Origin of the sequence: Marivita sp. S0852, assembly GCF_046591575.1 — a bacterium.
Taxonomy (GTDB): domain Bacteria; phylum Pseudomonadota; class Alphaproteobacteria; order Rhodobacterales; family Rhodobacteraceae; genus Marivita.
In genome coordinates this window covers 114,283-170,116 of sequence record NZ_JBIQWA010000005.1, presented here as the reverse complement: position 1 = coordinate 170,116, position 55,834 = coordinate 114,283, and the positions used below count along the sequence as shown (strand labels likewise).

The window sequence follows — 55,834 nt, the reverse complement described above, 5'->3', positions numbered from 1 at the left end:
CTGGCTTTGGCATCGCGCTTGTCAGAGGGCGGCGGCGAGGACGTTCTGCCCCTGATCCGATCATCCGGACTGCAGCTTATGGGGTTTGTGCCGGACACGCTTGTTCTTTTGCAGGGCGCAGATGCTGATTTGCCCGTGGTCATTGAAGATCCAGCCGATCAAACTGCAGAAGATCGGGCCGCTTGGCAGGATGCAGTGAATGCGGACACCGAGGCGGGGTACAGAGCCTATCTTGCCGCGTTTCCGAATGGGGAGAATGCGGCGGAGGCCAGACAGCGTTTGACCGCGATTCAGGAAGAGCCGTTTTACCGCGAGAAACGCGCCGAAGCGGCGCTTGATCTGTCGCGGGATGCGCGGCGGGATATTCAGCGGGATTTGTCGTTGTTGGGATATAATACGCGCGGCATTGACGGAATTTTCGGGCGTGGCACCCGCTCTGCGATTGCGAATTGGCAAAAGGCGACCGGAGAAACCGGGTCTGGATATCTGACGGCAACCCAGATCGTGCGACTGGACCGGCAAGCAGATGACCGCGCGGCACAGCTTGAGGAAGAAGCGCGCACACGTCAGGCTGCCTTGGAGCGCGAGGATCGGGCGTTTTGGGCAGACACCGGATCGCGCGGGTCGGAGGCTGGTTACCGTGCCTATCTTGAACGCTTTCCGGATGGGTTTTTCGCTGATGTTGCGCAGGAACGCCTGGACGCGATCGAGGCACAGCGCAATGCCCAAGCCGAAGAGCGTGACCGTGCGCGGTGGCAGGTTGCGCGCCGGGACGACACGATTGCAGCATATCGCGGGTATCTGGCTGATCGTCCAAACGGGGCTTTCGCACAAGAGGCGCAGGCGCGGATCAATTGGCTTGAGCGCAATTCGGAAACAGCCCAAATCGAAAAAATCGCCAAGGCGGCGGAGGATGCGTTGCAATTGAATGCGGCGGGGCGGAAACTGGTTGAGGGGCGTCTGGAGGCGTTGGGATTGGAGCCGGGGGCGGTTGACGGGACGTTCGATGAAGACAGCCGTCGCGCTATCCGACGGTATCAGGATGCGCGGCGCTTGCGGGTTTCGGGCTATCTTGATCAGGCCACGATGGTGCGTCTGATGGCGGATGCGATCTTGCGTTGAGGGCGGGCCAGGCGGGTCAGTCCAACTCGGTCCAGGGCCAGGGCTTTACGTGACTTGCTGCGGTTTGATACCGCGCGGCCTTGGCCATCCAGATACCAAGATCGGTGCCGAAATCCGCCAGCCGTTCATTGGGCTGCTGGTTGTTTACCAGCATCACGACGTACTGGATCAGGGTCATCGCCCCCAGAACCGTTTGCGCGACAGAAATCATGATCGCAATCAGGATCATATAGATCAGGCGTTCGATCATTGAGTCGGGTTTTTCCGGCTCGATCTGATCGCCGTTCAAGCGGCCCGATACCTTGTCGTCGTCAGAAAGGGGCATTTTGTTTTCCTTTTCCATCGCGGTTCGGCATACATTTTAGGGGCTTTGAAACAAGGACGCCAATCTGTTGCCGAAAACGAAAAAAGCCACCCGCGTTGGGTGGCCTTTTCCAATGTATTTTCGTTTCCGCTTAGCCCTGGCGGGCTTTGAACCGGCGCTGTGTCTTGTTGATCACATAGACACGGCCCTTGCGGCGCACAACGCGGCAGTCGCGATGGCGGTTCTTGAGCGAACGAAGCGAGTTCTTGACCTTCATGGGTCTCTCCTCTTATCGCGGCGCGCGAGCGCCTTTGTGGTTGCGGATGCCCTGACCAAACGGCCAAAGCGGCGAATTCAATGGTGGGCGATACAAGGTTCGAACTTGTGACCCCTTCGATGTCAACGAAGTGCTCTACCACTGAGCTAATCGCCCGTTTATCTTTGCGTCACCCATGCCCCAATAAAAAGGGGCGCGAAATACCGCGCCGATGGGCCGGTCTATAAAAGGAGTCGGAACGGGGATCAAGGGCTTTTGGTTATAGAAAAAATCGGTCTATGTTGAGGGCGAGTGGAGAGCCTATGCCGAAAGTTGCCTACCATCTTGTTCAGCCCGAAAACCACACGTCCAGGGTGGTGTTCGCGTCTCCACATTCGGGGCGGGATTATTGCTGGTCGTTTTTGCGCCATACGGCTTTGGATGAGGTGACGATCCGGTCGTCCGAAGATGCCTTTGTCGACCGTCTGTTCGATTGTGCGCCGCAATTCGGTGCTCCGTTTATCAAGGCGGGTGCGCCCCGCGCCTTTATTGATCTTAACCGAAGCGCCGAGGAGCTTGACCCCGCGCTGATTGAAGGGGTGCGTCGCCAAACCCATAATCCGCGTGTGTCGTCCGGGTTGGGTGTGGTGCCGCGCGTTGTGGCCAATGGCCGCGCGATTTACCACGGCAAGCTGCCCCGTGCCGAAGCAGATCAGCGCATCGAGCAGTATTGGCGCCCCTATCACGAACAGTTGCGCGCGTTGATCAACACAGCGCATGCGCGGTTCGGCGAAGCCATTTTGGTAGATTGTCATTCAATGCCGCACGAGGCGCTGGATGGCGTTGCGAAATCGGTGGCCCGGCGTCCGCAGATCGTACTGGGGGATCGGTTTGGCGCGTCAGCCAGTCAGACGGTTGTTGATCAGATCGAAGCGGCGTTTGTCGATGCGGGTCTTGTGGTTGCGCGCAACACACCCTTTGCCGGAGCCTATATCACCCAGGCCTATGGCCGCCCGTCACGGGGGCAACATGCTGTGCAGATCGAAATCGACCGATCCATTTATATGGACGAACGCGGCGTCCGCCCGAATGCGAATTTCCATAATTTCCGCAAACTGCTGCGCAGCGTGATCGCAGAGATCGCCGGAACCGGGCAGGCGGATGACATGCCAGTGGCGGCGGAATAACCGTCAGGGAAACAAAGCCCGAAGCGCGTCAGGCAGAGTGCCTGTGGTATCCAGTGTCAGGCGAACCGGCAACGTCAGGACTTTCATGCGAAAGCTGTCGGGCAAGCGGACGGCGTCTTTTTCAGTTGTCACCAACTGGGCACGCGCTGTTTGGGCATCCTTTTCAAGCCGGGCCATCAACGCAGGTGTGAGCGGTTGATGATCGTCCAGGGCCTCTGTCCGGATCAGATCTGCGCCAAGGGACCGAAGCGTCGCAAAGAACTTTTCAGGGTGGCCAATGCCTGCAAAGGCCAGACAGGCCAGACCGTTCCAGTCCATTCCGGTTTGAAGCGGGTCCAGATGGCCGGCGATATGTGGCACAGTAATGTCGGCACCCCAGGTTCGGGCAAGGCCTGACTGTGCCTTGGCATCGCCGATCGACAAGACAAAATGCGCGCGCTGCATCGCGGTAGACACCGGTTCCCGCAGAGGGCCAGCAGGAATGCACCGGCCGTTGCCAAAGCCCTTGTTGGCATCGACCACAATGATCGACAAATCCTTGTGAAGACTCGGGTTTTGCAGCCCATCATCCAGAATGATGGCTTTGGCACCGTCGGCTAGTGCGGCGTGCGCGCCTGCTGCGCGGTCCCGTGCCACCCATACGGGGCCGAACGCGGCCAGTAAGAGCGGTTCATCCCCCACCTGTTCAGCCTTGTGTGATCTGGGATCAACCTGAACCGGGCCTGCCAACGACCCGCCATAGCCGCGTGACACTACATGGGCTGTAATTCCCATATCCGCCAGCATCTGCATCACCGCAATAACTGTCGGTGTTTTTCCAGTGCCGCCCGCGTTGACATTTCCCACGCAGATCACCGGGACAGGCACTTTGACCGAATCTGCGGCGCGCAGGCGGCGTTTTGTCAGGGTGGCATAAAGCGCCCCAAGCGGAGAAAGGGCTCGGGCGGCCAACCCGGGTGTGTCGGGCGGGTTGTGCCAAAACTGCGGTGGTCTCATGGCCGGGCCTCGATCGCGTCAAGCCATTCGTCAATCTGGGTGAGCACCAGATCGGCGGTTTCTGCCCCGGAGGACACAACGGTCCAGCCCGCATGCGCCATCGAGGCGGCGCGATCCGGCGCAATGAGCTGCGTGACCGCGGCGCTGAGCGATTCCATGTCTTTGACAATCCTTGCCGCGCCTGCGGTGACAAGCCGGGAATAGGCGTCCAGATGTTTGCCCACATTGGGACCATACAGGATCGCAGATCCCAGCGCTGCAGCCATCATCGGGGATTGGCCGCCAGATCCGGAAACAAGCGACCCCCCCAGAAAGCACAATGGTGAAAGCCGGTACCACAGACCAAGTTCACTGTCATCTCCGGCCAACAGCACCTGTGTGTTTTCATCCGGCATTTCGCCATGATCCCAACGCGCGAGACGCAAACCAACCTCTTGGCACAGCTCTGCCAGTCGCGGTTCATCGTCAGGGTCCCGGGGGACGATCACCAGCAAAAGCCGATGCGCCAGACGCGCGGCCCGACGATGGGCGCGCAGCACGGCATCCGCCTCTTCGGCAAAGATACTGGCGGCAAGCCAAACCGGACGGCCCGCCAGAGCAGCGGTCATTTCCTGATGCAATCCATCATGGCTTGTCAGCGGTGCGATCTCGGGCTCTAGCATGGAGGCGATTTCAATTTTGCTTTCAGCAACGCCAAGGCGCTTCATCCTGTCAGCAGCGCCCTTGTCTTGGGCGATGATGCTATGAAACAGGCCAAGCGCACCTGCGGTGGCGTCGGGCAGAAGGTGTTTTGAAGGCTGCTGCCACACCGTATTGGCGGCATCGACAAGAAGCATATGTGCGCCGGTATTCGCCGTTTCAAAGATCAAGGCAGGGCGCAGTGCGTTACCGGCCCAGATCAGGATGTCGGGACGCCAATGATCCAGAAACCTGTGAATATCACTTGCAGATTCCGAAGGCGGAGGCCCGATTGCTACGCCCAAAAGATCAAACGGTTCGGTTTTTGCCGCATCTGATGTCAGCACCAAAGAGAAATCGTCGCGTTGGGACTGTAAGCGTTTGGTCAAAGTCAAAAGCGTCTCAAGCCGCAATCGCGTGTCGCAATGCAACCAAAGCACCGGACCTTTGGGGCGGTCAGGCCAGGTCTGGGCGGCAACAACCAGCCGATCGCGCCCCCGCGCCAGGGCCAGATAGGCGGCTAAAGTGAACGGCTTGCGCGGCAAGTGGTTACTCCTGCGCCTTTGGCGCGGCGGTGCAGGCACTGGTCACCGGTTCAGGAGTGCTGCGAACATATCGCATCCGGGCGGTGTTATGATCTGCAAAAAAGCCAACAATATGAGACGTTTTTCGGTTTTTTGGGGTATTTTCCCCAGCGCTTGTCGGCCTTGTGCCAAAGACGATATCAAGATGGTGGTGCATGACACGTTCCTTCGGTCCTGTGTCGGTTCAGCCTACGATGCTGCGGACACGGGTCAAGCCGCGTCACGGCAGGCGCTGGGCGATCAGCCCTTTGATGGCGCGAGCGTGTTCCGGCGTTGCGGCGCACACGTCTTCTGTGAGCGATTTTGCCGTGTCAAGAAGGTCTGACGGATCAACAATGCGATCCACCAGCCCCCAGGCCAGCGCGTCTTCGGTTGTGATCTTTTGCCCGGCCATCAAGATCATTTTGGCGCGTGACGGGCCCGCCAGCTGCGCAAGCCGCGCGGGATCAGAGGGTTGCGGCAAAAAGCCAAGCTTCATCACTGGGTAGAACATTTTGGTTCCGGGCACCGCGATCCGCAAATCGCAGGCCAGAACCATGCCAAGTGCGCCACCGGCCACCGTGCCGTTCAGGGCTGAAATCGTCAGGCCAGCGTGGCGCGCAAGGGCTGCGGACAGACGTTCCCAAAGCGGGCTGAGCGCCAATCCCGCTTTGGCAGCCTCCAGATCGGCCCCTGCCGAAAACACCTTGCCGGTGCCGGTCAGGATAAGGGCCCGTGCGGCGCGCGCGTCTTCGACGGCGATGCTTAACTGTTCCAGCATCTCGTCGGTCAAAGAGTTGGCTTTATCGGGCCGGTTTATTGTCAGGATGCACAAGGTGCCATCATTCGCGACCTCGATCATACCAGGCCAACCTTTTTGCGAATGGCCTCATCGCGCAAGGAAATCTCTTCACCGAGAAAGGCGTCCGCCTCGGGTCCGCACATCCAAAGCAGCGCCTTGGCGGGCCATTCGGCCGGGATATGGTCTGTCCAGTCAAGTTGACTGATCGGATTGATTCCGCTGGCCTTGATTTCGCGCTGCATTTCGGTGGCGACGGTGCCGGGTGACAGGCCCATTGCCCGGATGCCCTTTTCCGACATTTCCTGGTGCAGACACATCGTCAGCATCGCAGCGCCGGCTTTGGACGCGCAATAATGCGACCATCCCTCGACAGGGCGGTGCGCAGCGCCCGAACTGACGGTCAGAACCGTACCGCCCCCCGCCTGTGCCATTTCGGGAAGTGCGGCGCGGATGCCGTGGAAGACGCCTTTGAGATTGATATCAATCGCCTGACCCCACCCGTCGGGATGGGCGTCTTCCAAGCGGGATATGGGTTCGATGACACCGGCGTTATTGATCAGGATGTCCAGCCGACCAAACGCCCCCACGCAGTTTTCGACAGCTTTTTCCACTTCCCAATAGCGGCTGATGTCACATGGGATGGCGACGGCCTGAGGGCCGATTTCGCCTGCCAGATCGGCGATGCTGTCCGAAGACCGCGCGATAAGAGCCACGTTCGCCCCGGCATTGGCAAAGATCCGCGCAGTTTCTGCGCCAATGCCGCGGCTTGCACCCGTGATCAGAACCGTTTTACCCGATAAATCGGCCATGCGACGTCCTCCTTGCTGTATGCTGCAGTGCTACTGTGGTCAGACGACCGGGTCCACCCACTTGACCCTGTCGTTCTGGCATCGGAAGCTGTGCGCGGGAATTTGACTGTAAGGAATAACACATGCCACGCCTTGTTCGCCTATCGACATGTTCCGCCCTCGCGCTGGGCGTCGCTGCTGGCCCTGCCTTTGCCGAGCTGACCGCACAAGAGGTGTGGGACGGGATGGAAGCCGGACTGCAGAACTATGGCTATTCTGTCACCGCAACGGAAACGACAACGTCAGAGGGGCTCCTATTGAGCGATGTTCTTCTTGAGTTTGCGATACCCGAGGATAACAGCACGGTCGAGATTGCGGTTGGGTCCATTGATCTGGATGAAACCGGCGACGGGTCGGTGTCGATGACATTCCCCGCCTCGATGCCGATTACGATAGACGCCGCACCCGAAGACGAGGACGCGGTGAATATGGTGCTGGACTATGCCAATACCGATCTTGAGATTTTCGTGTCTGGCGCGCCGTCTGCGTTGACATACACCTATAGCGCAGACGCCTTGTCGATCGCGCTGGCAGAGCTGATCGTCAATGGGGAAACCATAGACCGTGATGCGGCGCGATTTGAATTCATCATCAACGCGATGACCGGCACCGCGACGATTATCACGGAAGGTGCGACGCGGATCGCACAGGATTTGCGCGCCGAGTCTATTGGGTATGACATCGCCTTCAATGATCCCGAAAGCAGCGATACCGCGTTGATCTCGGGATCGGCGCAGGCTTTGACGCTGGACAGCACAACAACCCTGCCCGAAGGGTTTGATCCCTCTAATCCAGAAAGCCTGATGGCAAGCAGGTTCCTGGCCAGTGGTAAAATGGGTTATGAGGAAGGCGAGATGCAATTCGCCGTCACCGAACCCGCCGGCACAACGAACGGAACCACGCAGTCCGGTTCGGCCGCGTTCGAGTTTGAATTGAACGATTCGCTTTTGCGGTACGACGTGTCAGCATCGGATCAGTCTTTGCGATTGACCGGTCCGGAATTGCCCGTCCCTGTCGACGTCAGCATGGCGCAAAGCGCGTTCAAGTTTACCGCACCGATCACCGAAGCGGACACACCGCAGGACATGGTCTTTGGTCTGACACTTGGCGGGTTCGAGATGTCGGATTTGCTGTGGAATATGGTCGATCCTGCAGCGGCGCTGCCGCGCGATCCGGCGACAATCGCGCTGGATCTGACCGGGCAGGTGACGCCGTTTGTCAATTTGCTTGATCCGGCCGCAATGGCGGGTATCGAGGACTCCGGAGAGGCACCGGGAGAGCTGAATTCGCTCACGCTGAACGCGCTGACCATCGAGGCGGCCGGAGCCAAACTTGGCGGGACCGGATCATTCACCTTTGATAATCAGGATCTTGAGACTTTCGCCGGTTTCCCGCGCCCCAGCGGCGAGCTGGATCTGACGATTGATGGCGCAAACACGCTGATCGACAAGCTGATTGCGATGGGATTGCTGACCAATGAGGATGCGATGGGTGCGCGGATGATGATGGGCATGTTCGCCGTACCCGGAGACGGGCCGGACAACCTGAAATCCTCGATCCAGATCAACGATCAGGGGCATGTCCTGGCCAACGGGATGCGCATCCAGTAACGTCTGACGCTGCGCAACCGGACGTTAGCCTGCCATTAGATCGGGTAAATCCCCGTTCAGGCCAGCCGCTTCGCGGATAAAGCTGCGGCGGGCCGACGGGACAGCATTGAGCAGTGCCATACCCAGATCACGCCCAGCGCGCAGGATCGGATTGTCGTTCGAGAACAGCCGGTTGAACACATCCGTCGCGGTCAAAAGCGTGGCGGTGTCGAATTTGCGCCATTGTTCATAGCGCGCCAGGACTTGCGGGCTGGCGAAATCCTCGCCGCGTCGGTTGGCATGTTCAATCACATGCGCCAATGCCGCTACATCGCGAAGCCCGGCGTTCAGGCCTTGCCCAGCGATTGGGTGCATTCCGTGCGCGGCATCGCCAACCAAAGCCAGGCGGTCGGCAATGAAACGGTTCGCAACGGTCAACCCCAAAGGATAGGTAAAGCGTTCGCCCGCAAGAGAAATCTCGCCCAGAAAATCGCCAAATCGAGGGCGCAGGACGGTCAGGTAGTCGTCTTCGGGCAGGGCGTTGATCTCGGCCGCGAGCGCGCTGCGTTCGCTCCACACAATAGAAGAGCGGTTGCCTGTCAATGGCAGGATGGCAAGCGGGCCAGAGGGCATGAACAATTGATGGGCCACGCCGTTATGGGGTTTTTCATGCGCAATCGCGCAGACCAGCGCGGTCTGGGGATAGTCCCACTCTGTCCGCTGAACCCCGGCGCGTTGTCCGGTGCCGCTTTTGCGACCGTCTGCACCAACAATCAACCGACCCTTCAGCGTATCACCCGACGCAAGCGTGACCGATGCCCCGGACGGGGTGACGGCGTGATCCACGACTGTTTCGCCCGCGAGATGGGTGATCAACGGACTTTGGGTCATCGCCTCTAGCAGCGCCCGGCGCAGGTAGCGATCTTCAAGCATATGCCCCATCGGGCCTTCTTCGATTTCCGCGCTGTTGAAATGCAGGCCAAGAAACACTTCGGCATCACCGGCGCGGCCATCACTGACCTTGATTTCGTTCATCGGTTGGGCGTTGTCTTTCAGGCTGGCCCACAGGCCCAAGGCGTCAAGCATACGCACCGAGGCCAGCGCCAGCGCATAAGAGCGGCCATCGAAGTTGTCGCTGCGGCGTGCGCCATCAGAGCGGGCGTCGATGACAGTGCTGCTGAGCCCGATCCGGGCAGCGGCCAGAGCTAGCGTCGGGCCGTTTAACCCACCGCCAACAATCAGAATATCGGTTGTCGTGTCCATGTCCTGTCATATGGACACCCGGTCGGGATTGTCCATGCGCCTCTGTGCCGCTACCGTCGCGCGAAACAAGACAGCGGAGAGAGCGATGGGCGAATGGCAAAAAATGACAGCGGCTGATCTGGGCCGTGGCATTGGCACCGGAGAAATCGACCCGGTCGCGCTGACGCAGGCGTTTCTTGATGCGATTGACGGCCATGAGTACGGCGACCGTATTTACGCGCGGTTGACCCCCGATCGCGCGTTGGCCGAAGCAAAAGCAGCGCAAGAGCGGGCGCGCCTGAAGCTGCGCCGCTCGCCGCTGGATGGTGTGCCGATTTCGTGGAAAGATCTGTTTGATACGGCGGGTGTGGTGACGGAAGCCGGTTCAAAACTGCTGGCAAACCGCACGCCTGAGTCAGACGCGGAAGTTTTGACCCAGGCAACGCATCAAGGGCTGGTCTGCCTTGGCAAAACCCACATGAGCGAATTGGCGTTTTCCGGTCTTGGACTGAACCCGAAAACCGCGACATCGCCCAATATTCACAACGCCGATAACGCGCCGGGTGGATCGTCCTCGGGGGCTGCGGCCTCGGTGGCCTTTGGTCTTGCCCCTGCCGCGATTGGGTCAGACACGGGTGGATCGGTTCGGGTGCCTGCGGCGTGGAACGATCTTGTCGGGCTGAAAACCACCTCTGGCGTGCTGAGCCTGAAAGGAGCGGTTCCGTTGGCGGCCCGTTTTGACACGGTTGGCCCGCTGTGCAGATCGGTTGAGGATGCAGCGCTGCTTTTTGCGGTGATGAAAGGCGAAGCCCCGGTTGATCTGACGGCGACATCGCTCAGGGGCAGACGGTTCGCCGTTCTGACGACATCGGCGTTTGACGACATCCGGGACACTCCGAAAGCCGCGTTCGAGCATGCCGTATCGCGGTTCAAGGATGCAGGTGCCGAGATTGTGGAGATCGCTATTCCAGAAGTGGCCCAGGCGATGGCGCTAACGCCGATTCTTTACGGATGTGAAACCTATGGCACGTGGAAAGACGTGATCGAGGCCAATCCGGATGTGATGTTTTCGGAAATCCTGACGCGGTTCCGCACCGGCAAGGACTTTTCCGGTGCGGATTATGTTGCGGCATGGCAAAAGCTTGATGCGTTTCGGGCAGCCTATCTTGAGGCGACGGCGTCCTTTGACGCGGTGTTGTGCGCCACAAGCCCGATCACGCCGCCCAGTGTGGATCGGTTGATGACCGATAGCGACTATTACGTCACCGAAAACTTGTTGACGCTACGGAACACGCGGATCGGCAACCTGATGGGGCTGTCTGTTTTGACGCTTCCAACCGGCATTGCGGCCTGCGGTGTGTCGTTAATGGCCAATCCATGCGCAGAGCGGCAGCTTTTGCGGCTTGGTGTGGCGGCCGAGCAGGCATTGGCCTGAAAGCCACAACTGCCTGAATCCCGCGTGCTTTTTCTGGACGCATGGGGGCTGCCGCTGTAATTTGTTTCCAAACAGGGCGTCAATGACCCTGAACCTGAGGCAGTATTGGTATGTTTCCCGAGCGGTTTTCGAACCTTCCGGCTTATGCGTTCCCGCGTCTGCGCGCCCTTTTGGACGTGCATGAACCGGGTGGCCCGGTGGTCCATATGACCATCGGAGAGCCAAAGCACGCGTTTCCGCCTTGGATCAGCGACATCCTTGCGCAAAATATGGCCGGGTTTAACAAATATCCGCCGAATGAAGGCACGCCCGAATTGCGTCAGGCCATCGCCGACTGGGTCAAGCGGCGCTATGGTGTGGCGCTGGATACAGATACGCAGATCATGCCGCTGAATGGCACGCGCGAAGGTCTTTATAATGTCGGTATGGCGCTGTGCCCGGAGCAAAAGAACGGCGCGACCCCCGCTGTTCTGATGCCGAACCCGTTTTATCAGGTCTACCTGATCTCGGCGATTTCGGTTGCCGCAGAGCCGGTTTTTGTGAACGCCACCGAAGAGACCGGGCATCTGCCGGACTTTACCGCGCTGCCCAAAGACGTGCTGAACCGGACCGCGCTGGCCTATATCTGTTCCCCCGCCAATCCCCAGGGGACTGTCGCTGATCGCGCCTATTGGGAACGGTTGATTGCGATGTCCGAAACGCATGATTTCAAAGTCATCGCCGATGAATGTTATTCCGAGATTTATCGCGACACGCCGCCTGTCGGAGCCCTGCAAGTGGCCCAGGAGATGGGCGCAGATCCCGATCGGGTGGTGATCTTTCATTCGCTGTCAAAGCGGTCAAACCTGCCGGGCCTGCGGTCGGGCTTTGTGGCCAGTGGTGCCGACAACATCAAACGCATCCAGCAGCTGCGCAACTACGCGGGCACGCCGCTGCCGCTGCCGTTGCAAAAGGTGGCCGAGGCGGTTTGGTCGGATGAGGCGCATGTCGATGAAAATCGCGCGCTTTACCAAGAAAAATACGCGCTTGCGGATCGCATTTTTGGCAACGTGCCGGGCTACCGATCCCCTCAGGCGGGGTTTTTCCTGTGGCTTCCGGTTGAAGACGGCGAAGCCGCGGCGCTGAAGCTGTGGAAAGACACAGGTGTGCGGGTGTTGCCCGGTGCATACCTGTCGCAAGACACCGACGCCGGAAACCCCGGCAAAGGCTATATCCGGGTCGCCATGGTGGCCCCAATATCAGAAACCGAACGCGGCCTGACGCAGATCAGGGACTGCCTTTACGGCGGTGAAGACCAATAAAGAGGCGATCAATGGCATACCAAGCGCGGGGGCGGGACCCTCTTTTTGACAGCAACATGCAGGCTGCGATTGAAAAACGCGGCAAAGAGCTTGCGGGCTTTGTGCTGATGGCGCTGGGCGCGATGGCGGCGATGATGATCTGGTCTTATTCGCCCGCCGACCCAAGCTGGCTGTCCGCCACTGATGCGCCGGTGCAAAACTGGCTGGGCCGCCCCGGAGCGTCGATTGCCGCGCCGCTGTTCATGATTGTTGGTTGGGCAAGCTGGGGGCTGGCGCTTGTGCTGTTGGTCTGGGGCGCGCGGTTTGCGCTGCACAAGGGCGAAGAGCGCGCGCTGACCTGTCTGATTTTTGCCCCGATCTGGGTTGCCTTGGCAGCAATCTATGCCGCAGGTGTGCCTGAAAGCACCGGCTGGACCCACAGCTTTGGCTTGGGCGGTTTGTTCGGCGATATGATGATGGGGTCTGTTCTGACAATCCTGCCCCTGGGCACAACGCTTGCCTTGAAGCTGATGATGCTTCTTTTGGGGGGTGTCGTTCTGGCTATGGGCGCGTTTGTTCTGGGCTTTACGCGCAGTGAACTGGGCCGTCTGGGGCGGTTCCTTCTGGTTGGCGTGATCATGGTGTACGCCACGCTGTTGTCGCTTCTGGGCAAGGGGGCGACCGGAGCTGTCAGTGCCGCGCGCCAGTTGCAGGCCAAAACCGCTGAACGCCGCGCCCGTCTTGCGCAGGAAGAGGCAGACGCTGCGGAATGGGCCGCAGCGCAGGCCGCGATCCCGCCAGAGCCACGCGTCACGCGGATCACTCCGCCGGTTGCCGCGCCGGTTCATGCAGAAGACAGCTTTGCCGATGCACCTGTCTCATCGCCGCAGAAAACCGGTTTTCTGGCGAAAATGCCATCTTTGATCCGGCGGGCCGACCCGGAGCCAGAGCTGATTGACCAAGAGATGCAGGGCGAATTGCCCGAAATGCTGCCCGGTGATGACCGCGTCCGCGCGAAGATTGCGGATGCCATCAAATCCCGGGTTCGTCACAGCAGCGCAGTCACATCCGCCGCGCATGCGCCGCTGACCAAAGGGCGTGGACGTGGTCCGGACCCGCTGATTGTGCAACCCGTGCCGGGATTGCCGCCAGAGCCGCCGCTGACAGCCCGCGCGCCTCATTCTGCGCCGCGGCGCGCAGAGCCGCCTGTCACAACGGCGCGACCCGCCACTTCGCCGCAGCCTGAAACGGTGCAGGACGAAAATATCTTTGAAGATATGACAGATTGGGACGACTATGCAGACGCGCCGCAAAGCGCGGCTCCGGTCGCGGCCACACCGGCACCCGTGCCGCAACCCGAAGCGCGCAAGGTGGTTCACCAACCCCAACGCAAACCGCTGCAACCGTCCAAACGGGCACAACAAGAGGCGCAGCCGCAGCTCAAGTTCGACGATCAACAAGCGGATTACGAATTGCCGCCGCTTGGGTTGCTTATGGACCCGGCCAATATTGAACGGCACCACCTGAGCGATGAAGCGTTGGAAGAGAACGCGCGCATGCTCGAAGCGGTGCTGGATGATTACGGCGTCAAAGGTGAAATCGTGTCGGTCCGCCCGGGGCCTGTTGTCACCATGTACGAACTTGAACCGGCACCCGGTCTCAAGGCCAGCCGCGTGATCGGTTTGGCCGATGATATCGCGCGCTCCATGTCGGCGCTGTCTGCGCGCGTCTCGACAGTGCCGGGGCGTAGCGTGATCGGCATCGAACTGCCCAATGAAAACCGCGAGATGGTCAGCTTTCGCGAAATCCTGTCCGCCCGCGATTATGGCGACGGCAATCAGAAACTGCCGCTTGCGCTTGGCAAGGACATTGGCGGCGATCCTGTTGTTGCGAACCTTGCCAAGATGCCCCACCTTCTGATTGCGGGGACCACCGGGTCGGGTAAATCCGTGGCCATCAACACGATGATCCTTTCGCTGCTCTACAAGCTGAGCCCACAGGATCTGCGCCTTGTGATGATTGACCCCAAGATGCTGGAACTTTCCGTCTATGACGGTATCCCGCACCTGCTGTCGCCCGTTGTGACCGACCCGAAAAAGGCCGTTGTCGCGCTGAAATGGGTCGTGGGCGAAATGGAAGACCGTTACCGCAAGATGTCCAAGATGGGCGTGCGCAACATCGACGGCTACAATGGCCGCGTCGCGGATGCCCTGAGCAAGAACGAAATGTTCGAACGCACGGTCCAGACCGGCTTTGACGATGAAACCGGCGAACCGATCTTCGAGACCGAAGAAATCCAGCCCGTCAAGATGCCCTATATCGTGGTCATCGTCGACGAAATGGCCGACCTGATGATGGTCGCCGGGAAAGAGATCGAAGCCTGCATCCAGCGCCTTGCCCAAATGGCGCGGGCGTCGGGTATTCACCTCATCATGGCCACGCAGCGGCCTTCGGTTGATGTGATCACCGGCACGATCAAGGCGAACTTTCCGACGCGGATCAGCTTTCAGGTCACGTCAAAGATCGACAGCCGCACCATCCTTGGCGAAATGGGGGCCGAACAACTGCTGGGGCAGGGCGATATGCTCTACATGGCGGGCGGGGCCAAGATCACGCGCTGTCATGGTCCGTTCGTGTCCGATGAGGAAGTCGAGGAAATCGTTAACCACCTCAAGACATTTGGCCCACCTGAATATGTCGGTGGTGTGGTCGAAGGCCCGGCAGATGAAAAGGCGGATAACATCGACGCCGTGCTTGGCCTGAACACCGGAGGCAATACAGATGGCGAAGACGCGCTTTATGATCAAGCGGTTGGCATCGTGATCCGCGACCGCAAATGTTCGACCAGCTACATCCAGCGCAAACTGGCGATTGGCTATAACAAGGCTGCACGGCTGGTGGAACAGATGGAAGATCAGGGCGTTGTCAGCGCCGCCAACCATGTGGGCAAACGCGAAATCCTGGTGCCCGAGCAGTAAAGACCTGCCGATCCATCACAAAAACGGGCGCTGCTATCGCATAACAGCGCCCGTTTCGCCATATAAGGTCCAAGATGTTCCGAGCAGACAGGACCACGACCCATGCGTTTCCTTGCCCTTTTGGCCACTTTGGCCCTGACCGCGTTTCCTGCGGTGGCCCAGCAGATCCCACTCAACAACTTGTCTAATTACCTTAACCAACTGACCAGCGCCGAAAGCAGCTTTACCCAGATCAATGCGGATGGCACAATTTCGACCGGGACACTTTACCTGCGCCGGCCCGGTAAAGTTCGCTTTGAATACAACCCGCCCGAGCAGGCTTTGGTGATGGCCAATAACGGGGCTGTTGTGGTGTTTGATAAAAAGCTGGGGGGCGATCCGGAAACCTATCCGTTGAACAGGACACCGCTTGGCCTGATCCTTGCGCGCAATGTCGACCTGTCGCGCGCCAATATGGTCACAGCGCACGGGTTTGACGGCACGGCGACCACCGTCACGGCCCAAGATCCGGAGAATCCTCAATACGGCAGTATCGAGCTTAAATTCACCGGCAATCCGGTCGAGCTGCGCCAGTGGATCATCACCGACGATGGCGGTGCGCAGACAACCGTGGTGCTTGGCGCATTAGAGCGCAAGCAAGTGGCAAACAGGCTGTTCAACATTGAATTGGAGCGTATGGCCAACCAGTGATCACGGCAGAAAGTGCTGTCGCCCGCCGGGTGTTCGGTTGTTCAGCTTGACCGAAGCTGCCATGCGGTCAGGGTGAGCGCTGCCCAAACCGCACTTCGCAAGGTCATGGCAAAGACCGTCCGCGTTTCATAAAGACCGCCCGTTGCAACGTGAAACCCGAAGCCTGCGAATACCAGTACCGTTGCCAAAAAGATCCCAAGCGATAGGCGAAACGCCCACCAGCGGGCGGTCCACAAACCCAGCCCGGCGACCACATAGGCAAACCCGGCCAGCGTGTTGAACCACAAGACAAACGGCACAACCTGTCCCATGTCAGCGTCGCCCAATAGGGCGCGGCCGCCTGACAGGATGGTCAGTGCGCCAAAGACGATGCCGATCCCGCCCGCGATGCGCTGTTTCAAAACATGTTGGACCATCTTCAATCCTCTGACTGTCGTTCAAGAAGCGACATCTGAACGTCGAACAGACGCACGCCTTCTTTCACAGCCGAGAAGTTGCGTGCGCCCAATGCCCATCTGATAGCCACGCCCTGCACCAACGACGTCAGCAAGATTGCCACATCTTCTGCGGTGACATCGCCCCGAATGAGACCGGTTTTCTGTTGTTCGCGGATCGCTGCAACAAGCCGTGTCTGAAACTGCGCCAGCAGACCGCGAAACACTTCTCGCAATGCGGCATTGTCCACCTGTAATTCACGCGAAAACAAGATTGCGGGAATGGCAGGCGTTTCGGACAGGGCTTTCAGCTGCGCGGCGACCAGTGCTTTCAACCGTGTATCTGCAGAGGCTGCATCCGTCTCGGCGGAGTCCCAGGCGGTGGTCAGCCGCAGGGCGATGTCCTCTGCCACGGCCAGCCATAGATCGCTTTTGGTTGGAAAATGCCGGAAAATTGCCGGCTGGCTAAGCCCGACGGCACTCGCCACATCTGTCGTGCTCAGCCGGTCGGGGCCGATTTCATCCGCCAATTTCAGCATTTCACCAACAATCTGTGCCTTACGATCTTTTGCTTTCAAACGGCCTGTCATGTTACCCTCTTGTTAGTTATCAATCACTAACATATAGTGATGATGTTTACAATACCTGCGCCGAGTCGCGGACAGCCAAACGAAAGGCCAGCACCATGCAATCACCGACCCACTATTCTCGTACGCAAATTGCTTTGCACTGGATCGTGTTTGGGCTCATCGCGCTGCAATATTTGTTCAAAGATGCGATTTCATCTGCCTGGGACCAGATCAAGAACGGTGTCGAGGCCGGGTTTGATCCGCTGGTTCTGGCGCATGTCGCCGGCGGGGCGCTGGTGCTTGTGTTCGCCCTTTGGCGCTTGGGCCTGCGCGCGCGGCGGGGCGTGCCGCCCGCCATCGAAAGCAGCAAGGCGCAGGGGGTTCTGGCCAAGCTTACCCATGTCGGATTGTATGCGCTGCTGATCCTGATGCCGGTCAGCGGGTCTGTTGCGTGGTTCGGCGGCGTCGATCTGGCGGCACAGGGGCATAATGTTCTGAAAATTGCTCTGCTGGCATTGATTGGCCTGCATATCATCGGCGCGTTGTATCATCAGATCGTTCTGCGGGACGGCGTGTTGATGCGGATGCGCCGGGCGCAGGGCTGATATTCATGCGCTTTGCCCCGCTTTTAGCACTTCCGCCCATTTTGATTGGCATGGCTGCCGCCGTCTGGATGATCTCAACGGCCCCTGGACCCGCCCAGACCGAGGGCGAGAGCCAGGCGTTGCCGGTCACCGTCATGACCGTCACTGCGCAGGATATCCGACCGACCGCGACCGCTTGGGGCAACCTGCGCGCGGCTGACAAGTGGGTCGCCGTTGCAGACGTGCAGGGCGAAGTGGTCTGGCGACATCCGGATCTGGACGCGGGGCGACTGATCGCAAAAGGAACGGAAGTTCTGCGTATTGATGGCACCGATTACGAGCTGGCGCTGGCGCAGGCCCAGGCTGATCTGGCCGCGCTGGAGGCAGAGGGCGCGCAATTGTCGGCCGAGGTGGCGAACACCAAACGTATTCTGGATCTGGAACGCGAACGGTTGGTCTTGGCTGAAGGCGATTTGACACGCGCGCGCGCTTTGGCCGAGCAGGGCACGGTGCCACAAGCCCGCGCTGACGAGGCCGAGAGAGCCACATTGCTGGCGCGACGGACGGTTGCCGAACTGGAAAACACCTTGGCGCTGATCCCCCCGCGCGAGGCGCGGATCACGGCGCAGACGGCCCGCACACAAGCCGCTCTTGATCGGGCACAGCGCGCTTTGGAACATACGGTTGTAACAACGCCGTTTGACCTGCGTGTCACAGAAGTTAGCGCCGAACGGTTTCAAACCATCGCGCCGGGGCAGGTCCTGATCCGTGGCGACGGGATTGCTGCCGCCGAAGTGGTTGCGCATCTGCCGATCACGGTGTTCCGCCGTCTGGTCGGGGACTTGCCCGAAGCTGTGACGGTGGCCGACATGATGCGCGCTGTGCCTTCCACGCAGATCGATGTCATGCTGAGCCCACTATCCGATCCCGCTCAGAAATGGTCTGCCCGTGTTTCGCGGATCGAAGGTGCGCTTGATCCGCGGGCGCGCACGGTGCCTGTCGTGGTGACCGTCGATGACCCATACGCCGGTGCCGCCCCGCCCCAGCGTTTGCCTTTGGTGCCCAATATGCAGGTCGGGCTGTCCTTCTCGGGCAGGGTTCTGACCGATGCCATTGTCATCCCCGAAGCGGCGCTTCACGCCGGACGGGTTCGTCTGGCAGACAAGGGTAACCGATTGGAGCTGCGCGACGTGACACCTGTCTTCGCGCAAAACGATCTGGTCGTGCTGAACGATGGCCTGTCCGTCGGTGATCGGGTCGTGCTGGACGATGTGTCCCCCGCCATTCCGGGTATCGCTTTGGCCCCTGTTGAGGTTGCGGAATGATCCGCTGGTTTACGGGGCATCCAACTGCGGGCAACTTATTGCTTTTGCTTATATTGGCCGCAGGCGTCTTTGCCGCGCCGGGCCTGTTGCGAGAAACATTTCCCGACTTCCGGGCGGTCGAAGCAGAGATCACCGTTCCCTATCGAGGCGCATCCGCCGAAGATGTGGAAAGCGCGATTTGCGCGCCGCTTTGGGATGGGGTGCAGGGTGTCGAGGGGCTTGAAACCTTTACCTGCACGGCGCAAACCGGCCGGGCGCGGGCGGTGGCAACCATGGCACCCGCCAATGAGCCGCTGCGCTTTGTGAACGCGCTGCGCACCGAGGTGTCGGCGATCGACACGTTCCCGGATCGGGCCGATCCCGCCATCGTTCGCGAACTGCACCGCAGCGATCCGGTCACCTCTGTTGCCGTTTCCGGTGATCTGCCGCTGACCGAACTTGACCTTTATGCCGATGCCTTGTCCGACCGGTTGACGGCGCTGCCCGGTGTGGCCACGGCCACCCGCAGCGGGCTGGGCGCGCGTACCCTAAGTATTACGGCAACCCAGGATAAGCTTGAGGGCCACGGTCTGACACCGGCGGCTTTGGCGGCGGCCATTGCGGCGCAAAATATCGACTTGCCTGCGGGTATTTTAGAAGGTGCGGGAACGGATCTTACTCTGCGGTTCACGGCGGAACGGAACACGGTCACCACTCTTGCAGCGATTCCGGTGTTGTCGCTTGAAAACGGTGCCACCCTTACCCTTGGCGATGTGGCGTTGATCGAAGAGCGCTTTGAACCTGCCCATGACCGGGCGTTTGTAGACGGACATCCCACGATCCTGATTGATGTGGCCAAGGCGCTGGATGCCGATGCGTTGCGGGTGCTTGATGGGGTGGATGCGCTTGTTGCTGGCGAAACGGCGCGCTTGCCAGCCAACCTTCAGGTCGAGATCGTGCAGGATGTCACGTCGATCATCCGCGATCGGCTGCTGATGCTGGTGCAGAACGGGATCATCGGTCTGGTGCTTGTCGTTGCGGTCATGAGCCTGTTTTTCCGTCCCGGCTTTGCGATCTGGGCGGCATTGGGGTTACCTGCGGCTTTTGCCGGTGCGTTTGTCTGGATGGCGCTGACCGGATTAAGCCTGAACATGATGACGCTGGTGGCGCTGTTGATGGCAATCGGGATCGTGATGGACGATTCCATTGTCATCGCCGATTCCATCGCCGTTCATGCCGCCGATGGTCCGACTGTCGAAAATGTGGCCGCTGGTGTCGCTGCGGTTGCGCCGGGGGTCATATCGTCTTTCCTGACCACTTTGGCGGTCTTTCTGCCGTTGGCCTTTCTGGCAGGCGAATTGGGAGCAGTGCTTGAGGTGCTTCCGGTTGTGCTGTTGGCTGCATTGGCCGCATCGCTGATCGAGGCTTTCCTGGTCCTGCCGCATCACCTGAAAGCGGGTGCTAAAAAAGGGACACCGTCGCGGTTCCGTTCCGGTTTTGACAAAGGCTTTGCCGCTGTGCGTGATCGCGGGGTGGGGCGTCTGGCCGATGCGGCGATCCGGTGGAGGTGGCTGGTCGCGGGTCTGGCCATCGGGGCGCTGATCGTGACGGTTGGTGCGCTTGGCGGTGGCTTGGTCAAGCGCGAGGCGATGCCCGAGATCGACGGAGACGTTCTTGAGGCGCGGATCTTGCTGGCTGCCGGGACGCCGCTGCAGCGCACGGCGCAGTCGGTTGCCCAGGTTGAGGCGGCCCTTGACCGGGTCAATGCCGCGCTGACGCCGGATCAGCCCGAGATGCAGCCGCTTGTCATCCGCCGCATCACCCGGTTCGGGCGCAATCTGTCGGCCGGGGAAACCGGCGCGCATGTTGCGACTGTTGCGGTTGATCTGCTGGGGGCTGAAACCCGGACCAGCACGCTTGATGATATCGTTGCGCTTTGGCAGCAAGAGATCGGGCCGTTGCCCGGAGTTGCATCGCTGATCATCACCGAGCCGGGGATCGGCCCACAGGGCATCGCGGTGGAATTGCGCATGACGCATCCGAACCTGTCGACTCTTCAGGATGTGGGCCGCGCCACACTGGCCGAGCTTGAAACCTATGCCGGCGTGCGCAATGCGATCCTTGATTTGCGCCCCGGTGCCCCAGAGCTGCGCTTGCAATTGTCTGCCGGTGCCGAAGCGTTGGGGCTGACCGTCACGGATGTCGCCAGTCAAGTGCGCGCCGCTTTCCTGGGGTCGCAACTTGCCGAAGTTCGGCGCGGCGACATCGCGTGGGATCTGGATGTTCAGCTGTCTGACGAGGATCGCACCACACGCGCCGATTTGATGGCTTTTGAAATTGCCATTCCTGCCGGTGGGACTGTGCCGCTGTCCAATATTGCAACGATTGTAGACGCGCGCGGTTGGGGCAGCATCACACGGCGGAACGGATTGCGCACCTTGACGGTTTCGGCCGATGTGGACGGGCGGATCGGCAACGCCGATGCAATCACCGCGCAGATGGCGAACGGGTTTTTGCCCGACCTTGTGGCGGATACGCCCGGTCTTGGGTTTGAAATCGGTGGTCAGGCAGCCAATTCAGCCGAGACCGTTGCCTCTATTCTGCGCGGCTTTCTGATTGGATTGGTTAGCATTTACCTGGTGCTCAGCTTTCAGTTTCGAAGCTATATCGAGCCGCTGATCGTGATGATGACGATACCATTGGCGTTTCTTGGCGTGATCTGGGGGCATATGCTGATGGGCTACAATATTTCTATGCCGTCTTTGGTCGGGGCCGCATCGCTGGCCGGAATTGTGGTCAACAACGCAATTCTTCTGGTCGGGGTCATAAACACGCGCCGCGCCGAGGGATTTTCCGCACCCGATGCGGCAGGAGACGCCGTGCGTGCGCGGTTTCGGCCCATTCTGGTGTCGGTTTCAACGACAATCATGGGAATGGCCCCGCTGCTTTTGGAGACATCGACACAGGCGCAAACGCTTAAACCGTTGGTAATTGCGGTTGTCTTTGGTCTTTTGGCAGCAACCGTTCTTATTTTGATGATCCTGCCGGCCTTCTACGCCGCGCTGGATGATATCCGTCCGCGAAAGAGCTGATCGTTCCAGCCCGCACGGCGCGGGCTGAACGGCGGCGTTTTATCTGAGGCGTCGACAGGTGGCCAATTGGCCCTGATACACCACAGAGCGTGCCGCGACCTCGTCCGCGACCCGCAGTAACCAGGCTTTGCGGTTGTAACTGCCCCGCGCAAAACCGGTGCGGCCTTCGTGGTAGGCAAGATACTGATTGCGGGCGTCGTTGAGCGAAATACCTAGGCGGCGGTTCGATTCTGCCATGTACCAGCCCATAAAATCGGTCGCGTCTTTGATGTTGTTGCGTCGTGCCCGAAAACGCCGCTGGTCATCGACGTATTCCTGCCATGTGCCGTCAAGTGCCTGGCTATAGCCATAGGCGGAGCTTTGACGCCCCATTGGGATAACGCCAAGAGTATAGCGGAACGGTGTGCGTGCATCGGATTTGAATTTGCTTTCCTGGTACATCGACGCCATTTGCACATGCACCGGAACGCCCCATTTGCGCTCGGCTGCGCGGAAGGCCCGCAAATAGCCAGGGCGCTGTTGCAAGATCGAACATGCGTTGTCCAGGTTTCGGGGCGCCGTCGTCCCGCCACCGCCCCCGCAAGAGGCTGCCAGCAAAACGATCACCAGGGCGCGAAAGAGTCTGCTCATCTGCCTCTCGCTTATATGGACGAAGGCAGTTTCTCTGCCTTTCGGATTGGCCGTAGTGTACCGCAAACTTGTATGAGGGGAAATCACAATTCCGGTTGGTGGCAATTCTGTGCTTTGGTCGCGAAACGGGCCGTGTCAAAGCAAGACACAAACTGTTTCCCATTTTCTCTGTGCCCGAATTGGACAATGCGACAAAAATCAGGCAAGTATGTGGCAACGGACGGGACTCATGATCAGACAACGCGCAAAATACAATATTGGCCAAGTGGTACGGCATCGCAGACACCCCTTTCGGGGCGTGGTGTTTGACGTCGATCCAGAATTCAACAACACCGAGGAATGGTACGAAGCCATTCCGGCGGACAGTCGGCCTGCGAAAGAACAGCCATTCTATCATCTTCTCGCGGAGAACGATCAAAGTTTTTATGTGGCCTATGTGTCAGAGCAGAATTTGATCGCGGATTATTCCGGTGAACCTGTTGAACACCCGGATGTGCCCGATCTTTTCGGCGCATTCGAAGATGGCAGCTATGCGCTGCAATTCCAGTATAACTGACGTCTCTCTTAATTTGCCACGTATGCGTAACAAGTCAGGGCTCCTCCTCGGGAGCCCTTTTTCTTATGGCGTTTTCAGCAAACCCAGAAAGCTGTCCAGCGCGTCATCGGGACAAGACCAATCGCACACAATGCGCCCGGTCAGACCGCTTTGCGGATCACCATTGTCCAAATCACCGCCTGTCACATAATATCGCGCGCCGTGCCCCTGAAGATGTTGATGGAACGCGCGCGGGGCGGTGAAGAAAATCATATTGGCGGTCACATCATTCAGGATTGTCACGTCGTCGACAGCGCGCAATCCGTCATAGACCTTTTGGCATTTGGCATTGGCCTGCCGGGCCAGTCGGTGCCACAGGTCATTGCGGAGATATCCCGCCATCTGGGCCGACAGATAACGATGCTTTGAAAAAAGATGACCGCCGCGTTTCCGACGCAATTCAAAGGTATCGGCCTGCTCTGCGTCAAAAAAGACCACCGCTTCGACCCCCATCAAACCGTTTTTGGTGCCGCCAAAGACCGCGACATCAACGCCCCGTTTCCATGTCATGTCGGCAGGCGAACAGCCCAAAGCAACCACGGCATTGGCAAATCGAGCACCGTCCAGATGCACCGGCACGCCATAGGATTTGGCGACATCACACAGCGCCTGGAGGTCCGCCAGCGTGTAAACATTTCCCATTTCAGTCACTTGTGTGATCGATACCGCGCCGCGCTGGGGGCCATGAACCCCCCGATTGCCCTGGCTTTCGATGGCGCGGGTCAGGCTGTCGGGCGTCATGCGGTCGCTATCGCCCACAAGGGTCAGCTTGGCCCCGCCTGTATAGAATTCGGGCGCGTTGCATTCGTCTTCTTCGATATGCGCGACCGGCGAACAAAACACCGTGTCAAAGGGGTCAACCAGCGTCGCAAGGGCCAGCGCATTGGCCGCCGTGCCGGTCGCCGTCAGGTAAACCGACGCTGACGGAGCCTCGAACATATCGCGAATAAGGTGTTGTACCTCCTCCATCAACGGCTCTGCCCCATAGCCGAACGTGTAGCCTGTGTTGGCTTCGGTCAGGGCGTCCAATATCTCTTGTGGCACCGGGCCGCTGTTGTCAGAGGCAAAGAACATCAGGTCGGTTCCTCGATGATGTGGTCTTCCCAATCATCTTCGTGAATTTCAAATTCCGGTACGGTCCGGTCTTTCATTGATACGCCAGCATCATGCACCGATTGGGGTGTTCCAGAAATCAGCGGGTGCCAATCGTACAGCGGCTTGCCTTCCCAAAGCAGACGATATGCGCAGGTTTGCGGCATCCAATAGGCGTGATCGTCGATGTTGTTGGGTTTGAGAACGATACATTCCGGAACAAACTGGTGGCGGATGTCATATTGCGCACATCGGCAGGTGCTGTCGTCAAAGAGACGGCATGCGACACGGGTCAATTCGACATGCCCGGTGTCTTCATCCTCAAGTTTGTTCAAACAGCATTTTCCGCATCCGTCGCACAGGGCTTCCCATTCCTGCGGGGACATATCCTTGAGGGCCTTGCGTTCCCAAAAGCGTGGGGCGAGGCCAGAGCGATCAATCGGATCACTGCTCATAGGTTTAACAGAATGGTGCGCGCCGTGTCGCAATCGGCATCCATCTGGGTGATCAGAGCGTCAAGGCTGTCGAATTTCAGCTCCGGTCGCAAAAACTCGACCAGCGCAATCGAGATGGTTGCACCATATAGATCGCCGCTGAAATCAAAGATAAAAGTCTCCAGATTGGCGCGGTTTTCGCCAAACATCGGCCGCACGCCAATTGACGCCGCCCCGTGATACGACCCGGCGTGGGGTCCATCAAGCACATCAGCAATCACCGCATAGACACCGAATTTCGGCGGATGCAGGCCGTCGATTGACATATTAGCCGTCGGATAGCCAAGCTCTCGTCCGCGTTGTTCGCCGCCGATCACTGGCCCTTCGATGCGGTGCCAGTGTCCCAGCATGTCCGCCGCGACCCGTGGTTTGCCATCCGACAACGCCGTCCGGATCGCCGTCGAGGATACGGCACCGGATGAGGACGCAACCAATTCCGCCACTGTGACACCGAAGCCAAGTTTGTGACCAAACTCAACAAGATCACCGACGGTGCCGGTGCGGCCTTTGCCGAAACAAAAATCCTCTCCGACGACAACATGACGCAGACCAAGCCCTTCAGAAATGACGGCTTTCGCGAACGCCTCTGGGGTCAGTTCGGCCAGTTGCGTGTTGAAATTCAGCTCGTACAGAACTTTTACGCCCAATTTGTTCAGCCGCGTGGCGCGGGCTTCGGCATTCATCAGGCGGAATGCGGGCGCGTCAGGTGCGAAATATTCGCGTGGGTGCGGTTCGAATGTCAGGACGCCCAAGGGCGCATCAGGCATCGCCGTTTGCGCCTGCGCAATCACCGCCTGATGGCCAAGATGCACGCCGTCAAAGTTGCCTATCGCCACCGTTGCCCCTTTATCCTGGGGCGAGACGAATTGATAATCCCGGACAATTTTCATGCGCGCAGGACTAGCGGGCGCTTAGGGGCAGTGCAATCCCAAGACCGGGCCAGAGCGGTGATTTTCCCGGCTCAGAAATCGAAAGACACAGTGCCGCATCTTTGCCGTTGGAAACGTCAGTCGAATTTGCGGGACGGTGCAAGGACCTTGGCTTCGCCAATCAACACTTTTTTACCCTCGACCGAGCAATGACAATCCAAGGTCACACGCCGCTTTGCGATGTCGATGTCGATCACCTTGACCTCGGCATAGACCACATCACCGGGGCGAACCGGTGCCAGGAATTTCAGCGACTGACCCAGATAAACCGTGCCATGACCGGGCAGTTGTTCGCCGATAACCGCAGAGATCAGACCGGCGGTCAGCATACCATGGGCGATGCGACCTTCAAAAATCGTGTCCTGGGCATAGTCATCATCAAGGTGAACCGGATTGCGGTCGGTTGAGACCTGCGCAAACAGTTCGATATCCATGTCCGTCACTTCTTTGCGCAAATGACGGGACATGCCCATTTCGATGTCTTCGATGCAGATTGTTCCGCGCGGTAGGTTGTCCAACATTATCCACTCCACTCTCGGGCATCAGAGTAATATAAAGTTAGGATTCCGGCCCGTGTTGGAAACTTTATTACTTTGCAGGTGCAGAAAATCAAGTGTTGGTTTGACGCAACCGTCATTTTTTTGCCGCGCACGTTCGAAAAATCCGGTCAACGTGCTGTCACGCCGGGAAAGAATGGCACTCTGTCGGAGGAATTTGACGGTGCGCCGCCCTTCCGTTCGATGAACGACCCTGTGCACTTTGTTGTTCGGGCCGGTCGCTAAACGGGCACTGTGCCAGCCTAGCGCAAGAAACCGATGCTGAATTGTGGGGATATGCGTTCCTTGGCAAGAAAAGCGTCAAGCCGTGCTGGATCAGGTTGGGTTTGTGTCCCTGTTTCCTGTGCCGCCAGCCCACCTGTGATGAACAGCGCATCAATGTCTTCGCCCATAGCACCATCAATATCGGTATGTGGACCATCGCCAATCGCCAAAATACGCGAGCGGTCAACGTCTTTGCCCAGTTCGGCCAGGCGTCGGCGGGCCAGATCATAGATCGGGGGATGTGGCTTGCCGAAATATAGGCTTTCGCCGCCCATTTCGGTGTAAAGCAGTGCCAGCGCGCCCGCACACCATTCCCGGGTTTCACCACGATCAACAACGATATCCGGGTTGGCACATAAAAGCTTGAGGCCCTTTTGTTTGGCAAACAGAAATTGCGGGCGGTTCACGGCCGGATCTGCCAGAGGATCAAACGGGCCGCAGCAGACAATGCCTTCCGCGTCTTCAAGGGGGACGCGTTGGATGGTCACCGGATCTTTAACCAGCTCCAACTCATCGAAGAACGATTCGTCATGTGGCTGGCCCATGAACCAGACCTTTTCGCCCACGGCCCCCTGGAACATCGCGGCGCGGGCGCTGTCGCCGCTGGTGGCGATCGTGTCATATGCGTCTTTCGACACATCAAGGCGTTCCAGTTGTTTCGCGACTTCATGGCGGGATCTGGGCGCGTTGGTCAGCAGAACAACCGTTCCCCCGCCTTTGCGAAACCCTTTGAGTGCGGCCACGGCCTCGTCATAGGCCGAGACGCCATTGTGAACGCAGCCCCAAAGATCAACCAAAAGCACGTCATAACGGTTGGCGATATCGGCGAGCGAATTGATGATCTGGGTCACGGTGGCCTCCTGCTTTGTTCTTGGCATAGCGAAGCGGTGCAAAGCCGCAACCCCCATGGTGAACGACGACCGAAAATTCGCACAAGCGGGCAGGCTACAAGCCGAAGCTGTTTGCGCTATTTTTCGACACTCTGGATGACAGGCGCGTCAACGCGGGTCAGATCTTGCTCCAAGCGAACAGTCCCAGCGCAGCGAATGTCCAGATCGCGGGGATGCGATTGAGCGACGTGCGAAACGGCTCTTTGCGGGTTTTGTGGCGCAGGCGGCGTTGGGCCATTTTGGCCCCAAACCAGCCGCCGATCAACGCGTAAAACAAAAGCACTCGTTCAGGCGCGCGCCACTGTTTGGCAATGGCGCGCCGTTTGTCAAAGGCAAAGAGCAGATAGGTCAGGGCGTTGATCAGCAGGAACAGACCCAGCGCGAGTGCCACCAATTCCGGTTCCGGACTGATCTTAACCCTGTGCCCAATCAAAGCTTGAGGTTTGGAATGATCTGCTTTTTGCGGCTGACAACACCGGGCAGGACAACCGTGTCGCCGGACACAGACGCATCAAAGCTTTTCTCGGCGAGGGTTTTCACAAGGTCATTGGGGATCAGCAAGGTGGCCTCTTCGTTCAGAATGTCCACGACGAACAGCAACACCTGATCGACGCCGTCTTCGGCGGCCACATCCGCCATGGTGGCCATCAGGCTGTCTTTGCGGTCAAGCACTGTTGCCGGGCTTGTCGTTTCAAGCACGGAGACGCGGAATTTGGTTCCGTCAACCGGGTATTCCTTGCTGTCCATCCGCAGCAATTCAGCATCCGAAAAGGCCGAAACATCGGATTTTGCGGCAAACATCTTGGCCGCGAAATCGGGGATAGACACATCAAGATCCTTGGCCAATGCATAGGCGATGGCTTTGTCTTCCTGTGTTGTGGTGGGCGAACGGAATTCGAGCGTGTCGCTCAGGATACAGGACAACATCGCGCCTTTGATATTGGTGGGGGCCTGCGCCAGATCGTCGCCGATCATTTTCCACATGATGGTGGCCGTGCAGGCCAACGGTTCGATGCGGATGTCGATGGGGCCTTTTGTTTCCAGACCGCCCACCAATTTATGATGGTCAATGATTCCACGGATATCGGCGCTGTTGATCGCGTCGGGCAATTCCGCCGGGTTGTTGGTATCGACGATAACAACCGGTTGATCTGCGGCGATTTCAGAAATGATTTCAGGCTTTTCCAGCCCCCAATGGGACAGAACAAACGCCGCTTCGGTATTGGGTTCGCCCAAAAGCACGGGTTTGGCGTCTTTGCCTTTGATCTGGTTCAGATACCAGGCCCAGATGATCGGGCTGCCGGTGCTGTCGGTGTCGGGGGATTTGTGTCCAAAAACGAGGGTGGTCATGTCGATCCTCTGATCTGTCATAAGCAAAGTCGCGCGCCTTATATGGCGCGCGATCCAGGATGTCACCGGGGGGTGTTTGCGATTAATTCGCGACCTGTTCCCGCAAGATCGATGCCGTCAGCGAAATCAACAGATAGATCCCGGAGAAGACCAGAAACGTCAGTAGCGTGTTCTCGAAAGAGCGCGGATAGCTGGGGTCCTGAGAGGGCAGGGGATATACAGAGGTGGTCAGATACCGGGCCTGACTGTCTGCATCGCGCCGCGCCTGATCAAGCCGTTCAAGGGCTGCTGCAAGCATCATGTCGCGGGTGGCCAGATCGGCTTCGGCAAGTTGAATTTGCACAGCGGTTTCAGCCAGTGATCCTGCACCTTCGGATGCTGCGGTCATTTCTGTGTTGATTTCGGCTTTGAGCGCTTCAAGCCGCCGAATATCGGCTTGAACACCTTCCACCCGGCTGCGATTGGGGCGGGCGTTGTCCATCAGCGCCTGCAGCTGAAGGTTTTTGTCCTGCAGTTGGGTTTCAACGGTTTCAATCCGCGTCTGCAAGGCGGCGATCCTGGCGCGTGGATCAAGCACCGCGCTGTTTTGTTGCAGGCGCACAAGCCGTTCCTGCGCCACACGTCGCGCTTCTTCGGCGTCATCCAGACCAAGCTGAGCGTCCTTGACCGCGTTTTCGCGTTTGCGCGCCGACAGATTATCAACGCGTTCTTCGGCATAACCAATCAGCGCGGTTGAAAAATTTGTCGCAATTTGTGGGTTGGCTGCAGCCACTTCCATTCGAATGACGCCTTCGGTCGGATCATATCCGATTTGCACGTATTTTTTGTATAGCTTGTACATGTCCTCGGCTGTCGCATCTGCATCCAGCCTGCGCAGGGGGTCAAGCTCGGGTTGTGAAAAATGCGCTTTGAACCCTTCGTCGCGGTCCAGTCGCAGCATCGCGTCCTTGGAGGTCAGATAGCTTTGAACGGCAATCGCATCCTGGTTGGTGGCAAATTGAGTGCCGGAAAACAATCCGCCCATCCCGCCGCCGCCAGATTCGGCCTTGAGGATCAGGAATTCCGATTTTGACGCATACATCGGTGTTGCGACCGCAAAGAAATACCAGCCGGCAATCAGCGTGGGCAGAAAAACAAAGGCCGCCAAACGTGTGAAGAGCATGCGCAAACGCCGGTTGCGACGGCGCGCCATGTCTTTCTGGATGGCCATGATTTCCTGCGCGCGTCGCTCTGCCGGGCTACGCGGGTCGGTTGCGGGCAGGTTGTCTTTGTCCTGTTTCACCGTTTGCGGCAGCTGCGGCTGGGCCGCGAGCGGTGCAGAGCGGTCTTTGGGTTGGGCTTTGGCGGCGTCCGGCACCATGAGGTCCAGTGCATTTTCCCGCTGAAAGGGATCAATTCCCTTGAGACGCAACAGATAGACAGCTTCAAAATCCGAATTTGGCGTCAGCCCGTTTTTCTGGGCTATGCGCCGCGCCATGCGAAGTTGACGGCCGGTCAGACCTTCCTCTCGGATGGCGGCAAGTGCTTTTTCGACACCGCCATCTGCCGGGCGTTGGACGCGGGGCGTCTGCGTTTCTGCCGCAGCTTGCTGAGGGTGTCCGGCAGCGGCCACCGGCCCGGTTCCGGGGGCGGTGGTATTGCGGCGGATGCGGAACCGCTTAGCCTTGGGTTTCGTAGTCATAGAGCTGTTTCGCTTCTTCCAAGGTGTCAAACATGTGCAGCTGGCCGTCGCGCAGAACGGCTGCTCTGTTGGCGAATCGTGCCAGTGTTTCGTGTTGGTGGGATACGATGATCATCGTCGTGGTCCGCAGGCGTTCGGCCAGGATGTCACCGGCCTTTCGGTTGAATTCCACATCGGTGTAGGTCGGCATGCCCTCGTCCACGAGATAGATGTCGAATTCGAGCGCCAGCATCAAAGCGAATGTGAACCGCGCCCGCATACCAGAGGAATACGTGCCCAGCGGCTGATCAAAATATTCCCCCAGATCGCACAGCCACCGGCAATAGGCTTCGACATAATCGGGGTCTATGCCGTAGAGCCGCGCAATAAAGCGTGAATTTTCCATTGCCGTGTGCTTGGTCACGACACCGCCCATAAACCCCAGCGGAAAGGACACACGGCTGGTTTTGCGAATTGTGCCTTCATCCGGTTTTTCGAGTCCGGCCATCATCTTGACCAGTGTGGTTTTGCCTGTCCCATTGGGCGCGAGGATGCCAAGCGATTGCCCGATATCCACGCGAAACGAGGCCCGATCGAGGATCACCTTGCGGTGCGATCCCGTCCAGAATGACTTGCTGACGTTTTCGAATTCCAGCATCAAAACCTCGATTCATATCCGTACAGACATTGCACGGTATGGTTTCCGAAGTGTTTAGATGTCGACTTTGGCTGGATTGTGGCCAATCCATGCAAAATGCGGGAATTGTCTCGCGCTTCATCGGTGGGGCGGCAGGCGATTTACGATGTTGCTACAGGAATTGTTATGCAGAAGAGCAGTCGCTTTTGGACAGGACATTATGCAATGTGACATCGGTCGCAAAATATTCTTCCAACCGGGATCGAAGGTCCGGTGGAAGAAAGCTTTCCATACTCAGATGTTTGGCATTTGAAAGGTCTGTCGGTCGTTTGTCGGGCGCGTGTGTGTCGTAGATCGGCTTTTTTGCAGCCTCGCGCGACACGTTCATACGGGGCAGGTCGATGTCTTGACCGATATGGCCGCGCAGGTCGTTTGCAAGCTGCTCCAGGTTTTTGACGTCATACATATGCGTGAAGGGAATGTGTCCAAGATATTCTGCCTGTGGCCGCCAATGACCGTTCAGGCGCTCCGGACGTTCCGACAGGATATACTCGGCAAACTCTCGGAAGGTTATTCCAGTATCGAAATCTTCTGGTGTGAGGTCCTCTTTGCCAAGGACGGCTTCTAAAACCGGACCAGTTGTTGGGGCCTGTCCGGCAATCGTTCGATTCTGGACAAATTTCTCCACGTAGACGCTCACAAGACGATCAAGCGGATCACGCATGACCACAAAGCGCATCCAGGATGGGTCTGACAGCGCGCGGCGGATATCGTTGTCTGTTCGGTCTTCAAATTGAAGCCCTGTGTCGTTGGCATCCAGTTTGTGATGAATGTCTTCGCCATCCTGTAATTCGACGCCGCCCAGATTGGCCACTAATCGTTTCAGCGAAGAACATGCGTTTTTGGCTATGGGCAGGTAGATGATCTTCAAATCGTCAACCATCATAGCCTGACAGGTGGGGGGCCGCTTTAGCGGCGATGGGACATGACTGAAGTCATACGGATGTGCGGGCACAAAGCTGGGTGTCGAGGGGGGCGCAAGTTTCAAACCCAGTTTTTCGATTAGCTTAAGTGCCAAAGGTTTTCCCTCGCCATAACGCGTTGTTTCGTTGTCAGCTTTCAACCTACTGGACACCAGACTGAACCAAGGTCAAGCGACAATCAGGTCCGTAATGCGCATTGATTGGGGTCCAGGGTTTCCGAAAACGCAGGTGCCGCGCCACATTTATCATCAGAGTATACGGAACAGGCGAGGGGGCGCCGTTTTGCGGCGTTTTGAGCCGATCCCGGCGCAGTTCACATAAGGTTTAGGTGGATCGAACGCCCGCCTGGAAAAATATTCTCGCAAAACTGACAATGTTAATTCCGGCATTCCGGTTGCAATATGACCCTCAACGCGTTTTAGTCTGCAATCAAAGCGGTGCCAAACCGCGTCATATCAGGGAGTACGGTTTGCCCGACACGTCACACAATGACGCGTTCGTAGAATTTGAGCGAGTGCAAAAAAGTTATGACGGCGTACAGCTTGTCGTCAAAGATCTGAACCTCACGATGCCGAAAGGCGAGTTTCTGACGATGCTTGGCCCGTCGGGGTCGGGCAAGACAACGTGTTTGATGATGCTGGCGGGGTTTGAGACAGCCACGCACGGGGATATCCGTCTTGACGGCCAGCCGATCAACAATATTCCACCCCACAAGCGGGGCATCGGGATGGTGTTTCAGAATTACGCCTTGTTTCCCCATATGACCATTGCCGAGAATCTGAGCTTTCCTCTGGAAGTGCGCAAGATTGGCAAATCTGATCGCGAAGCGAAGGTAAAGCGCGCGCTTGATATGGTGGAAATGGGGGCGTTCGGCGGGCGCCGTCCTGCGCAGCTGTCTGGCGGACAACAACAGCGGATCGCGCTGGCGCGGGCGCTGGTGTTCGAGCCGGAGCTGGTTTTGATGGATGAACCGCTCGGCGCGTTGGACAAACAACTGCGTGAAAAAATGCAGTTCGAAATCACACATCTTGCCCATCGTCTGGGCATCACGGTTGTCTACGTGACCCATGACCAGACCGAGGCGTTGACAATGTCGGACCGTGTTGCCGTGTTCGATGACGGACGGATTCAGCAGCTTGCACCGCCGGATCAGCTTTATGAGAAGCCACAAAACAGTTTCGTTGCGCAATTCATCGGTGAAAACAACACGATGGAAGGCGTGATCCGTGAAATTCAGGGCAACCAATGTCTGGTGCAACTGGATGATGGAGAGCTGATTGACGCGGTGCCTGTGAATGTCAGCGGTGTCGGTGATCGGACGCGTGTGTCAATCAGGCCAGAGCGCGTGGAATTCAACAAGGATCGCTTGCAGGACGGGGCGCATACGCTCAAGGCCGAAGTGCTGGAATTCATTTATATGGGTGACATTTTCCGCACGCGGCTCAAGGTTGCGGGCAATGATGAATTTGTCATTAAAACCCGGAATGCACCTGACCAGGTGCGGCTTGAACCCGGCGCGCAGATTGAAATCGGGTGGTTGCCCGAGGACTGTCATGCGCTGGACGCACCCAACTGAATGAGATGCCGCATGGGATTGCTCCCATGTGACATTGCAGGCGTTGGTTGGGCGGCCCGACAACCTCTGCCACATGTCAAGAAACGGGTCGAAATGGGAGAATATCAATGAAAATGTCACACACACTTCTGGCGACCAGCGCACTCACCGTTGCCGCCGTAGGTGCCTCTGCGCAGGATATGGCCGACAGCATGACACTGGTCAGCTGGGGCGGTGCCTATCAGGACAGCCAGCAAAAAGCCTATGTCGAACCCTATCTGGAAATGAATTCCGATGTCAGCGCCAGCTGGGATGAAAGCTCGAACGAGGCCGTGGCCAAGCTGCGCGCGATGAATGAAGCCGGCAATATCACCTGGGATCTGGTGGATGTCGTTGCCGCTGACGCGATTCGGCTTTGTGACGAAGGTCTGGCAATGGAAGTCGATCACGATGAATTGCTGGCTGCCGCGCCCGACGGGACCAGTGCCAGCGACGATTTCGGTGATCTGATCGTGTCAGACTGCTTTATCCCGCAGATCGTGTATTCGACCACATTCGGCTACCGCACGGACATGGTTCCCGAAGGCGCGGATGCCCCGGATGAAATCTGTGATGTGTTCGATCTTGAAACATACCCCGGCAAACGCGCCCTGGAAAAACGCCCAATCAACAATATGGAATGGGCGCTGCTGTGTGACGGGGTCGCAAAAGATGACGTCTATGACGTGTTGGAAACTGACGAAGGTCAGGACCGTGCGCTTGCCAAGCTGGACACGATCAAGGACGAGGTGATCTGGTGGTCGGCTGGTGCGGACACGCCACAGCTTTTGGCGGATGGCGAAATCTTTATGGGCTCCACTTATAATGGCCGCCTGTTCAGCGTGATCGAAGAGCAGGACCAGCCCGTTGCGATGATGTGGGACGCGCAGGTGTTCGACCTTGATGGGTGGATTATTCCCGAAGGTCTGTCTGAGGACCGTCTTGCGCGGGTAAAGGACTTCCTTGTGTTCGCGACCGACACTCAGCGTCTTGCGGACCAGTCAAAGTACATCTCTTACGGTCCTGCGCGTGCATCGTCTGCACCGCTGGTCAGCACGCATGCCGATCTGGGTATCGAAATGGCGCAGCACATGCCGACCGATCCCGCAAACGCGGCGAACACGTTCCTCTATAACTACGAATTCTGGGCAGATTATCGCGACGACATCGACGCGAAGTTCCAGGCGTGGTTGGCACGTTGATCTGATGCAGCGGATGGGCGGTTTGCCCACCTGCACAAGATCGAGGAGGGCAGGGATGCCCTCCTCGTCACAAAGGAATTTTACATGCCCAAAGGCTATATCATCGGCCATATCACCGTGAATGCTCCCGAGGCGTACAAGGAATATATCGAACGCGATACGCCGATTCTGGAAGCCTATGGCGCACGGTTCATCGTGCGTGGCGGACAATCACAGACACCCGAGGGCAGTAGCCAGGACCGGCATGTCGTCATTGAATTCGATGACTACGAGACAGCCAAGCGCGCGTATTCCGACCCCGCTTATCAAGAGGTCGCCGAGATCCGCCGTCGCACCGCTACCAGCACAATTATACTAGTCGAGGGCACCTGAGCCATGACGGACGCAGCAACTGAACCGGACAAGATCACGGGGCCGACGCCCGACAACGCCTTGCGCGCTGCAGACAAGGCCGATAGCGGCCCGGTTTTGGCCGCCGACGGAACACCGTTGAAACGATCGCTTGCCAGGGCATTGCGCGCCCAGAAGCTGCGTGCGCTGATGCTGATTGCACCGCTATTGATCTTTGTTCTGGTGACATTCGTGGCTCCGATCATCGACATGCTGTTCCGGTCGGTGGAAAATCAGATCGTGTCAGACACGATGCCACGCACCGTGGAGGCATTGGCCGATTACGATGCGTCCCAGGATGAACTGCCCGGCGATGCGGTGTTCGAGGCCGCCTATTACGACGTATTTTATGCGGCAGAACGCAAGCTGCACACGCGGCTTGGGTCGCGGTTGAATTATGAAAGCACCGGGTCGTCGTCCTTGTTCCGCAAATCGGGGCGCGGCATTGATGACATTGGCGAAGTGTATCTGGATCAATTCGAGGATCTGGACCCGAATTGGGATGAAGCACGGCCCTGGGCCGAGTTGATGGGTGATCCGGACTGGATCACCGCGCAGGATGCGTGGGACGGAACCGGGGCGATGCCGGCTTTCGAATTGCGCTCTGACATTGTGGAAATCTTGCCACGCACATCCGAATCCTTTGAAATTTTTGCAAGGTTCATGCAGACAGAAGAGGGCGATAGCCCGCTTGAAGAAGAGCCTTGGACCGTTGTCCACACCGCGCTGTATCAGGATCTGTCAGAGGGTGATGTCTCCGGCTATACCGGCCCGCGGGCGGATATGCTGCGCGCGGCGGATGCACTGGTGGCGTCTGAGGGCTTCGAGACGATCACATTCCAGGCCGGGTTCGAAGAGATCGACGAAGACTGGTTACAGCCCGAGATCTGGCAAACGATCAAAACCTACAGCCCGGCATATACCAGCGGCTATTTCCTGAACTCCATCGACATGCAAAAGACGGCTGATGGTCCGGCTCTGCGCGAAGAGGACGAGCGCATCTATGGGTTGTTGTTCCAACGCACGATGGTGATGAGCCTTATCATCACATTCAGCTGCATCCTTTTGGGCTATCCCATTGCGTATCTGCTGTCGAACTTGCCGATGCGCACGGCGAACCTGTTGATGATCCTGGTTCTGCTGCCATTCTGGACCTCGTTGCTGGTACGAACCTCTGCCTGGAAGGTGATGTTGCAACAGCAAGGTGTAATTAACGATGTTCTTGTCTGGCTTGGTATGGTGGCGGATGACGGGCGATTAACGATGATCAACAACCAGTTTGGCACGATTGTCGCGATGACCCACATCCTGCTGCCGTTTATGATCCTGCCGATGTATTCCGTGATGTCGACCATCCCGCCATCTTACGTGCGCGCGGCGAAATCGCTTGGCGCGACCAACTGGACGACCTTCTGGCGGGTCTATTTCCCGCAATCGGTGCCGGGCATCGGGGCGGGGTCGATCCTCGTGTTTATCCTGTCAATCGGCTATTACATCACGCCCGAGATCGTGGGCGGCACATCTGGTATCTTTATTTCGAACCGGATCGCCTATCATATTTCCAGTTCGCTGAACTGGGGTCTGGCAGCCGCATTGGGCACAATTCTGCTGGTGGTCGTTTTGGCGCTGTATTGGGCCTATGACCGGATCGTCGGCATCGACAACGTAAAACTGGGGGGCTGAGGCCATGTCGACAGCCATTCTGACACCGATCGAGAAAAAGCCCATCGCGTTCACCACCGGCACTCTTGCCGCTGCGGGCGCGATTGCGGGTTTGTTTATTGGCACGGCGCAAGGGTCTGGTGTGCTGGGCATCGTTGTGGGAGGCCTGCTGATGGCGGGGCTTGCCTTTGTCGCGATGGAGGTGCTGGGCGAAGCGCAGGAAAGGCCAGTGCGCTGGGCTATGATCGGCTTGGGGGCGGTTGCGGGCTTTTTGCTGGGTGCCACTCCGGGGCTTGTGCTGGGCGCACTGTTCGGCTGGTTTTTTGGCTGGTTCATTTACTGGATCGGCATGGGCCGCTACCGCGCGCATCTGGTGCCGTACCTGACCGGGGGGCAGGTGCTGTGGCATTACAGTTTCCGGGTGATCTGCGGCGCGATTTTCTTTTTCCTGATCACGCCGATTGTCGTGGTCATGCCGCTGTCGTTCAATGCAGAGAATTTCTTTACCTTCACGCCGGGCATGTTGCGCTTTGATCCCGAGGCCTATTCGCTCAAGCATTATCGCGATTTCCTGACCAACCCGGAATGGACCAGCGCGGTCAAAAATTCGCTGATCATCGCGCCCGTTGCGACGTTAATTTCCGTGTCGCTGGGCACTTTGGCGGCGATTGGACTGTCGCAATCCCATGTGCCGGGAAAGCGCGCGATCATGGCGATCCTGATTTCGCCGATGATTGTCCCGTTGATCATCTCGGCGACGGGCATGTATTTCTTCTACTCCAAGATCGGCATTGTCGGCACATATTGGGGTGTTGTTCTGGCGCATGCGGTGTTGGGAATTCCGTTTGTCATCATCACCGTCACCGCCACGCTGGTGGGCTTTGACAGATCGCTGACGCGCGCTGCGGCGAATATGGGGGCCAACCCGGTCACGACCTTTTTCAAGGTGCAGATGCCGTTGATCCTGCCGGGTGTGATTTCAGGCGGATTGTTTGCGTTTATCACATCGTTTGACGAAGTCGTTGTGGTCTTGTTCATTGGCTCTGCGGAATTGCAAACGCTGCCCTGGCAAATGTTCACCGGCCTGCGCGAGCAGATTTCACCCACCATTCTGGCAGCGGCCACCATTCTTGTGGGGATTTCGATCTGCCTGCTGGCCACGGTCGAGATGCTGCGTCGCCGGTCGGAAAAACTACGTGGCATGTCGCCGGGCTAACCGGCGTGGACCACATCAATCACACGACCGTCGCGGTGTTCGCTTACTGCGACGGTTTTCTTTTGCGACGGCTCTCGCACTGTGTCGGTGCGCTGCGGAAAGAGCGTTGCCGCTGGGACCACCGGCACGCCAGCCTGCCCAAGTGCCTTGTCCAGCCTGCGCCACCTGTCTGATTGGATCGTCGCGCCGGCCTCTGTTACGACAATGTCGATGTAAGATCCCGGCGTGGTGCGGTGCACCACGTGAGGCACGAGTTTCGGACCGCCGCGGGCGTGGGTCTGGGTGGTCACAATTGTCAATCTTGCACCCTGGGCCACATCGCTGTGCCCACCGGACCCACCGATGATGCGCCCATCGCTGGTGGTGGTCACGTTGATGTTGAAATCCTGGTCGATTTCGGCAGCCCCCAGCACCACACATCCCAGATGATGTGCCACCGCATCGGGGCGTGCCGGATGGGCATAATCAGACGCCGATATCCCGATATGATGACGGTCGGTCGCGTAAGAGCGGACAGCAGACAGGTCAAAGGCCTGGACATCGCGGAGCTCTTGGAACAGCCCCGCGCGTTGCATTTCGACCAGAGGGGCGGTGATGCCGCCGCAGGCGAAACGCCCCCGCATTTTCGCCTCATGCATCATCGGAGCCAATGCCTTGGCCGTGGCCAGCGATATTGCGCCCGCGCCGGTTTGGAAGCTGAACTCGGGGTCTTGCCGAAAGGCTTCGGTGATCACGCGGGCGGTCATATCGGCGATCTTCTGACCCGCAGCTGTGGGTGGTTTGGCTGTGGTGCCTGATGCGATCTGCGCGGGGTCGCCCAAAGTCTTAATGCGGGTGATCTGATCAATGCGTGAGGCCGGGATACAGATGCGGGGCAGGTGTGTGTCGGGGCCGTCTGTTACAGCAATCACATGGCGCGCATGGGCTGCATCAACCATGGCATAGCCCAACGGCCCACAGGCCGCGCGCCCGGTTGCGCCGGTGATGTTGCCCGCGCCATCCACCGCCGGGGCAGCAATCACAGCGAGGTCAATATCCAGGCGGCCATCCTCGATCGCGGCGGCGCGTCCGCCATGGGTTTGAAGCACGGCCGGATATGCCAGATGGCCTGCCCGCACAGCATCGGCCACCGGCCCTGACAGATAGCTTGTCGTCATCCGGGTGATGATCCCCCGTTCGATCAACGCCACCAAAGGCGCATGGCAGGGAAAGATCGAAGAGGCTGCGATGGTCAGATCCCGCACCCCCATCTGGGCGCACAAAAGAAGCGTTTGCACCATAAGCGCGTCGCCATTGCGCAAATGATGGTGGAACGACAAAACAGCCCCGTCGCGCAGATCAGCGCGTTCCAGAGCCATGCGCAAACTCGGGGCACGTCTGGGCTGAACCGGCGCACGCACAGGCCGGCGGACTTTCGGTGTGACGGGTGTGTTTGTCCACGGAACAACCGGGCCATAGCCTTCGATGAAAGCCGGAAGGCCCGGTGTGGCGGACATCAGAGCCGCACGAGGTTTTCGTAGCTCTCGGCGATGTCGCGGGTCAACGCGCCGACCTCAAAGGTGTAATCGCCAATCTGGCCAACGGGCGTCACCTCCGCGGCGGTGCCGGTGAGCCAGCATTGCTCAAAACCTTCAAGCTCCTCGGGCATGATGTGGCGCTCATGCACGGGGATGCCGCGTTCCTTGAGCATGCCAATCACGGTTTGGCGCGTGATGCCGTTGAGAAAGCAATCCGGGTCCGGCGTATGCACTTCGCCATCTTTCACAAAAAAGATGTTTGCACCAGTCGCCTCGGCAACATAGCCGCGATAATCAAACATCATGGCATCCGAACAGCCATTCGCTTCGGCGGCGTGTTTGGACATGGTGCAGATCATGTAAAGGCCCGCTGCCTTGGCGTGGCTGGGAATGGTCTCGGGCGACGGGCGTTTCCACTTGGAAATATCCAGCTTGGCCCCCTTCATCTTGGCATCGCCGTAATAGGCACCCCATTCCCAGGTTGCGATTGCCATGCGCACCGGATTTTTGGCAGAGGCGACCCCCATGTCTTCGCCCACCCCTCGCCACGCGACCGCGCGCACATAAGCGTCGGACAAGCCATTCGCCTTGAGCACCGCAGCCTTGGCGGCCTCGATTTCATCCACCGTATAGGGGATGTCAAAGTCGATCATATTGGCCGATCGCTTTAACCGTTCAGAATGCTCGCGCGATTTGAAGATTTTACCGTTATACGCGCGTTCGCCCTCAAAGACAGAACTGGCGTAATGCATGGCATGGGTCAGGATATGGACATTTGCATCGCGCCAGTCGATCATCTGGCCGTCCATCCAGATTGTTCCGTCGCGGTCATCGTAGCTTCCGGCCATGTCATCTCTCCCCTACCCGGATTTTCAATAATTGCGCAATATAGGTCCGATCCGGACATAAAGTTGCGCCAAAACTGAGATTCGCTACCATTTGGTCCTTGGAATGTCAACAAGACTGACGTATTTTCAAATCATTGCGTAAAGACAGATCGGACGGATCGCGTATGACAGAAAGGCCTCTTCCGGCAGGTGGACAGGGATTGTTGTATCTGACGGATGACCAACTGCGCCAGGGTATTGAGGCGATGTTCTTTGCCTATCGCGGCTTTACCGCTGATCCCGATCGCATTCTCGAAGGTTTGTCATATGGGCGGGCGCATCATCGTGCGCTGCATTTCATTCATTGTGCGCCCATGACAACGGTCAACAATCTGTTGGCCATTCTGGGGGTCACCAAACAATCGCTGAACCGTGTGTTGCGGACCTTGATTGAAGATGGTCTTGTCGAAAGTCATGTGGGACGCAGCGACAAGCGCGAGCGGCATTTGACGTTGACGGAGGCCGGGGCCGCGTTGGAGCGACAGCTGTCGGATGCGCAACGGGTGCGGATGCGGGATGCGTATCGCAAGGCCGGACCAGAGGCGGTGGCAGGTTTCAAAACGGTATTGGAAGCGATGATGGATGAAGACATGCGCCAGGCGTATTTGGCTTTGAGAGAAGGGCGTTGACCTGATGGACCCTGACGCGCACCTACTGATTGTCGATGATGACGAACGTATCCGGGGACTTTTGCAAAAATTCCTGATCCGCCACGGATTTCTTGTCAGCGCCGCCCGGGATGCCGCGCATGCACGGCGAATTTTGGCGGGTCTTGATTTTGATCTCATCGTTCTGGATGTGATGATGCCGGGCGAAGACGGGATCAGCCTGACCAAAGGCATTCGCGAAACCTCTGCCACGCCCATTCTACTGCTCACAGCCCGCGCCGAAACCGAGGACCGGATTGCCGGGCTTGAGGCGGGGGCGGATGATTATCTGGCCAAACCGTTCGAACCCAAAGAGCTGCTGTTGCGGATCAATGCAATTCTGCGGCGGATGCCAGATCAGATTGCCGATGATGGGGCCCCAAAGTTCCTTACCCTTGGTCCGATCCGCTATGACACCGAACGCGCCGAGATGTGGCGCGGAGAGGATCTGGTGCGTCTGACATCGACCGAAATTCAGCTGATGAAAGTGTTTGCCGCCAAACCCGGAGAGCCGCTTAGCCGGACGCAGCTGGTTGAAGAATTGGGTCGCGACCGGGGCCAGAGCCAGGAACGGGCGGTCGATGTGCAGATCACCCGCCTGCGCCGCAAGCTTGAGGATAACCCTAAACAGCCGCGCTATTTGCAGACAGTGCGCGGTGCCGGGTATATGCTGGCACCTGATTGATCCTGTTGGATTTGCATATTTTGGAAAAGAAGAACTGGGAGGGATGCGCATGACCACAGCGCTGATCACACATGCAGAATGTCTGGAGCACGTCACTCCGGACGGTCACCCCGAACGCGTGGCGCGGTTGGAGCATGTATTGCACAGCCTTCAGGGTTTGGATCTAAAGCGGGTAGCGGCACCAGAGGTGGATGAGGCGCATTTGCGATATGTCCATCCGCAATCGCATATCGACGCGATGCGGGCGGCTATTCCGAAAGAGGGCATGCATCAGATTGATGCGGATACCTGGGCGTCGCCGGGCACCTGGCAGGCTGTTTCGCGGGCCGCCGGTGCTGGGGTGAAAGCCGTTGATATGGTGTTGGGCGGCGATGTCGGGAATGCGTTCTGCGCGACCCGGCCGCCGGGGCATCATGCCGAAAAGACAACCGCGATGGGGTTTTGCCTGTTTGGCAATGCGGCCATTGCAGCCAAACATGCGTTAGAGGCGCATGGTTTATCGCGTGTCGCGGTGGTGGATTTTGATGTCCATCACGGCAACGGAACCCAGGATCTGCTTTGGGAAGAAGCGCGGGCGCTGCTGATCACCAGCCAGCAGATGCCGCTTTGGCCCGGATCAGGAGACCCGTCAGAGCGCGGGGCGCATGACACGATTTTGAACCTGCCATTGCCGCCGCGATCGGGTGGCGCAGAGATGCGGGCATTGTATGAGGCCAAGGCGTTTCCACGGCTGCGCGATTTCAAACCTGAATTGATCATCCTTTCTGCAGGGTTTGACGCGCATCAGGATGATCCCCTGGCGGAATTGCTATGGACGACCGAGGATTTCCGCTGGTTGACCAAACAGCTGTGCGGTTTGGCAGCAGAGCTTTGTGGCGGGCGCATCGTCTCGACTTTGGAGGGGGGCTATGATTTGACCGCCCTTGCAGACAGCGCGCGCGCGCATGTGGAAGAATTGATGGAGGCCGCGTCATGAGCGAGACACCTGTAGACGACCTGAGCTTTGAAGCGGCGATGGCCGAGCTTGAGAAAGTGGTGGGGCAATTGGAGCGGGGTGATGTGGCGCTGGAGGAATCCATCGCGCTTTATGAACGCGGAGCGGCACTGAAAAAGCGCTGCGAGACCAAATTGAACGAGGCGCAGGAAAAGGTGGCTGCGATCACTCTGGATGCGGATGGTCAACCGACCGGAACAACACCTGTCGACCCCCAATAAACCCGGTGTTTGCCAAAGTTCTAAAAGCCGATGCTGCCCGTATTGAGGCGCATCTGACCGCTGTGCTGGCGCGTGATCCCGATTTGCCGGTCGTGCAAGGCATGCGGTATGCCGTTGCGGGGGGCAAACGGCTGCGCGGATTTCTTGTCATGGAAAGCGCACGGTTGTTCGGGATCGGACCGGAGCAGTCGGTTTGGGCGGCTTCGGCGATCGAGGCGATTCACGCCTATTCGCTGGTCCATGACGATCTGCCCTGCATGGATGATGATGACCTGCGGCGCGGGCTTCCAACGGTTCACCGGAAATGGGATGACGGCACCGCAGTTCTGGTTGGCGATGCCTTGCAGACGCTGGGGTTTGAACTGGTGCTTGATCCATCCAGTCATGCCGACCCGGCCGTCCGGGCGGGTTTGGCCCATAGCCTTGCACAAGCGTCGGGTCGGTCGGGAATGGTGCTGGGACAGGCCCTCGATATCGCGGCAGAACATGCGGACACGCCGTTGACGCTGGATCAGATCACGGCGCTACAGGCGGGCAAGACCGGCGCGCTGATTGTCTGGTCGGCGCAGGCGGGCGCGCGGTTGGCGCAAGAGGATCTGACGCCGCTGACCGATTATGCAACCGCCCTTGGGCTTGCTTTCCAAATCGCCGATGACATCCTGGACGTCGAAGGTGATGAAACTACCGTTGGTAAAGCCGTGGGCAAGGACGCAGATCGTGGAAAGGCCACGTTTGTGTCGCTGCTGGGTCTGGAGGGTGCCAAGACGCGCGCGAAAGATCTGGTTTCGGTTGCCTGTGATGCCTTGTCGCCCTTTGGGGCGCGGGCGCAGACCTTGAATGAGGCCGCGCAATTCGTTATTTCGCGCGACACCTAACGCGACCCGGAGGCGCGGTTTCATGTCCCCTATTTCAGGCACACCGCTGCTGGATACTGTGTCATCCCCTGCTGATCTCAAGCGGTTTTCCGACGCTCAATTGGTGCAATTGGCCGACGAGCTGCGCCGCGATACGATTGCGGCCGTGTCGAAAACCGGTGGCCATCTGGGCGCGGGCCTGGGGGTGGTTGAACTGACCGTTGCCCTGCATGCGATCTTTGAGGCACCGCGCGACAAGATCATCTGGGACGTGTCACATCAGTGTTATCCGCATAAAATCCTGACCGGGCGTCGCGAGCAGATGGGCACATTGCGGCAAGAGGCCGGGTTGTCCGGTTTTACCAAACGGTCGGAATCTCCGTATGATCCATTTGGGGCGGCGCATTCCTCAACCTCGATCTCGGCTGCGCTTGGCTTTGCCGTGGCGCGCGATCTGGGTGGGGATTGTGACACCGGGCATGGCGATGCGATTGCGGTGATCGGGGATGGCGCGATGAGCGCGGGCATGGCCTATGAGGCGATGAACAATGCCGGGCATCTCAAAAAGCGGCTGATTGTCATTCTGAATGATAACGAGATGAGCATTGCCCCCCCGACCGGAGCGCTGTCGTCTTACCTGACGCAGCTATACGCGGGTGCGCCGTATCAGGATCTCAAGGATGCGGCCAAGGGCGCGGTCAGCTTTCTTCCGGAGCCGTTTCGCGAAGGTGCCAAGCGGGCCAAGGATATGCTCAAGGGTCTGGCCATCGGCGGGACATTGTTCGAAGCGCTTGGTTTTTCCTATGTGGGGCCTGTTGATGGACATGATCTTCATCAGCTTCTGCCATTGCTGAGAACGGTCAAAGATCGTGCGGACGGGCCGATCCTGATTCATGCGATTACGAAAAAGGGCAAGGGCTATGCTCCGGCCGAGGATGCAGCGGATCGGGGCCATGCGCGGGCCCGGTTCGATGTCGTCACCGGAGAACAGTCCAAAGCGCCGTCAAACGCGCCCAGCTATACCAAAGTGTTTGCGCAGGCGCTGATTGCAGAGGCGGCAGACGATCAAAGGATCTGCGCTGTGACGGCGGCCATGCCAGATGGCACCGGGTTGGATCTTTTTGCCGAACGCTATCCGTCGCGGACATTTGACGTGGGAATTGCTGAACAGCACGGCGTGACCTTTTGTGCCGGGTTGGCGGCGGGTGGGCTCAAGCCGTTTTGCACAATGTATTCGACCTTTCTTCAGCGGGGCTATGATCAGGTTGTGCATGACGTTGCCATTCAACGCTTGCCGGTGCGCTTTGCCATTGATCGCGCGGGGCTGGTTGGCGCGGATGGCGCGACCCATGCGGGCAGTTACGATATCGGTTATCTGGCGAATTTGCCCGGATTTGTGGTTATGGCAGCCGCCGACGAAGCCGAGCTGAAGCACATGGTGGCGACGGCGGTTGCCCATGATGATGGCCCGATTGCCTTTCGCTATCCGCGGGGCGAAGGGCAGGGCGTCGAGATGCCCGAACGTGGCGACGTGTTGGAGATCGGCAAAGGCCGGATGATCCAAGAGGGCAAGGACGTCGCGATTCTGTCTTTTGGAACGCGGCTGGGCGAAGTGAAGGTCGCAAGCGAGGCGCTGTCGGCCAAGGGGATCACGCCGACGATTGCGGATGCGCGGTTTGCCAAACCGCTGGATCGCGAACTGATCCTGAACCTTGCGGCGACCCATGATGCGCTGATCACAATCGAGGAAGGCGCGGTTGGCGGTTTCGGCAGTCACGTGGCGCAGCTTTTGGCAGAGGAAGCGGTGTTCGATCACGGTTTGAAATTCCGGTCCATGGTGTTGCCCGACATCTTTATTGATCAGGCCAGCCCTGCTGCGATGTATGACGTCGCCCGGTTGAATGCCGAACATATCGAAGCCAAGGTTCTTGAGGTTATGGGCGAGGCGTCGGTTGGAAAACGCGCCTGACGGGTGAACCTGCGGTTGTGTGACCGGACCCTGACCTGAACGGATTGCGGCACGCTCTCGTGGCTATCTATGCGTTGGGCTAGATGAATCCGGTCACCAATCGTATCACAAAGAGAAGCGTTCCGGCGATCACGGCGTATCCTGCGATCAGAACAAAACCGTCCCGCACCATCAGAGCAAACGCCACCAGCGCCACACCGCCGGCGCTGACCGAGGTGAACATGGGCAATATCTCAAGAAACGGCCAGGTTGTCGCGACAGCCATCACCGACAGAAGGGCCACCCGATCCAGCGGCGGAGCGGTCAGCAGGGACAATCTGTTTCGGCTGTGCCTGTCCAGCCACGCGGCAGGGCGTCTGAGATAGCTGACGGCACGGGTTCTCTGGCGCGCGCTGAAGGTGCGATGGGCCAAAAACGCCGGAAGCCAGATGTGCCGCCTGCCAAAAAACGCTTGCGTGGCAATGGTCAGAATAAGCAACCCACCTAGCGTTGGCATAAGCGGAATTGCAGAAAGCGGGGATACCAGAATAAGCGAGGGCACAAGCAAAACGGCCCCGAAAGAGCGCGGACCTACGCGATCGAGCATTTCCTGAAAGTTAAGCCTGGCGTCCTGCACCGGGGGTGCCTGGCCCAACCCTGTCGCGGCGTCCTGCGGATCAAGCACGTCCAGAAGATCAGTCAGTGATCTTGGCGCGTGCGGATCGTCTGTCACTTTTCTGACCCTTCTGCCGCCAGAACCGCAGCAAGCCCGGCGCGGTAATCGGGATATTTCAGGTTAACCCCCAATTCGGTTTTCACCCGGTCATTTCGCACCCGTTTGCTTTCCGCATAAAAACTGCGCGCCATCGGGGTCATATCCGCCTCTTCAAAGGGGATCTCGGGCGGTGGCGTCACGCCCAGCAGAACAGCGGCGTGTTCGATGACATCCTGCGGCGGGGCCGGGTCATCGTCGCACAGGTTATACGCCCTGCCGGGGGCCGGGGCGTTGATCGAGGCCTCCAAAATCTGCGCAATGTCTTCGGCATGGATGCGGCTGAACACCTGGTCTTTTTTGATGATCCGTCGCGCCGTTCCCTTGCGGACCTTTGAAAACGGTCCACGCCCCGGTCCGTAAATCCCGGCAAGACGAAAGATATGCAGGGGCAGGTCCGGGATGTCTGCCCACAAGGCCTCTGCGGTGACCCTGCGTCTGCCCCGTTCCGTCGAAGGCGTCAGAGGAGAGGTTTCATCGACCCACCCACCTTGGGCATCGCCGTAGACACCGGTGGTCGACAGATACCCGACCCAGTCATAATGCGCTGCGTGCTTTCGGATGTCGGGCCCCAGCAACGCCAGTGTCGGGTCTCCGGTTTCGGTAGGGCCAGCGGACACAAGCATGTGGCTGGCGTTTTCAAGCCAGGGTAGAATGGCATCGCGGTTCCACAAAAGCGGGGTAATGCCCTGCGCGCGCAACGCGCCAAAGCGATCGGGGTCGCGTGTGGTGCCCGCAATGCGCCAGCCTTGCGGAACCAGCCGTTCAGCCAGATAGCGGGCACTATAGCCATGGCCCAGTGAAATCAGTGTTTTTTCCATGGCTTAACAGTTGGGGTCGGCCGTCAAAAATGCAAGCAGGCTTCTGTGCTCAGGCGGCGTAATCTGACCCTTCTGCATCCAGAATGGCTTTCAATTCGGCCAGATGTCGAAGGTCCTGTTCGGGATAGGTTTCAAGTTCCCGCGCGGTTTTTTCCGCGATGTCATCGGACAACACATTCAGCGGCATTCCGGTTTGCAATGCGCGGATATAGGTTTCTGCCGCGCGTTCGAAATAATAGAGCCGGTTGAACGTATCGGCGACACTGTCGCCAATCACCATAACCCCGTGATTGCCCATGATCATGACTTTTTGTTTGGGATCGGTCAGCAATTGTGCGCAGCGTTCGCCTTCTTCTTCAAACGCCAGGCCCCCATATTGCGTGTCGACCACGTAGCGGTTGAAAAAGGTCGCACAATTCTGGTCGATCGGGGGCAGTTTCGGATCCTGCAAACAAGCCAGAACAGTGGCGTGGATCGAGTGAACATGCATTGCACAGCGCGCATGGGCGCAATGCCGGTGCAATCCGCCATGCAACCCCCAGGCCGTGGGGTCCGGCGCGTTGGGGCCATTCAATGTCTCGGGGTCGTTTGCATCGACAATGATCAGATCGCTTGCCTTGATCCGGGCGAAATGCATCTGGTTGGGGTTCATCAGGAACCGCGTGCCGTCCTCGTTGATGGACAGGCTGAAATGGTTGGCCACGGCTTCGTGCATGTTCAGCCGTGCCACCCAGCGAAACGCTGCAGCCAAATCCACGCGTTCTTGCCAGTGATCCATATTTGGTGCCAATTGCGTGACGGTCATTGATGAGCTCCTGACTAAAAAGGGCGCGCGTTATAGCGGGCGAGACGGAATCCATGCGTAGCCATCGTCGCAAAGCAGATAGCATTCGCGCAGGCCATGCGGTTTGTTGGTTGGTGGCTGTAGAACGGTAAAGCCCGCGGCGTCGGCCAGATCATGGGCGCTGTCCGGATCGGTGTCGTATAGCCGAATTTCAATTCCAGCCCCGCGTGGCGGGTTTTCAGGCACCAGACCCAGCAACGGGTTTTCGGCATAGGTCGCATCCGCATGAAGTTGAAACACATCCTTGCCGTAGGACATGATGGCGAAATCATCCGTGACGCGATGCGCCGTCATTCCAAAAACCCGGACCAATTGTGCCGAGAGGCCGCGGACATCTCGGGTGAGGATATTAAGGCCGATCCCCGTCAGGCTGGCGCCAAACGCCTCTGGCGAAACTGTTTCATAGTCCATACGCGGTGTCGTGCCTTTCGCTGATCCGGGCAGCTTGATCCTGCGCCGTGGACCTGTCAACCTGACTGTCAGGCAGGCAAAAATGAAAAAGGGCATCGTATGCAGGACCGTTCGATCAATTTGGATGTCGTCAGTCCGGATACATCCGCCCCCGAGCGGTTCGATAACCCGAAAGCCGCTGTTGATCGGCTCTGTGCGCTTTATACGATGGCGACGGATTTTCTGTGCAAGACGTTCCAGACTGCGATGCAACAAGGCCATCCGGGTGTCCGGTATCGCGCGTTTTATCCTGAAATTCGGATCACAACGACAAGCTTTGCCAAGGTCGACAGCCGTCTGAGTTTCGGCCATGTGTCGCATCCGGGCACGCATGCCGCCACGATCACCCGCCCGGATTTGTTTCGCGCCTATCTGGAACAACAGATAAGTCTGTTGATCGAAAACCACGGTGTTCCGGTTGAAATTCGCGTGTCCGAAACGCCGATGCCGGTGCATTTCGCCGTCGCCACCGAACCAGAGATCCTGGTGCCGCAGGAAGGTGCGGCCGATTTCATCCTGAGGGACGTGTTTGACGTTCCCAACCTTGCGACCACAAATGACGATATCGTCAACGGTGTTGCCCAACCCGGACCAGACGGGGCAGAGCCGCTGGCGCTTTTCACAGCCCAACGTGTGGATTATTCGCTGGCGCGGCTGTCGCATTACACCGCGACCGATGCCGAGCATTTTCAGAACCATGTGTTGTTCACCAACTATCAGTTCTACGTGGCCGAGTTCGAAGCCTATGCCCGTGCGCAGCTGGCTGATCCGGACAGCGGCTATGTCAGTTTTGTCAGCACCGGCAATGTCGAGATCACCGATCCCGACGCGCCGATCCCTGCGGCCGATAAAATGCCGCAGATGCCGACATATCATCTGACGCGCAAAAACGGGGCGGGCATTACGTTGGTGAATATTGGCGTCGGGCCGTCAAATGCCAAAACCGCGACCGACCATATTGCCGTGCTTCGCCCACACGCCTGGATCATGGTGGGTCATTGCGCCGGATTGCGGAATTCGCAAAGCCTGGGCGATTTTGTTCTGGCTCACGCCTATCTGCGCGAGGATGGCGTGCTGGATGATGACCTGCCGGTTTGGGTGCCGATCCCGGCGCTGGCGGAAATCCAGATTGCCCTTGAACGTGCTGTCGCCGCCGAGACACAGCTGGACGGGTACGACCAGAAACGTGTGATGCGCACAGGCACGGTGGCCAGTGTCGACAACCGAAACTGGGAATTGCGGGATCAGCATGGCCCGGTGCAGCGTCTTAGCCAAAGCCGCGCCATTGCGCTGGATATGGAAAGCGCGACAATTGCGGCGAACGGATTTCGCTTTCGTGTTCCCTATGGCACGCTTTTATGTGTCAGCGACAAGCCATTGCATGGCGAGTTGAAACTTCCTGGCATGGCGTCGGATTTCTACAAAACACAGGTGGCCCGGCACCTGATGATCGGCATTCACGCCATGGAACAGCTGCGTGAGATGCCGCTTGAACGCATCCATAGCCGCAAATTGCGCAGCTTTGAGGAGACGGCGTTTCTCTGACCGATTCTCGGAAATCTGCGATGACGCAGCTGCATTTCGCCCTGTTGGCTCGCGAAACCTGTGGAAAAGTGCCGAAAGACGCGAAAATCCCTTGTTATTAGGCCACCAGCCGTTGTGTTCTTCCGCAATATACGGTTAGTTTTCCGCCATGTGGCCCAAGATCGGGCAGTGAAGGAGACCACGAAATGGCAAAACCAATGACAAAGACCCAGCTTGTGGCCGCTCTGGCCGAAGAGATGGGTAGCGACAAGAAGACCGCAAGCGCCGCGTTGGACGCAGTGACCGGTATCATCACCAAGGAAGTGTCCGGCGGTGGCGCAGTGACGCTTCCGGGCGTCGGCAAGATTTATTGCCGCGAACGCCCAGAGCGTATGGTGCGCAACCCGGCCACCGGTGAGCAGTTCAAGAAAGACGCGGACAAGGTGGTCAAGATGACCATTGCGAAGGCTCTGAAAGACAGCGTCAACGGGTAACCCAGCACATCACGCGACCAAAAACGACAGTAAAGCCGCCCCGACAAGGGCGGTTTTTTTATGTGTCGACGTTTTTCAGGGGAAGGTTTTCATCCAGATCATCCTTGGCGACACCATTGGTGTTCCAAAGGGCAACACCCGTTGAAATCACCGAGCGCCCGATCATATGCGCGCCAATCGGCGCGGTCAGCAGCAGAAACAAAATGACCGCGATGGCCCGAATGATGATCTCGGAGGTGCCGAAATAGACAGCGCAAGAGACCATGATCAGCCCGCAGGCCAATGTTCCGATTTTGGTCGAGGCGTGCATCCGGATCAAAACATCCGGCATCCGCAGCAGGCCAAGCGCGCCGATCACCGCGAAACCGCTTCCTGACAGGATCAGCAGACCTGTAATTGTCTCGGTCATTGCGGACCTCCTTCTTTTGCGCGGGCTGTGTTGCGCTCGGCAAAGCGCGCCAAGGCGACCGTCGCAAGAAAGCCGACCAACGCAAGCACGAGGGCTACGTCAATAAAAGCAGACGTTTCGTACCGGATCGCCGCAAGCCCACAGAAGGCCACGATGGATACGGTCATCATATCCAAAGCCACGACACGATCTTGCAGGCTGGGCCCTTTGACCAATCGGACAAAGGCAATCACAACCGACAACACGATCAGCATGAACCCAAGTTCAAGCGAGATTTCCAGAAACGATCCCATTATACGTCCTCCACTGCATCAATGACCCAACGCTCCATCCCGTCCTTGAGGCTGCGCCGGAGCGCGTCGTGGTCGTCGGCGAACATGGCATGCACCAACAGGGTTTTGCGATCTTCGCTGACATCAAGGCTCAGAGTGCCGGGCGTCAGAGAGATCAGGTTTGTCACCAGCAGAATACCGGCATCGGTTTTGACGTCGAGCGGCACTTCGATCAGGGCTGGACGGGACCGGTGCCTTGGGGTCAGCACATCCATCGCGACCGCGAAGCTTGAGACAAACAGCTCGTAATGAAACATCACAATCAGCTTGATCCAGGCCGTGACGCGCCGGAAATAGGTGCTGGTGCCAATCAAGGGCTGGATCAACCAAAGCGCGCCGTAGCCGATGACAAAGCCCGTGAGCACACCCGTCAACGACACCGTGCCGGTAAAGGCAACCCAGGCAAGCGCAAGGATCAGGTTCAGGCCAAAGGCGTTCATGGCTGCTCTCCCAGAACTGCGGTGATATAGGCGGTCGGGTCCAGCAATTGCGCCGCGGATGCTTCGGCAAACTGCACAAATGCCTCGGGCATCGTGCCAATGATCACCGTCAGAACAGCCAATCCAGCGATAGGGATCAGAAAGGCGGCCCGATCCCGCGACGACAGCGAAGACAATTTCGGCTCAATACCATCGGGATGGGGTTCCCAGAACGCCTGCGCCCAGATCTTGGTCATGGAATAGATCGTCAGCAGCCCGACGGCCAACGCGACAAAGGCGATAAACCATGCCTGAATATCGAGCGCCGCTTTCACCAGCAGGAACTTGGCCCAAAACCCCGACAAGGGCGGAAATCCGGCCAGCGAAAAAGCGGGCACAACAAAAAACAGCGCCAGAAGAGGGGCTGATTTGTAAAGCCCACCAATGCGGCCAAGCTCTGTTGCGCCTGCAATCCGCTGCGCAACACCCGCGATCAGGAACAGGTTCGCTTTTACCACGATATGGTGAACAAGATAAAACACAGCCCCGACAAGAGCGAGCGGCGTGAACAGTGCAAGACCAAGGATCATATAGCCAATCTGGCTGACGATGTGAAACGACAGGATCTTGCGCATATCGCTTTGCGCCGCAGCCCCCAGAACACCGACAACCATGGTAAACCCGGCGACCCAAAGCAGGATCGTATGGGTAAACGCGGTGTCATGATCAAAGACCAGCGTGAACATGCGGATCAGGGCATAGACTCCAACTTTGGTCAGCAATCCGGCAAAGACAGCCGACACCGAAAAAGCCGGAGTGTGGTAAGATGCGGGAAGCCAGAAAAAGAGCGGAAACACCGCAGCTTTGACGCCGAAGGCAATCATAAACAGCACCGCAACAATGGTCAGCAAGCGCTGGTCTGCATCATCCACAGCTGTCGCCAAATCGGCCATGTTAAGCGTACCGGTCATACCGTAAATCAAGCCGATGCCGGTCAGGAACATGATCGTCGAGATCAGGTTCAGCGCCACATATTTCACGCCACCGTCGATCTGTTCGGGCCGCCCGCCAAGGACGAGAAGGCCAAAGGACGCGATCAGCATCACCTCGAACCAAACATAAAGGTTGAAAAGGTCACCGGTGACAAAGGCACCGACAACACCCGCGATGAGCATGTTGAACAAAGCGTGGTAGCCAAGACGCTCCATCTTTTCGTCGACATCGGCCAACGCATAGATCGACACGGCAACCGCCACGATGGCGGTGATCAGGACCATGACCGCCGACAAAAGGTCCGCCACCAGCGTGATCCCGAACGGGGCGGCCCATCCGCCCATCTGGCCTGCGATCACGCCGTCTTGCAGAACGGTTGACATCAAGACAAGCGACGCCAGCAAAAGCAGGCCAGACCCGAAGATCGAGATCCAGCGCCCGGCTGATTTTTCGCGGGTGAGGAATGTTGCGACTGCGGTCAGAAACGGAATCGCGATAGGAAGTGCGAGAAGCCAGCTCACTTACGTGCCTCGTCTGGTTCGGCAAGACGCATGTCGTCCGGCGTGAGGGAATTCAACGATGTCCACGCCCGGAAGACGAGGACAATCGCAAAGGCAAACAGACCAAAGCCGATGACGATTGCCGTCAGGACCAAAGCCTGAGGCAAGGCGTTGGCGACAAATCCAATCGGCGCATTTGACCCTTCGGGGATCAACGGGGGTGCCCCGTCGGTCAGGCGGCCTGCCACAAAAATAGTCAGGTTGGCCGCATTGGAAATCAGAACCAGCCCAAAGATAAAACGCAGCAGGTGATTGGACAGCATCAGATACACAGACGACGCCACCAAAACCCCGATGGTTATGGCAAAAAGAACCTCCATCAGATTTCCTCCTCCATGGCGAAGACGAGGGTGAGGACGGACCCGAAGACCACGAGGTAGACACCAATGTCGAAGACCAGAACCGACGACAGCGGCAGGCCCTTGTCATCGTTGGTGGCCCCGATGAACAGCCATTGCCCGGTGAACAGCGCGTCACCGAACACGGCGGCAAACAATCCGGCGGCAAGGGCAATGCCCAGCCCCCAAACCGCGATGGTTTGCGGCAGCACGCGCAGCGCCTTTCGCGCCTCGCCGACGCTGCAGCCGATGGCATATAGAACAAAGCCCGTGGCCCCTGTCAGCCCACCGATGAACCCGCCGCCGGGTTCGTTATGTCCGCGCAGCATCATGTAGACGGAAAACACAAGTAGCAGACCGGCAAGATAGGATGTCCCGGCCCGCAGGATCACGGAGTTCATGTTTCATCTCCTTTGCGGGTGGTGCGCAAAAGGGCGTAAGCTGACAGCGCAGCAATCACGACCACGGCGATCTCTCCAAATGTGTCAAGCGCCCGGAAATCCACGAGGATGACGTTCACGATGTTGCGCCCATAGGCTTCAGGCCAGCTTGTCGCTTCGAAATACTCGGTCAGGCGCAGATCCAAAGGTGTCGAAACAACCGCAATCAGGATCAGGCTGACTGCCGCGCCAACCGCACCCGACAAAAGCGCGTGGCTTAGGCGGAATTTGATTTTGGGCAGAGATGGCAAACGCAGCATGACCACGGCAACCAGAACAACGATCAGCGTTTCAACCAACAGTTGGGTGATCGCCACGTCAGGTGCGCTGAACACGATAAAGACCAGCGCGATACCAATCCCGACAACACCTAATGCCGCAATCGCCGCGATGCGAGAGTTGGTGAACAATGTCAGCATGGCACCTGCGGCAATCAGCAGCGCAATGGACGTATGTTTCCATTCCACATCCGACAGATCGACAGCGATACTTGGCAGGCCGGTATAACCAAACGTTAACAGGATGCCTGCCGCGATGGTCAGGAACGTGGCGTAGATATAGCTGGACAGTTTCCCATTCTGAACAAGCCGGGTCTGCCATGCGGCAAAGCTTTTCAGTCCGGCCAGGAATTGATCCCATCCCCGATCGAGGTTTGGAATGGCGTTGAACACCCGTATAAGAGCCGAACGGATCTGGACATGAACGGCATAGATGACCAGGCCCAGCACAAATGTCGCGATGCTGAGAACAAGCGGGATGTTCACTCCGGCCCAAAGCGTCAGCTCTTTCGCCTCTTCAATCTCTCCGGTCAGGGACAGGACCATCGGGTTGATGAGCGCTGTCTGAAGAAGATCAGGGTAGATGCCGAAAAGCGCCCCAAAGCTTGCCAGGATCACCGGACCAGCCAGCATTTGCCAAGGGGCCTCTTTGGGGGATTGACCGGCGGGAACGCTGCCGCGCCAGAACGGTCGGAACGCCACAACACCCGCCACCGCCAGCATCAGCGCATTCGCTAAAAGTACGGCCCCCGCGACCAGAATAGGCTCTGATGCCACCGCAATGGCCCCGGCATATTTCAGCTCTTTGCCGATAAACCCAAGGAATGGCGGAAACCCGGCCATCGACATGGCGGCAATCGCCGCCGCAATCGTGGTGATCGGCATCACCCGAGACAACCCGCCCAGTTGATCGGTTTCGCGCGTGCCAGTGGCCTTGTCGATGCAACCGACGATCAGGAAAAGCGATGCTTTATAAAGCGAGTGCACAATCAGAAACGTCGCAAACGCCGTCATCGCGTAGCCGGATTCCTGACCCAGAAACAAGGTCAACGTTCCCAGCGCCATGAGGGTCGTGTACGCCAGGGCTTGTTTCAGGTCCGTTTGCCGAAGCGACAGGAAGCTTGCAAAAACTGCGGTGATGGCTCCGAAGATGGTCAGTGTCCACAGCCAGACATCCGTTCCGGACATTGCCGGATGCATCCGGGCCATGACATACACGCCCGCTTTGACCATCGTGGCAGAGTGCAGGAACGCGCTGACCGGGGTAGGGGCGGCCATCGCATTGGGAAGCCAGAAATGGAACGGCACC

57 protein-coding genes and 1 tRNA gene (2 of these 58 running past the window's edge) are annotated in these 55,834 nt (G+C 58.3%); 24 read left to right on the top strand and 34 right to left on the bottom strand.

Annotation, left to right across the window (positions count from 1 at the left end; genetic code table 11):
* Positions 1-1,122: the 3' portion of a peptidoglycan-binding protein gene (locus ACG74X_RS12600; protein WP_411235229.1), read on the top strand. It extends 540 nt beyond the left edge of the window; the window shows 1,122 of its 1,662 coding nt (coding positions 541-1,662); its start codon lies beyond the left edge, outside the window; its stop codon occupies positions 1,120-1,122.
* 16 nt (positions 1,123-1,138) lie between these two features.
* Here the strand turns inward: ACG74X_RS12600 and ACG74X_RS12595 are convergent, their stop codons facing one another.
* The 3 genes from ACG74X_RS12595 to ACG74X_RS12585 form a co-directional block, all read right to left on the bottom strand.
* A complete protein-coding gene (locus ACG74X_RS12595) occupies positions 1,139-1,447 on the bottom strand; it encodes a DUF4389 domain-containing protein (RefSeq protein ID WP_411235227.1) in 309 nt (102 codons plus the stop codon).
* A gap of 130 nt (positions 1,448-1,577) precedes the next feature.
* Entirely contained in the window at positions 1,578-1,703 is a 126-nt protein-coding gene (gene ykgO / locus ACG74X_RS12590) for a type B 50S ribosomal protein L36 (protein ID WP_008562923.1), read from the bottom strand.
* 81 nt (positions 1,704-1,784) lie between these two features.
* Positions 1,785-1,859, bottom strand: a tRNA-Val gene (locus ACG74X_RS12585).
* Positions 1,860-2,005: 146 nt separating this feature from the next.
* Between ACG74X_RS12585 and ACG74X_RS12580 the strand changes: the two genes are divergently transcribed.
* Positions 2,006-2,869, top strand: a complete 864-nt coding sequence (locus tag ACG74X_RS12580; protein ID WP_411235225.1) for an N-formylglutamate amidohydrolase — start codon at positions 2,006-2,008, stop codon at positions 2,867-2,869.
* Between the two features lie 3 nt (positions 2,870-2,872).
* Here the strand turns inward: ACG74X_RS12580 and lpxK are convergent, their stop codons facing one another.
* The 4 genes from lpxK to ACG74X_RS12560 all read right to left on the bottom strand — a co-directional run bounded on the left by lpxK (position 2,873) and on the right by ACG74X_RS12560 (position 6,717).
* Complete coding sequence (lpxK, locus tag ACG74X_RS12575; protein ID WP_411235223.1) at positions 2,873-3,865, bottom strand: tetraacyldisaccharide 4'-kinase; 993 nt, start codon at positions 3,863-3,865, stop codon at positions 2,873-2,875.
* Positions 3,862-5,088: a 3-deoxy-D-manno-octulosonic acid transferase gene (locus ACG74X_RS12570; RefSeq protein WP_411235221.1), complete on the bottom strand. Its 1,227-nt coding sequence runs from the start codon at positions 5,086-5,088 to the stop codon at positions 3,862-3,864. The genes lpxK and ACG74X_RS12570 overlap by 4 nt, the downstream gene beginning before the upstream one ends.
* A 259-nt stretch (positions 5,089-5,347) precedes the next feature.
* Positions 5,348-5,968 carry an enoyl-CoA hydratase/isomerase family protein gene (locus ACG74X_RS12565; RefSeq protein ID WP_411235220.1) on the bottom strand — a complete coding sequence of 207 codons (621 nt, stop codon included), beginning with the start codon at positions 5,966-5,968 and terminating at the stop codon, positions 5,348-5,350.
* The gene (locus ACG74X_RS12560) at positions 5,965-6,717 is read right to left on the bottom strand and encodes an SDR family oxidoreductase (RefSeq protein ID WP_411235218.1); all 753 of its coding nucleotides are present in this window, start codon (positions 6,715-6,717) and stop codon (positions 5,965-5,967) included. Before ACG74X_RS12560 ends, ACG74X_RS12565 begins: the two co-directional genes overlap by 4 nt.
* A gap of 122 nt (positions 6,718-6,839) precedes the next feature.
* On the opposite strand from ACG74X_RS12560, the gene ACG74X_RS12555 reads away from it, so the two are divergent.
* Positions 6,840-8,366: a DUF2125 domain-containing protein gene (locus tag ACG74X_RS12555; RefSeq protein WP_411235217.1), complete on the top strand. Its 1,527-nt coding sequence runs from the start codon at positions 6,840-6,842 to the stop codon at positions 8,364-8,366.
* A gap of 24 nt (positions 8,367-8,390) precedes the next feature.
* On the opposite strand, the gene ACG74X_RS12550 is transcribed toward ACG74X_RS12555, so the two are convergent.
* The gene (locus ACG74X_RS12550; RefSeq protein ID WP_411235216.1) at positions 8,391-9,608 is read right to left on the bottom strand and encodes a UbiH/UbiF/VisC/COQ6 family ubiquinone biosynthesis hydroxylase; all 1,218 of its coding nucleotides are present in this window, start codon (positions 9,606-9,608) and stop codon (positions 8,391-8,393) included.
* An 85-nt stretch (positions 9,609-9,693) separates the two neighbouring features.
* Here ACG74X_RS12550 and ACG74X_RS12545 point away from each other — a divergent pair, with 85 nt between their 5' ends.
* The 4 genes from ACG74X_RS12545 to ACG74X_RS12530 all read left to right on the top strand — a co-directional run bounded on the left by ACG74X_RS12545 (position 9,694) and on the right by ACG74X_RS12530 (position 15,970).
* Positions 9,694-11,022 (top strand): amidase, encoded by a 1,329-nt coding sequence (locus ACG74X_RS12545; RefSeq protein ID WP_411235214.1) that lies wholly within the window; start codon positions 9,694-9,696, stop codon positions 11,020-11,022.
* 110 nt (positions 11,023-11,132) lie between these two features.
* On the top strand, positions 11,133-12,323 hold the full coding sequence (locus ACG74X_RS12540) for an aminotransferase class I/II-fold pyridoxal phosphate-dependent enzyme (protein WP_411235212.1): 1,191 nt from the start codon (positions 11,133-11,135) through the stop codon (positions 12,321-12,323).
* A gap of 11 nt (positions 12,324-12,334) precedes the next feature.
* Entirely contained in the window at positions 12,335-15,280 is a 2,946-nt protein-coding gene (locus tag ACG74X_RS12535) for a DNA translocase FtsK (RefSeq protein ID WP_411235211.1), read from the top strand.
* Positions 15,281-15,382: 102 nt separating this feature from the next.
* On the top strand, positions 15,383-15,970 hold the full coding sequence (locus tag ACG74X_RS12530) for a LolA family protein (RefSeq protein ID WP_411235209.1): 588 nt from the start codon (positions 15,383-15,385) through the stop codon (positions 15,968-15,970).
* A 41-nt stretch (positions 15,971-16,011) separates the two neighbouring features.
* Here ACG74X_RS12530 and ACG74X_RS12525 read toward each other — a convergent pair whose 3' ends face one another.
* Complete coding sequence (locus ACG74X_RS12525) at positions 16,012-16,386, bottom strand: hypothetical protein (protein ID WP_411235207.1); 375 nt, start codon at positions 16,384-16,386, stop codon at positions 16,012-16,014.
* Positions 16,387-16,388: 2 nt separating this feature from the next.
* Positions 16,389-16,994 (bottom strand): TetR/AcrR family transcriptional regulator, encoded by a 606-nt coding sequence (locus ACG74X_RS12520; protein WP_411235206.1) that lies wholly within the window; start codon positions 16,992-16,994, stop codon positions 16,389-16,391.
* 95 nt (positions 16,995-17,089) lie between these two features.
* On the opposite strand from ACG74X_RS12520, the gene ACG74X_RS12515 reads away from it, so the two are divergent.
* Genes ACG74X_RS12515 through ACG74X_RS12505 form a run of 3 tightly spaced genes read left to right on the top strand, consistent with a single transcriptional unit; the run spans position 17,090 to position 21,953 of the window.
* The gene (locus ACG74X_RS12515; RefSeq protein WP_411235204.1) at positions 17,090-17,578 is read left to right on the top strand and encodes a cytochrome b; all 489 of its coding nucleotides are present in this window, start codon (positions 17,090-17,092) and stop codon (positions 17,576-17,578) included.
* A gap of 50 nt (positions 17,579-17,628) precedes the next feature.
* Positions 17,629-18,882, top strand: coding sequence for an efflux RND transporter periplasmic adaptor subunit (locus ACG74X_RS12510; protein WP_411235203.1), 1,254 nt, complete (start codon positions 17,629-17,631; stop codon positions 18,880-18,882).
* Complete coding sequence (locus tag ACG74X_RS12505; RefSeq protein WP_411235202.1) at positions 18,879-21,953, top strand: efflux RND transporter permease subunit; 3,075 nt, start codon at positions 18,879-18,881, stop codon at positions 21,951-21,953. The genes ACG74X_RS12510 and ACG74X_RS12505 overlap by 4 nt, the downstream gene beginning before the upstream one ends.
* Positions 21,954-21,992: 39 nt before the next feature.
* Here the strand turns inward: ACG74X_RS12505 and ACG74X_RS12500 are convergent, their stop codons facing one another.
* Positions 21,993-22,583, bottom strand: coding sequence for a transglycosylase SLT domain-containing protein (locus ACG74X_RS12500; RefSeq protein ID WP_411235200.1), 591 nt, complete (start codon positions 22,581-22,583; stop codon positions 21,993-21,995).
* Between the two features lie 229 nt (positions 22,584-22,812).
* Here ACG74X_RS12500 and hspQ point away from each other — a divergent pair, with 229 nt between their 5' ends.
* Positions 22,813-23,139 carry a heat shock protein HspQ gene (hspQ, locus tag ACG74X_RS12495; RefSeq protein ID WP_411235199.1) on the top strand — a complete coding sequence of 109 codons (327 nt, stop codon included), beginning with the start codon at positions 22,813-22,815 and terminating at the stop codon, positions 23,137-23,139.
* Between the two features lie 63 nt (positions 23,140-23,202).
* Here the strand turns inward: hspQ and ACG74X_RS12490 are convergent, their stop codons facing one another.
* The 10 genes from ACG74X_RS12490 to ACG74X_RS12445 form a co-directional block, all read right to left on the bottom strand.
* Complete coding sequence (locus tag ACG74X_RS12490; protein ID WP_411235198.1) at positions 23,203-24,252, bottom strand: threonine aldolase family protein; 1,050 nt, start codon at positions 24,250-24,252, stop codon at positions 23,203-23,205.
* Complete coding sequence (locus ACG74X_RS12485) at positions 24,252-24,725, bottom strand: YcgN family cysteine cluster protein (protein ID WP_411235197.1); 474 nt, start codon at positions 24,723-24,725, stop codon at positions 24,252-24,254. The genes ACG74X_RS12490 and ACG74X_RS12485 overlap by 1 nt, the downstream gene beginning before the upstream one ends.
* Positions 24,722-25,654, bottom strand: a complete 933-nt coding sequence (locus ACG74X_RS12480; protein ID WP_411235196.1) for a bifunctional riboflavin kinase/FAD synthetase — start codon at positions 25,652-25,654, stop codon at positions 24,722-24,724. The genes ACG74X_RS12485 and ACG74X_RS12480 overlap by 4 nt, the downstream gene beginning before the upstream one ends.
* Positions 25,655-25,770: 116 nt before the next feature.
* The gene (locus ACG74X_RS12475; protein ID WP_411235195.1) at positions 25,771-26,214 is read right to left on the bottom strand and encodes a MaoC family dehydratase; all 444 of its coding nucleotides are present in this window, start codon (positions 26,212-26,214) and stop codon (positions 25,771-25,773) included.
* Positions 26,215-26,492: 278 nt separating this feature from the next.
* Positions 26,493-27,365 carry a TIGR01459 family HAD-type hydrolase gene (locus ACG74X_RS12470; RefSeq protein ID WP_411235194.1) on the bottom strand — a complete coding sequence of 291 codons (873 nt, stop codon included), beginning with the start codon at positions 27,363-27,365 and terminating at the stop codon, positions 26,493-26,495.
* Positions 27,366-27,522: 157 nt separating this feature from the next.
* Complete coding sequence (locus tag ACG74X_RS12465) at positions 27,523-27,795, bottom strand: DUF1294 domain-containing protein (protein WP_411235192.1); 273 nt, start codon at positions 27,793-27,795, stop codon at positions 27,523-27,525.
* A 38-nt stretch (positions 27,796-27,833) separates the two neighbouring features.
* On the bottom strand, positions 27,834-28,754 hold the full coding sequence (locus tag ACG74X_RS12460; protein ID WP_411235191.1) for a manganese-dependent inorganic pyrophosphatase: 921 nt from the start codon (positions 28,752-28,754) through the stop codon (positions 27,834-27,836).
* 82 nt (positions 28,755-28,836) lie between these two features.
* The gene (locus ACG74X_RS12455; RefSeq protein WP_411235190.1) at positions 28,837-30,435 is read right to left on the bottom strand and encodes a capsule biosynthesis protein; all 1,599 of its coding nucleotides are present in this window, start codon (positions 30,433-30,435) and stop codon (positions 28,837-28,839) included.
* Entirely contained in the window at positions 30,413-31,072 is a 660-nt protein-coding gene (locus ACG74X_RS12450; RefSeq protein WP_411235188.1) for an ABC transporter ATP-binding protein, read from the bottom strand. Before ACG74X_RS12450 ends, ACG74X_RS12455 begins: the two co-directional genes overlap by 23 nt.
* A 163-nt stretch (positions 31,073-31,235) precedes the next feature.
* Complete coding sequence (locus ACG74X_RS12445) at positions 31,236-32,129, bottom strand: sulfotransferase family 2 domain-containing protein (RefSeq protein ID WP_411235187.1); 894 nt, start codon at positions 32,127-32,129, stop codon at positions 31,236-31,238.
* Between the two features lie 374 nt (positions 32,130-32,503).
* Between ACG74X_RS12445 and ACG74X_RS12440 the strand changes: the two genes are divergently transcribed.
* The 5 genes from ACG74X_RS12440 (at position 32,504) to ACG74X_RS12420 (ending at position 38,098) form a co-directional block, all read left to right on the top strand.
* A complete protein-coding gene (locus ACG74X_RS12440; RefSeq protein ID WP_411235186.1) occupies positions 32,504-33,610 on the top strand; it encodes an ABC transporter ATP-binding protein in 1,107 nt (368 codons plus the stop codon).
* Between the two features lie 107 nt (positions 33,611-33,717).
* Positions 33,718-34,830 (top strand): extracellular solute-binding protein, encoded by a 1,113-nt coding sequence (locus ACG74X_RS12435; protein WP_411235185.1) that lies wholly within the window; start codon positions 33,718-33,720, stop codon positions 34,828-34,830.
* Positions 34,831-34,914: 84 nt separating this feature from the next.
* On the top strand, positions 34,915-35,202 hold the full coding sequence (locus tag ACG74X_RS12430; protein ID WP_411235184.1) for a DUF1330 domain-containing protein: 288 nt from the start codon (positions 34,915-34,917) through the stop codon (positions 35,200-35,202).
* Positions 35,203-35,205: 3 nt separating this feature from the next.
* On the top strand, positions 35,206-36,903 hold the full coding sequence (locus ACG74X_RS12425; protein ID WP_411235183.1) for an ABC transporter permease: 1,698 nt from the start codon (positions 35,206-35,208) through the stop codon (positions 36,901-36,903).
* Positions 36,904-36,907: 4 nt separating this feature from the next.
* The gene (locus tag ACG74X_RS12420) at positions 36,908-38,098 is read left to right on the top strand and encodes an ABC transporter permease (protein WP_411235182.1); all 1,191 of its coding nucleotides are present in this window, start codon (positions 36,908-36,910) and stop codon (positions 38,096-38,098) included.
* Here ACG74X_RS12420 and ACG74X_RS12415 read toward each other — a convergent pair.
* Positions 38,095-39,594 (bottom strand): citrate lyase subunit alpha, encoded by a 1,500-nt coding sequence (locus ACG74X_RS12415; RefSeq protein WP_411235181.1) that lies wholly within the window; start codon positions 39,592-39,594, stop codon positions 38,095-38,097. The genes ACG74X_RS12420 and ACG74X_RS12415 overlap by 4 nt on opposite strands.
* Positions 39,594-40,463, bottom strand: a complete 870-nt coding sequence (locus tag ACG74X_RS12410) for a branched-chain amino acid aminotransferase (protein WP_411235180.1) — start codon at positions 40,461-40,463, stop codon at positions 39,594-39,596. Before ACG74X_RS12410 ends, ACG74X_RS12415 begins: the two co-directional genes overlap by 1 nt.
* A gap of 164 nt (positions 40,464-40,627) precedes the next feature.
* Between ACG74X_RS12410 and ACG74X_RS12405 the strand changes: the two genes are divergently transcribed.
* The 6 genes from ACG74X_RS12405 to dxs are packed head-to-tail and all read left to right on the top strand — an operon-like array spanning position 40,628 to position 45,872.
* Positions 40,628-41,131 (top strand): MarR family winged helix-turn-helix transcriptional regulator, encoded by a 504-nt coding sequence (locus tag ACG74X_RS12405; protein WP_411235178.1) that lies wholly within the window; start codon positions 40,628-40,630, stop codon positions 41,129-41,131.
* Position 41,132: 1 nt separating this feature from the next.
* Positions 41,133-41,834: a response regulator gene (locus ACG74X_RS12400; protein WP_411235623.1), complete on the top strand. Its 702-nt coding sequence runs from the start codon at positions 41,133-41,135 to the stop codon at positions 41,832-41,834.
* Positions 41,835-41,883: 49 nt separating this feature from the next.
* The gene (locus ACG74X_RS12395; protein ID WP_411235177.1) at positions 41,884-42,810 is read left to right on the top strand and encodes a histone deacetylase family protein; all 927 of its coding nucleotides are present in this window, start codon (positions 41,884-41,886) and stop codon (positions 42,808-42,810) included.
* Positions 42,807-43,049, top strand: coding sequence for an exodeoxyribonuclease VII small subunit (locus tag ACG74X_RS12390; RefSeq protein WP_411235175.1), 243 nt, complete (start codon positions 42,807-42,809; stop codon positions 43,047-43,049). The genes ACG74X_RS12395 and ACG74X_RS12390 overlap by 4 nt, the downstream gene beginning before the upstream one ends.
* Before the next feature lie 5 nt (positions 43,050-43,054).
* Complete coding sequence (locus tag ACG74X_RS12385) at positions 43,055-43,924, top strand: polyprenyl synthetase family protein (RefSeq protein ID WP_411235173.1); 870 nt, start codon at positions 43,055-43,057, stop codon at positions 43,922-43,924.
* A gap of 22 nt (positions 43,925-43,946) precedes the next feature.
* Positions 43,947-45,872 (top strand): 1-deoxy-D-xylulose-5-phosphate synthase, encoded by a 1,926-nt coding sequence (gene dxs, locus ACG74X_RS12380; protein ID WP_411235171.1) that lies wholly within the window; start codon positions 43,947-43,949, stop codon positions 45,870-45,872.
* 79 nt (positions 45,873-45,951) lie between these two features.
* Here dxs and ACG74X_RS12375 read toward each other — a convergent pair whose 3' ends face one another.
* The 4 genes from ACG74X_RS12375 to ACG74X_RS12360 are packed head-to-tail and all read right to left on the bottom strand — an operon-like array spanning position 45,952 to position 48,699.
* Positions 45,952-46,584, bottom strand: a complete 633-nt coding sequence (locus tag ACG74X_RS12375; protein WP_411235169.1) for an exopolysaccharide biosynthesis protein — start codon at positions 46,582-46,584, stop codon at positions 45,952-45,954.
* Positions 46,581-47,444, bottom strand: coding sequence for an SDR family oxidoreductase (locus tag ACG74X_RS12370; RefSeq protein WP_411235167.1), 864 nt, complete (start codon positions 47,442-47,444; stop codon positions 46,581-46,583). Before ACG74X_RS12370 ends, ACG74X_RS12375 begins: the two co-directional genes overlap by 4 nt.
* A 49-nt stretch (positions 47,445-47,493) precedes the next feature.
* Complete coding sequence (locus ACG74X_RS12365; RefSeq protein WP_411235165.1) at positions 47,494-48,249, bottom strand: class II aldolase and adducin N-terminal domain-containing protein; 756 nt, start codon at positions 48,247-48,249, stop codon at positions 47,494-47,496.
* A gap of 30 nt (positions 48,250-48,279) precedes the next feature.
* Entirely contained in the window at positions 48,280-48,699 is a 420-nt protein-coding gene (locus tag ACG74X_RS12360) for a glyoxalase (protein ID WP_411235621.1), read from the bottom strand.
* Positions 48,700-48,798: 99 nt separating this feature from the next.
* Here ACG74X_RS12360 and ACG74X_RS12355 point away from each other — a divergent pair, with 99 nt between their 5' ends.
* Together ACG74X_RS12355 and ACG74X_RS12350 are read left to right on the top strand one after the other, a co-directional pair.
* Positions 48,799-50,283, top strand: coding sequence for an AMP nucleosidase (locus ACG74X_RS12355; RefSeq protein WP_411235163.1), 1,485 nt, complete (start codon positions 48,799-48,801; stop codon positions 50,281-50,283).
* 185 nt (positions 50,284-50,468) lie between these two features.
* Positions 50,469-50,756: an HU family DNA-binding protein gene (locus ACG74X_RS12350; RefSeq protein WP_411235161.1), complete on the top strand. Its 288-nt coding sequence runs from the start codon at positions 50,469-50,471 to the stop codon at positions 50,754-50,756.
* 58 nt (positions 50,757-50,814) lie between these two features.
* On the opposite strand, the gene mnhG is transcribed toward ACG74X_RS12350, so the two are convergent.
* The 7 genes in view from mnhG to ACG74X_RS12315 are tightly spaced (each overlapping or abutting the next) and all read right to left on the bottom strand, a layout consistent with a single transcriptional unit that may run on beyond the window.
* Positions 50,815-51,165 carry a monovalent cation/H(+) antiporter subunit G gene (gene mnhG, locus ACG74X_RS12345; RefSeq protein ID WP_411235160.1) on the bottom strand — a complete coding sequence of 117 codons (351 nt, stop codon included), beginning with the start codon at positions 51,163-51,165 and terminating at the stop codon, positions 50,815-50,817.
* Positions 51,162-51,458: a monovalent cation/H+ antiporter complex subunit F gene (locus tag ACG74X_RS12340; protein WP_411235158.1), complete on the bottom strand. Its 297-nt coding sequence runs from the start codon at positions 51,456-51,458 to the stop codon at positions 51,162-51,164. Before ACG74X_RS12340 ends, mnhG begins: the two co-directional genes overlap by 4 nt.
* The gene (locus ACG74X_RS12335; protein WP_411235156.1) at positions 51,458-51,937 is read right to left on the bottom strand and encodes a Na+/H+ antiporter subunit E; all 480 of its coding nucleotides are present in this window, start codon (positions 51,935-51,937) and stop codon (positions 51,458-51,460) included. Before ACG74X_RS12335 ends, ACG74X_RS12340 begins: the two co-directional genes overlap by 1 nt.
* The gene (locus ACG74X_RS12330) at positions 51,934-53,430 is read right to left on the bottom strand and encodes a Na+/H+ antiporter subunit D (RefSeq protein ID WP_411235155.1); all 1,497 of its coding nucleotides are present in this window, start codon (positions 53,428-53,430) and stop codon (positions 51,934-51,936) included. Before ACG74X_RS12330 ends, ACG74X_RS12335 begins: the two co-directional genes overlap by 4 nt.
* Positions 53,427-53,789, bottom strand: a complete 363-nt coding sequence (locus ACG74X_RS12325) for a Na+/H+ antiporter subunit C (protein ID WP_411235154.1) — start codon at positions 53,787-53,789, stop codon at positions 53,427-53,429. The genes ACG74X_RS12330 and ACG74X_RS12325 overlap by 4 nt, the downstream gene beginning before the upstream one ends.
* Positions 53,789-54,208 (bottom strand): MnhB domain-containing protein, encoded by a 420-nt coding sequence (locus ACG74X_RS12320; protein WP_411235152.1) that lies wholly within the window; start codon positions 54,206-54,208, stop codon positions 53,789-53,791. The genes ACG74X_RS12325 and ACG74X_RS12320 overlap by 1 nt, the downstream gene beginning before the upstream one ends.
* Positions 54,205-55,834 carry the 3' portion of a putative monovalent cation/H+ antiporter subunit A gene (locus ACG74X_RS12315; protein WP_411235150.1) on the bottom strand. It continues 629 nt past the right edge of the window, so only the last 1,630 of its 2,259 coding nucleotides appear in the window; its start codon lies off the right edge, out of view; the stop codon is at positions 54,205-54,207. The genes ACG74X_RS12320 and ACG74X_RS12315 overlap by 4 nt, the downstream gene beginning before the upstream one ends.

Bases quoted from the DNA above. Each gene is read 5' to 3' on its own strand.
- ACG74X_RS12595 (WP_411235227.1), bottom strand. From the start codon at position 1,447: ATGCCCCTTTCTGACGACGACAAGGTATCGGGCCGCTTGAACGGCGAT.
- ykgO (WP_008562923.1), bottom strand. From the start codon at position 1,703: ATGAAGGTCAAGAACTCGCTTCGTTCGCTCAAGAACCGCCATCGCGAC.
- ACG74X_RS12580 (WP_411235225.1), top strand. From the start codon at position 2,006: ATGCCGAAAGTTGCCTACCATCTTGTTCAGCCCGAAAACCACACGTCC.
- lpxK (WP_411235223.1), bottom strand. From the start codon at position 3,865: ATGAGACCACCGCAGTTTTGGCACAACCCGCCCGACACACCCGGGTTG.
- ACG74X_RS12565 (WP_411235220.1), bottom strand. From the start codon at position 5,968: ATGATCGAGGTCGCGAATGATGGCACCTTGTGCATCCTGACAATAAAC.
- ACG74X_RS12560 (WP_411235218.1), bottom strand. From the start codon at position 6,717: ATGGCCGATTTATCGGGTAAAACGGTTCTGATCACGGGTGCAAGCCGC.
- ACG74X_RS12555 (WP_411235217.1), top strand. From the start codon at position 6,840: ATGCCACGCCTTGTTCGCCTATCGACATGTTCCGCCCTCGCGCTGGGC.
- ACG74X_RS12550 (WP_411235216.1), bottom strand. From the start codon at position 9,608: ATGGACACGACAACCGATATTCTGATTGTTGGCGGTGGGTTAAACGGC.
- ACG74X_RS12545 (WP_411235214.1), top strand. From the start codon at position 9,694: ATGGGCGAATGGCAAAAAATGACAGCGGCTGATCTGGGCCGTGGCATT.
- ACG74X_RS12540 (WP_411235212.1), top strand. From the start codon at position 11,133: ATGTTTCCCGAGCGGTTTTCGAACCTTCCGGCTTATGCGTTCCCGCGT.
- ACG74X_RS12535 (WP_411235211.1), top strand. From the start codon at position 12,335: ATGGCATACCAAGCGCGGGGGCGGGACCCTCTTTTTGACAGCAACATG.
- ACG74X_RS12530 (WP_411235209.1), top strand. From the start codon at position 15,383: ATGCGTTTCCTTGCCCTTTTGGCCACTTTGGCCCTGACCGCGTTTCCT.
- ACG74X_RS12525 (WP_411235207.1), bottom strand. From the start codon at position 16,386: ATGGTCCAACATGTTTTGAAACAGCGCATCGCGGGCGGGATCGGCATC.
- ACG74X_RS12520 (WP_411235206.1), bottom strand. From the start codon at position 16,994: ATGACAGGCCGTTTGAAAGCAAAAGATCGTAAGGCACAGATTGTTGGT.
- ACG74X_RS12515 (WP_411235204.1), top strand. From the start codon at position 17,090: ATGCAATCACCGACCCACTATTCTCGTACGCAAATTGCTTTGCACTGG.
- ACG74X_RS12510 (WP_411235203.1), top strand. From the start codon at position 17,629: ATGGCTGCCGCCGTCTGGATGATCTCAACGGCCCCTGGACCCGCCCAG.
- ACG74X_RS12505 (WP_411235202.1), top strand. From the start codon at position 18,879: ATGATCCGCTGGTTTACGGGGCATCCAACTGCGGGCAACTTATTGCTT.
- ACG74X_RS12500 (WP_411235200.1), bottom strand. From the start codon at position 22,583: ATGAGCAGACTCTTTCGCGCCCTGGTGATCGTTTTGCTGGCAGCCTCT.
- hspQ (WP_411235199.1), top strand. From the start codon at position 22,813: ATGATCAGACAACGCGCAAAATACAATATTGGCCAAGTGGTACGGCAT.
- ACG74X_RS12490 (WP_411235198.1), bottom strand. From the start codon at position 24,252: ATGTTCTTTGCCTCTGACAACAGCGGCCCGGTGCCACAAGAGATATTG.
- ACG74X_RS12485 (WP_411235197.1), bottom strand. From the start codon at position 24,725: ATGAGCAGTGATCCGATTGATCGCTCTGGCCTCGCCCCACGCTTTTGG.
- ACG74X_RS12480 (WP_411235196.1), bottom strand. From the start codon at position 25,654: ATGAAAATTGTCCGGGATTATCAATTCGTCTCGCCCCAGGATAAAGGG.
- ACG74X_RS12475 (WP_411235195.1), bottom strand. From the start codon at position 26,214: ATGTTGGACAACCTACCGCGCGGAACAATCTGCATCGAAGACATCGAA.
- ACG74X_RS12460 (WP_411235191.1), bottom strand. From the start codon at position 28,754: ATGACCACCCTCGTTTTTGGACACAAATCCCCCGACACCGACAGCACC.
- ACG74X_RS12455 (WP_411235190.1), bottom strand. From the start codon at position 30,435: ATGACTACGAAACCCAAGGCTAAGCGGTTCCGCATCCGCCGCAATACC.
- ACG74X_RS12450 (WP_411235188.1), bottom strand. From the start codon at position 31,072: ATGCTGGAATTCGAAAACGTCAGCAAGTCATTCTGGACGGGATCGCAC.
- ACG74X_RS12435 (WP_411235185.1), top strand. From the start codon at position 33,718: ATGAAAATGTCACACACACTTCTGGCGACCAGCGCACTCACCGTTGCC.
- ACG74X_RS12430 (WP_411235184.1), top strand. From the start codon at position 34,915: ATGCCCAAAGGCTATATCATCGGCCATATCACCGTGAATGCTCCCGAG.
- ACG74X_RS12425 (WP_411235183.1), top strand. From the start codon at position 35,206: ATGACGGACGCAGCAACTGAACCGGACAAGATCACGGGGCCGACGCCC.
- ACG74X_RS12420 (WP_411235182.1), top strand. From the start codon at position 36,908: ATGTCGACAGCCATTCTGACACCGATCGAGAAAAAGCCCATCGCGTTC.
- ACG74X_RS12415 (WP_411235181.1), bottom strand. From the start codon at position 39,594: ATGTCCGCCACACCGGGCCTTCCGGCTTTCATCGAAGGCTATGGCCCG.
- ACG74X_RS12410 (WP_411235180.1), bottom strand. From the start codon at position 40,463: ATGGCCGGAAGCTACGATGACCGCGACGGAACAATCTGGATGGACGGC.
- ACG74X_RS12405 (WP_411235178.1), top strand. From the start codon at position 40,628: ATGACAGAAAGGCCTCTTCCGGCAGGTGGACAGGGATTGTTGTATCTG.
- ACG74X_RS12395 (WP_411235177.1), top strand. From the start codon at position 41,884: ATGACCACAGCGCTGATCACACATGCAGAATGTCTGGAGCACGTCACT.
- ACG74X_RS12390 (WP_411235175.1), top strand. From the start codon at position 42,807: ATGAGCGAGACACCTGTAGACGACCTGAGCTTTGAAGCGGCGATGGCC.
- dxs (WP_411235171.1), top strand. From the start codon at position 43,947: ATGTCCCCTATTTCAGGCACACCGCTGCTGGATACTGTGTCATCCCCT.
- ACG74X_RS12370 (WP_411235167.1), bottom strand. From the start codon at position 47,444: ATGGAAAAAACACTGATTTCACTGGGCCATGGCTATAGTGCCCGCTAT.
- ACG74X_RS12365 (WP_411235165.1), bottom strand. From the start codon at position 48,249: ATGACCGTCACGCAATTGGCACCAAATATGGATCACTGGCAAGAACGC.
- ACG74X_RS12360 (WP_411235621.1), bottom strand. From the start codon at position 48,699: ATGGACTATGAAACAGTTTCGCCAGAGGCGTTTGGCGCCAGCCTGACG.
- ACG74X_RS12355 (WP_411235163.1), top strand. From the start codon at position 48,799: ATGCAGGACCGTTCGATCAATTTGGATGTCGTCAGTCCGGATACATCC.
- ACG74X_RS12350 (WP_411235161.1), top strand. From the start codon at position 50,469: ATGGCAAAACCAATGACAAAGACCCAGCTTGTGGCCGCTCTGGCCGAA.
- mnhG (WP_411235160.1), bottom strand. From the start codon at position 51,165: ATGACCGAGACAATTACAGGTCTGCTGATCCTGTCAGGAAGCGGTTTC.
- ACG74X_RS12340 (WP_411235158.1), bottom strand. From the start codon at position 51,458: ATGGGATCGTTTCTGGAAATCTCGCTTGAACTTGGGTTCATGCTGATC.
- ACG74X_RS12335 (WP_411235156.1), bottom strand. From the start codon at position 51,937: ATGAACGCCTTTGGCCTGAACCTGATCCTTGCGCTTGCCTGGGTTGCC.
- ACG74X_RS12325 (WP_411235154.1), bottom strand. From the start codon at position 53,789: ATGGAGGTTCTTTTTGCCATAACCATCGGGGTTTTGGTGGCGTCGTCT.
- ACG74X_RS12320 (WP_411235152.1), bottom strand. From the start codon at position 54,208: ATGAACTCCGTGATCCTGCGGGCCGGGACATCCTATCTTGCCGGTCTG.